The following is a 55805-nucleotide window of genomic DNA, read 5'->3' as shown; positions in this document are numbered from 1 at the left end:
CCCCGGCGGCCTGACCCGTGCGCTGCTCGCCACCGACGCCACGCGGGTGATCGCCATCGAACGCGACCGCCGTTTCATCGAGGCGTTGCAGGATGTGGTGGACGCCGCACAGGGCCGCCTGTCCATCGTGGAGGCCGACGCGCTGACCGTCGATCCCGAAACGTTGGCCCCCGCCCCGCGCGCCATCGTCGCCAACCTGCCCTACAACGTCGCCACGCCCCTGCTGCTGGGCTGGCTGGCACGGATCGAGGCCTATGTCAGCCTGACGCTGATGTTCCAGAAGGAGGTCGCCGACCGGCTGGTTGCCCAACCGGGCAGCAAGGCCTATGGCCGCCTGTCGGTCATCACCCAATGGCGGGCCGACGCGCGCGTGCTGTTCAACCTGCCGCCGCGCGCCTTCACCCCGCCGCCCAAGGTCGATTCGACCATCGTCCACCTCACCGCGCGCGCCGCGCCGGAGGCCGCCGAATGGCGGGTGATGGAGCGCGTGACCGCCGCCGCCTTCGGCCAGCGCCGCAAGATGCTGCGCCAGAGCCTGAAATCGCTGGGCAACGCCGAAGCCCTGCTGGAGGAGGTCGGCATCGCCCCCACCGCGCGGGCCGAAGAGGTGGACGTCGCCGGATTCGCCGCCCTGGCCCGCGCCGTCCAGGCGCGCGAGGACGCCGCGCCAGCGCAAACACACCAAGCGCCCTGAACCACCATGCCGCTGATCCGCGTCACCCACCGGATTTCGATCGACGAGAGCGAGTTGGAGGAGTCCTTCGTCCGCGCCTCCGGTCCCGGCGGGCAGCACGTCAACAAGACCGAATCGGCGGTGCAGTTGCGCTTCAACGTCGCCGCCTCCCCCAACATCCCGCCAGAGGTCAAGCACCGGCTGATGCGGCTGGCGGGATCGCGGCTGACGCAGGACGGCGTTCTGGTGCTGGTGGCGGACAAGCACCGGTCGCAGATGCGCAACCGGGTGGACGCGCAGGAACGGCTGATCGACCTGATCCGCGACGCCGCCGCCCCACCCCCGCCACCCCGCCGCCCGACCAAACCGACGAAGGGGTCGCAGCAGCGGCGCTTGGATGGGAAATCCATTCGTTCCACCGTGAAGAAGATGCGCGGGCGCGGCAGCGACGAGTGATGCACTGGGGAACTGACGCGCCGGGCGGTCGCTACGCCGCCGCTGGCAGACGGACGGTGACGGTGGTCCCGACGCCGACGCGGCTGTCGATGGCGATCTGCCCGCACAGCGGCCCCACCACCATGCTGTGGACCAGCGACAGGCCCAGCCCGTCGCCGCCGGTCGATGAGCCGCCGATGGCCCCGTCGGTGTAGAAGGGATCGAACACCCGCTCCAGATGCTCCGGCGCGATGCCACAGCCGTCATCGGCCACCGTCAACGCCACCCGCCCATCCGTCTCCGGGCGCACGCACACCCGCACCGCGCCGGGCCGCCCATCAGGGAAAGCGTGGCGGGCAGCGTTGCTGACGGTCTGGTGCAGGATGGTGTCGAGCAGGGTGGACGCGCCGAACACCCTCGCCCCTGTCACCGCCTCCACCGCCAGCGTCACTTGCGGAGGCATAAGCGCTTCCATCGCCGGGCGGAGGCGGGCCAGAAGATCGCTGACATCGACCACCTCCACCCCAGCCCCGTCATCGTTCCCAACCTCGCCATTGAGCCGCTTCAGGGTGGTGACGAGGTTGGCCATCCGACAGGCGTTGTCCAGCAGCAGCGCGCTGGAATCGCGCGCCGTCGCCAGATAGTCGGTCAGATCGGCCCGGCGCAGCTCGCCGCTGGCCACCCGCTGTGAAAAGTGATTGGTCTGATCGGTCAGATGGCTGGCCAAACTGACCTGAATGCCCACCGGGGCGTTGATCTGGTGGGCGAGACTGGCGACCAGCCGCCCCAGCGCCGCGCTCCGCTCCGCCCGCACCAATTGGGCTTGCTGGTCGATCAGAACGGTGTGCGCCGCCTCCAAATCCCGATGCGCCCGGCTGAGGTCGGCGTGGGAGCGCTCCAGCGCCCGTTCCACCAGAAAACCGCGCCGCCAATGCTGATCCAGGAACCAACTGGCCGTCACGGTGATGAGACCGACCACGCCGCAGCCCACCAACCGCGTTGGCAGCGCCAACGATCCCATCCCGGCGAGCGGCATGTGGACCACCGCAACCACCACCGCCGCCACAGCGACCAAAGCCACCTGCCGCCTGCCAAAGGAAAAGGCCGACAGCAGGATCAACGCGATCCCCATGGTGGAGTTGACGAGCGGCGCTTGCCAGGAAACCGCCGCGTAGGCGGCGGCCAGCGACGCCGTGGCCAGCAGATAGCCAACCCCGACCACCGCGTGCAAACAACGGCGCGTGATCGTGTGGAAGGACAGGGCGAACAGGGTGGCAAAACAGGCCAGCCCGAACAGGCGGAACAGCACCCCGTCGAAATACAGATTGCCCGCCAGACCGGCGTCAAAAAACAGGCGGGCGGTCTGCCCACTGATCGCCAGCGCGGTCATCACGCGCAACACGATCTGGTCACGCCGCTGGCTGCGCTCGCGGTATGCGGCGGTGTCCTCGGCCGTCAGCCGAACGCGGAGTTGGCTCAGCGTCCGCCGCCAACGGCAGCCGATGCGCGCGTTGCGCGTCACGCAGCATCCCCGCGCGCCATGACCACCCCCGCGTTGCCAAAGGTCTCGCCCCTCCATCCTTAAATCCAGGCGGAGGAACCGGCAAGAGCATACGCGAGTAGGACGGGTGTGACGCAGGGTTGCGTTGCACGCCAGCCCTGCGTCAGCGCTCCAGGTCAGCGCCCCGTCGTTCAGCCGCGCAGGAGATCCATGAAGCGGCGGCAGTCGTTGATGTCGGCGCGCAGGTTGGTCCGGCGCTTGGTCGCCTCGGTGTCCTCGCCCCAATGCTCGATCTGATAGGTTTCGTCGAGCTGGGCGGCGTCGAACGCCTCGTCCGGGGAAATCCGGCCCTCCAGCAGCGCCAGCGCCACCACCAGCGAGCCGCAGGCTCCGGTGACGGTCTGCAAGGCGGCCAACCCCCAATCGTCGCACCCCTCCACCACCGCGCGCAGGGCGCGCAGGGCAGCGGGCGGCTGGGGGCGCGGCATCAGGCCATGGCACACCACCAGCGCGGCGTCGTGACGCACCGCCACCCAATCCAACAACGGCTGCCACAGGCGGGTCTGACGCTCCACCAGCGGCTGCGGGTGTTCGGCTCGGTAACAGACCAGATCGGTTTCGGCGTAGGCCGCCACCGCCTCGATGATCTCGCCGCGCTTGGCCGGGACCAGATCGACCGCCGTGCTGGCCAATTGCATCAACGGCATCGTGTGCGGGTGGATCGTTTCACCCTGCGCGTCCCATTCCGCCGCCACCGCGTCGGCCAGCGCGCGGGTGGGAAAGGTCAACGCCGCCTTGGCCGGGCTGCGGATCGGACGGCCGTCCAACTGAACCTGGAACCCGCCGCCCTCAACAGCCGCAACACCCGCTGCCTTGTAAAAACGCTTCATTGTCCGTTCGTCTCCAACAAACCCAGCACCGCGTCGGCGACCTCGCGCCCCCGGTGAACAATGCGGTTGGCCCCCGCCGCCGTCAGCTCCGCCACCGGGTGATAGCCCCAGGACACGCCGACCGACGCCACCCGCGCGCTGCGGGCCATTTGAATGTCATAGGTGGTGTCGCCGATCATCACCGTCCCCGCCTCCACCGCACCGGTGTCGGCCAACGCGCGGTGCACCATGTGCGGGTGCGGCTTGCCCGGCCCGGAATCGGCGGTTTGCAGCGTGACGAAGCGGTTGGTCAGCCCGTGCCCCTTCAACACCGCGTCCAGCCCACGCCGCGACTTGCCGGTCGCGACCCCCAGCAGCACGCCAGCGTTCTCCAGCGCGTCGAGCGTCTCCAGGATGCCGGGGAACAGCGGCTCGTCCACCTCGCCGCGTTGTCGGCTGGCGGAAAAGGCCGCCTTGTAGCTTTCGGCGACGGCGACGTGGAACGCGTCCGTTCGGCCCGGCAGCAGAGCGGCCACCGCCTCCACCAGCGACAGGCCGACGATGCGGCGCACCGCCATCGGGTCGGGCACGCCCAGGCCATGCTCGGCCCAGGCGGTGGTCATGGCGTCGATGATGGAAAATTGGCTGTCCACCAGCGTTCCGTCGCAATCGAACAGGGCCAGGCGCGGCACGGCGCTCCCCGCCCCGCTCATTCCAGATCCTCGAACGGATCGTCGCGCAGGTTGGCGCTGTAACCCAGATACTTCCAGGTGGCGAGCATGTGGTCGGGTAGCGGGGCCGTCACGTCGATGGTCTTGCCGCCGCGCGGGTGCGGCAGGATCAGGCGGCGGGCGTGCAGGTGCAGGCGCTTCGTCACCTCCGCCCCCGGCAGGTTGGCCCCTTGGCCCGCGTATTTGCCATCGCCCAGGATCGGCGTGCCAATCGCGGCCATGTGAACGCGCAGCTGGTGGGTGCGGCCGGTGCGCGGCCACATGGCGACGAAGGCCGATTGCTTGCCCGCGTTTTCCAGCACCGAATAATAGGTGACGGCGCGCTTGCCCTCTTCGTGGTTTTCCGCCACGCGCTCACCCTGCGGGCCGCCTTCCTTGGCCAGCGGGATGTCGATCTTGCCCTGATAGGGCTTCGGCACGCCGACCGTCGCCGCCCAATAGGTCTTGCGCACGTCGCTGCCCCGGAACATCTCGGTCAGCTTGGTGGCGGCGAAGCTGGTGCGGGCCAGCAGCAGCACGCCCGAGGTGTCCTTGTCCAGCCGGTGGACCAGCTTGGGCCGCTCCGTGCCGTCAAAGCGCAGGGCGTCGAGCATGGCGTCAAGATGCTTGGAGGTGCCGGTTCCGCCCTGCACCGCCAGACCGGCGGGCTTGTTGATGGCGATCACGTCGGCGTCGCGGTAGAGCACCAGGGCTTGCAGCTCCGCCACCTGCTTGTCCGACATCGCCGGTTTGGGCTTGGCCGCCGACGGGCTGCGCGCCGGGGCCGCCCAATCGGCCAGCGGCGGCACCCGGACCACCTGCCCCGCCGCCAGCCGGTCGGAGGTTTCCGCCCGCTTGCCATCGATGCGGACCTGCCCGGTGCGCAGCAGCTTTTGCAGATAGCTGTGGTTGACATCGGGGTAGTGCCGCTTGAACCAGCGGTCGAGGCGCATGTCGGCCTCGTCCGCCGGAACGGTGCGGTTTTCAACCCGGCTTTCGCCCGCCGGTTTGGCGGCGTCCGCCGCATCGGGTTTGGTTTTGGACGCGGGCTTGGCAGAGTCAGTCATCAGAGGGACACCGAAACAAGAGAGCGCACGACCCACAGGCCGGCAAAAAAGCCCAGGATGGTCAGCACCACCGAGGACGCAAGATAGGCGAACGCCGCCAGAAGCTCGTCCCGGCCCACCAGCGTGCCGAGATCGAGCGTGAAGGAGGAAAAGGTGGTGAAGCCGCCCAGCACCCCGACCAGGATCAGCGCCCGCACCTCCGGCGAGGGTGCCCAGGTCAGCGCCGCCAGTTCGGACAGAACGCCCATGGCAAAGCAGCCGATGACGTTGACGATCACCGTGCCAAAGGGAAAGCGCGTGCCGACCCATTGGCCGACGGCCAAAATCAGCAGATAGCGCGCCACCGATCCGGCGGCCCCGCCCACGGCGACGGCAAGCAGGCTGACAGGGGAAGCGAGCACGGCCCCTCCAAACTCCAGAACGGTGAAAACCAAGGCAAGCCACAGGGATCGGGCCATGACCGGCGCGGCCCATGGCGGATAAGGCCAGAAATGCGCCCACTTGTCACGCGGCGGACGCTTGGGGCAGGATAACCCGCATGAAAAGCCTGCCCGACAACGCCACCCTGCTCATCATCGATCTGCAAATGGCCATCGAGGATCCGCGATGGCGCGCCGATGGGCCGCGCAACAACCCGCAGGCCGAACGCAACGTCGCCGCCCTGTTGACCGCGTGGCGCTGGCACAAGCGGCCCATCGTGCACATCCGCCACGATTCGACGGAACCCGATTCCGCCTACCGCCCCGACCGGCCCAGCCACGCCTTCAAGCCGGAGGCGATGCCCCTGCCCGACGAATGCGTGTTCGGCAAATCGGTGAACAGCGCCTTCATCGGGACTATGCTGGACGATTGGCTGCGCAACAAAAAGATTGAAACGCTGGTCGTGGCCGGGGTGATCACCAACAACAGCGTCGAAACCACCGTCCGTCACGCCGGAAATCTGGGCTACGACGTGCGGCTGGTGCAGGACGCGACCTTCACCTTTGCCAAGCGGGACTGGTCGGGCCATCTGCGCAGCGCGCAGGAGGTGCATGACCTTTCGCTCGCCAATTTGTCGGGCGAATACGCCACCATCACCGACACGGCGGCGATCCTGGCCACCATCGCCTGAGGCGTCGTCAACTCCGCGCGCCCTGCCGCCACAGCGCGCGATAGGCGTCCTCCATCGACGCGGTGAAGGCGTCGGCGTCCATCACCGGGGACCGGCGCAGGCGATCCGGCAGCGTTTGCCGCAGCGCCGTCAGGCGCGCCCGGTCATTCGCCAACGCGGCGGCGATTGCGATGTAAGCCTCGACCGACTCCGCAATCAGCTCCGGCAGCCCCACCGCCGTCAGCAGGCAGGCCCCGTAGCGGTCGAGAATGCGGCGTCCGGCCAGCGACACCACCGGCACGCCCATCAGCATCGCTTCCACGCTGGTCGTCACCCCGGTGTAGGGGAAACTGTCCAGATGGATGTCGACCGCATTGTAGCAGGCCATATGCTCCTGATAGCCGCGCGTGGGCGGGCGGATCTCCACCCGGTCCGGGGCAAGCCCGAAATCGCCGCAGAGGATGGCGCGCAGGCCGTCCGCCACGGTCGGGCGCAGGTCGGACGCCTTCAACAGCAAACGGGAATCGGGAACCCGGTGCAGCAACGCCGCCCAGACCGCCAGCGTATCGGCCCCGATCTTGTTGGCGGTGTTGAAACTGCCGAAGGTGACGAAGCCCTGCGCCGTGCACGGCGGATCCTCGGCCCGCTCCGGCAACGGCCACAGCGGCGTGCAGTGATAGGCGCAGGGCAGCCGCACCGCCCGTTCGCACAGATCGCCATCCCGCCCCGGCGGCAGCGTGCGGTCATCGACCACCACCCCATCCACCGCCGCCAGACCGGTTGTGCCCATCGCCGGGTAATGGATCTGCACCGGAGCGGGACGGCGGGCCAGCGCCAGAAAGCGCAAGCCCGGAGAGGCAAAGCCCGCGCCATCGACCAGAACATCGACCGCGTCGGCGTGGATCAGCGCCGCCAAGGCGTCGTTGTCGATCCCCGCCACGTCGCGGACCAGCGTCGCCGCCGCGCGGTAGCGGGGCAAGGTTGGGTGATCGGGGCGGTCGCACAGGTTGTAAACGATGGGGACAACGCCCGGCCCGTGCCGTTCCACCAGCGGCAGGCAGGTGGAATCGTGGGTCAGAAAGCCTTCCACCAGATAGCCAACCCGCAAGGGCCGGTCGGGATCGCGTGGGCCGCTGTGATCGTAGAGCGGCGCGGGGGCGTAGCGCGCCGCCCACGCCGCCGCCGCGCGCCGCATGGCGGCGGGTGGGGCGTCGGTCAGGTTCAGGGTCAACAGGCGATCGGCCCCGACGCGCGGGTTGGGCGCGCGGCGTTCGGCCTCCGCGTGGGCGTCCGCCGCCGCCTCCGGTCGCCGCAGCGTTTGCAGGATGCGGGCGGCGTGACGGGGCGGATCAGGGTCGCCGGGGGCGGCCCGTTGCGCCCACCCCAACAGCGCCAGCGCCGGAAAGGGCTGTTCGGCGATGTTGAGCGCCTGGGCCAGCGCCGACAGCGCCGATGCCTCGTCCGGGGCGAGCGCGACCGCCCGGCGCAGCTCGGCCAACGCCGCCTCCACCTCACCCCGCGCGTGTTGACGCAGCGCCAGCTCCAGCCGGGGCGCGGGGGAGTCTGGGTCCAGTCGCCGGGCCTCCCGCAACGGCCCCTCATCCTCGCCGTCGCGCGCCCGCTCGACCAACAGCGCCGCCAATTCCCGCCGCGCCGCCGCCATGCCGCCATCGCGGGCGAGCGCGGCGCGGAGCGCCTGTTCGGCCTGATCGATGTCGCCCATCCGGCGCAGCGTGATCCCCAGGTTGCCGAGGATCACCGCCGAGTCCGGGGCCGCGCGCGCCGCCGCCTCCAGCAGGGCGCGCGCCGGATCAAGCCGGTCGGCGGTGGACAGCGCCACGCCCAGCCGGTGCAGCGCGTCGGCGCTGGTCCGCGCCGCGTCGGCCAGAACCGCGCGCGCCAACGCCTCGGCCTCGGTCCACCGCCCTTGCCGGGCGCGCCACACCGCCAGCCACGCCAGAACCTCGCCCGGCTGCGCGGCCAGCGCGGCGGCGTGGCCATAGACCGCCCCGGCGGCATCGAACCGCCCGGCGGCGCGCCGGGCGTTGCCCAGATTGACCAGAAGGTCCGGGGCCGCCGGGCGCAGCGCCACCGCACGGACCAGACGGGCCTCCGCCCGCGCCAGCGCGCCCCGCTGCGCCGCCAGCACGCCGGACAGGTGCCAGGCGTCGGCCTGCTCCGGGTCGGCATCGAGAATGCGGCCATAGAGCGTGTCCGCCTCGTCCCAGCGCCCGGATTGGTGCAGGTCGAACGCCATCAACAGGGCTTCACCGATGCTCGCCATCCCCGACGCTCCCCGCGTGTTTGATCAACCACTTGCGGCGGGGACCGGAGCACCCACCCCCAAAATCCACCCCTCGCGTGTGCGAGCGGTGTCGTCCAGCCCAACCGGTTGCCACAGGCCGGGCCGTTGCGCCAGCCAGCGCAGGCCCGCCGCCGACACCAGCGCGTCGCTGTCATGGTCGCTGACCGTCCCGCCCACCCCCAGTGGCCCGGCCCCCAATTGGGCCAGCGCGGCGTCCAGATCGGCCCCATCGCGGATCTTGCGCTGGCCGAAGCCGGTTTGTTTCAGGAAGAGGCGGGGGTAAATCTCGGCGAACACCGTCCGGCCGGGGGCGACAGGATCAAAGGGCCAGACCGCCACCGCGTCCGGGGCGGCGGCGCGCAGGGCGCGCAGCACCCGCATGCCGGCCAAGCCGCCCTTGCCCACCTGTTTGGAGCCGATCAGCTTGTAGGGGCTTTGCGGGCTGCCCAGCCCCTCGTCCCGGCAGGCCCGTTCGGTGGCGCGGTGCGGGTCCTGGTAATGATCGGGCTGCGGCCCGCCGCGCCAGTAACCGGCCCCGTGCAGGGGATGTTCGGTGAAGGGAACCCCGCCGAAATCCGGTTCGTCCGCGCAGATCCTTTCGATTTCGTTCCAAAGATCGAAGACCCCCGCCCCATCCGGCAGGCTGCGCCCGGCAACCGCGAAGGGCAGCGAAAAGGCGCAGTCGATGCCGACCAGCGCCCCACCCTGCCCAAACACACCGCCCTGCCCCACCACCGCGTCCCGCAACCACGCGGCCACCGCCGTGCGCGACCACCAACCGGCGGGCGGCGTCACCAGCCGGGGGGCGGCGTCGCCCGCCCCGCACAGCGCCACGGCGATTCCGGCGTAGCGTTTGCCGCGCGCGCCCGACCAGTCGATGGCGATGAAGCGATCAAAGGCCGGGAGTTGTTCCGTTTTCGAAATCATCGCTTTACATCTCGGCCACCTCGACCACGCCCGGCACCGCCTTCAAGGCCGACCGGCTTTGCGCGGTGATGGTGTAGGAGCCGGGGAGTTCGATCTCCACCTCCTTCAGGGGGTCGATCTCCACCACCACATTGATCTTGCTCTTGCCACGCGACAGCCGGTCGAGCGTGCCGCGCATCGCCTCGATCGGGCGTTCGTCGCGCAGCACCACGCGCAGGCCGACGCTGACCGAGGCCACCGCGTCCTCCAACGGCTTGATCTCCTGGCAGGTCAGCCGCACCTCTTCGCCGTTCAACTGGGCGTCCACCGTCATCAGCACCGGCACACCCGGTTCCAGCATCGCCCGGTTGGCGGCGAGGATTTCCGAAAACAGCGTCACCTCATAGCCGCCGGTGGCGTCCGACACCTCGACGAAAGCGAAACGATTGCCGGATTTTGAGGTTTTTTCCTTCTTCGAAACGATGATCCCGGCCATCTTGTAGCGGGTGGAGCCGCCCTTTTTCATCGCCACCGCCAGATCGGCGGAGCGCACCACCTTCATCCGCCCCAGCGGCCCGGAATAGGCGTCCAGCGGGTGGGCGGACAGGTAGAAGCCGATGGCCGTGAACTCGTGCTTCAGCTTGTCGAGCGGTTCCCAATCCTTGACCTTCGGCAGGTCCGGTTCGGGAAGACCGCCACCGCCGCCGCCAAACAGGTTGCCGATGCCGCTGTCGCGCTCCGCCGCTTCGGCCTGGGCGTATCGGATCAGGGTTTCCAAGGCGGCGTGCACCTGCGCCCGGTTCGGGTTCAAGCCGTCGAACGCCCCGGCACATGCCAGATTTTCCAACTGGCGCTTGTTGATGGTCTTCAAATCCAGGCGGCGGGCGAAATCGAACAGGCTCTTGTAAGGGCCGTTTTTCCGCCGCTCCTCCACCACCGCGCGCATCGCCGGTGCCCCCACCCCCTTCACGGCGGCCAGCGCGTAGCGCACCGCCTTGGCCCCGTCGGGCAGGCTTTCCACCCCGAAAATGGCGTCGGACCGGTTGATGTCGGGGGTCAGCAGCTTGACCCGCAACCGCGCCAGCTCCTGGCGGAAGACGTTCAGCTTGTCGGTGTTGCCAAGGTCGAGCGTCATCGACGCCGCCATGAACTCCACCGGGTGGTTCGCCTTCAGATAGGCGGTGTGGTAGGCGACCAGCGCGTAGGCGGCGGCGTGGGATTTGTTGAAGCCGTAGCCCGCAAACTTCATGACCTGATCGAAAATCAGGCTGGCCTGTTCGGCCTTCACCGCGCGCTGTTCCGCCCCGTCGCAGAAGATCTTCCGCTGGGCGTCCATCTCCTCCTTGATCTTCTTGCCCATGGCGCGGCGGAGAAGATCGGCCCCGCCCAGCGAATAGCCGGACAGCACCTGGGCGATCTGCATGACCTGTTCCTGGTAGATCATGATCCCGAAGGTTTCCTTCAGGATGCTTTCCAGGCTGTCATGCATGTAATCGGGCGGCTCTTCCCCGTTCTTCACCCGGATGTATTTGGGGATGTTGTCCATCGGGCCGGGGCGGTAGAGCGAGACCAGCGCGATGATGTCCTCGAACCGGTTGGGCTTCAGCCGCCGCAGCACGTCGCGCATGCCGGAGCTTTCCAACTGGAACACGCCGGTCGCCTCCGCCCGGCTGAGAAGCTGGAAGCTCTTCTCGTCGTCCAGCGGCACGATGGTCAGATCGGGCTTTTCCGGGATCAGGTTGACCGCCGTCTGCAACACGGTCAGCGTCTTCAACCCCAGAAAGTCGAACTTCACCAAGCCCGCCTGCTCGACATACTTCATGTTGAACTGGGTGACGGGCATGTCGGAACGCGGATCGCGGTAGAGCGGAACCAGATCGTGCAAGGGCCGGTCGCCGATCACCACGCCCGCCGCGTGGGTTGAGGCGTGGCGGTACAGCCCTTCCAGCTTCAGCGCGATGTCGATCAGGTGGCGCACCGTGTCGTCGCCGTCGCGGGCGGCGCGCAGCATCTCTTCGCTGTCCAGCGCCTGTTGCAGCGTAACCGGGTTGGCCGGGTTGTTCGGGACCATCTTGCAGATCTTGTCGACCTGCCCATAGGGCATCTGCAACACGCGGCCAACGTCGCGCAGCACGGCGCGGGCCTGGAGCTTACCAAAGGTGATGATCTGGGCGACGCGGTCGTAGCCGTATTTGTCCTGAACGTAGCGGATGACCTCTTCGCGGCGGTCCTGGCAGAAATCGATGTCGAAGTCGGGCATCGACACGCGTTCGGGGTTGAGGAAACGTTCAAACAGCAGCCCGAAGCGCAGCGGATCCAGATCGGTGATGGTCAAGGCCCAGGCCACGACCGACCCGGCCCCCGAGCCACGGCCTGGCCCGACCGGAATGTCGTGGTTTTTCGCCCATTTGATGAAGTCGGCAACGATCAGGAAGTAGCCGGGGAACTTCATGTTGACGATGACGTCCAGCTCGAATTCGAGCCGGTCAAAATACGTCTTGCGGGTCTCCGCCCGCTGCTCCGCCGTCATCGCCGGGGTGTAGACGGATTTTTCCAGCCGCATCTCCAACCCGGCGCGGGATTGGGCGCGCAGTTCGTCATCCTCCGTCCGCCCGTCTTCGCAGGCGAAGGGCGGCAGGATCGGCTTGACCGGCCGCAGCAGAAAGGAACAGCGCCGGGCGATCACCAGCGTGTTGTCCACCGCCTCCGGCAGGTCGGCGAACAGCGCCCGCATCTCGGCAGCCGATTTGAAGCGGTGATCGGGCGTCAACCGCCGCCGTTCGCTCTGGGTGATGTAGGCCCCTTCGGCGATGCAAAGCAGCGCGTCATGGGCCTCATACATGTCTTCGGTGGCGAAATAGCAGTCGTTGGTGGCGACCAGCGGCAGATCATGGGCGTAGGCCAGATCGATCAGGGCCGGTTCGATGGTGTCTTCCCGCGCGGCGAACGGGGCGGCGTGGCGTTGCAGCTCGACATAGAGCCGACCGGGGAACAGCCGTTTCAGCCGCTCCAGCACCTCCAGCGCCAAATCGGTCTGGCCTTCGCCCAGCAAACGCCCCAGCGACCCGCCGATGCCGCCGGTCAGCGCGATCAGCCCGGCGGAATGGCCCTCCAGCGCGTCGAGCGTCACTTGCGGCCCGGCGAGCGGGTCGGACTCCAGAAACGCCTTGGACACCAGAACCATCAGGTTGCGATAGCCCTCCTCGTTCTGGCACAGCAGCACCAGTTGGTCGGGAACCGCCGCCGCCTTGCCGGGCAGCCCCGGCTTGCTGACGGCGGGGCCGACGCGGGTGATGCCCAGCACGGTGCCGATGATCGGCTGAACGCCGCTGTCCGCCGCCGCCAGCGCGAATTCCAGCGCGCCGAACAGGTTGCCGGTGTCCGTCACCGCCACGGCGGGCATGGTCTGTTTCTGGCAGAGCTTGACCAGTTCCTTCACCTTGATCGCGCCTTCTGACAGCGAATAGGCGGAGTGGACGCGCAGATGGACGAAGTCGGCGTGGGGCATGGCAACCATAAGCGTGCGGGGCAGTCCCTGCGGTTCTAGCACAGCCCCCGCCCCGCCTCCACGGTTGCGCCCGCGCCCACACCCCCGCAGAGACTGAACCGTGGGCGCACCAAACCACTTGCGCACTCAAAAATGCGTGAATAACTTTTTTATAAAACAACCATCAATAAATTCCTCTGCGTGCCCTTCGCCAATCCCATCCATCTCCCATGACAGGATCCCGCCGATGAAATCAGCCATCGCCCTTGGCATCGCCACGGCTCTTCTGGCGGGAACCGCCAGCGCCGCCACCACCCTTCCGCCGGATGTCAAACCAACCTGCGTCGTGGACAAAACCCAGTTCGACGGCTGGTTCGCGTCGGGCAAGGCCGCGCCCAACGGCGTGGTCAAACCGGCCAGCGGCGTGACCTTTCCGCCGTTGCAGAACACCGCCTGCGATTTCTACAAATGGGGATCGCAGATGTTCCTGTGGCTGACCTCGCCACAGAACAGCTCCTATGTCTTCCAAGGCTCCAGCTTCCTGAACGTGGTCCCGGACGGCGACGGCTTCCGTTACGTCCCCAACACCCAGGCCGCCAACGGCCAGCCCGCCGCCCCCAATTTCGCCCGCGTGCGCGCGGTCAAAACCACCAACGCCGCCGGGGCCGAACAGGCGGGCGGTGGCGTGCTGATCGCGCAAAAGGGCTTCACCGGCGGCCCGTTCCCCTACCTGACCTATTACGGCCTGCACACGAACGACGTGTTCGCCAGCTATCTGACCAGCCAAAAGGCGGGGCTGTTCGCCAACACCTCCATCGCCACCAACTTCCCCACCACCGCCGCCGATCTGGCGCTGGTGGAAAAGACGGCGGGCAAGAGCTTCCCCGATGGCGTCGCCCTGACGATGGAGTTGAAGACCTCCTGGGTGGACGCCCGCGCCGTGGCCGATCCCAGCCGCTATGTGCTGATGAACGCGACGGTCCAGACCTATTCCACCGCCAACCCGAACATCTGGAAGCCGTCGGGCAGCGCGCCGGGCACGTTCGCGCTGGTCGGGGTGCACATCGTCGCCACCGTCAACGGCCATCCCGAAATGGTGTGGTCCACCTTCGAGCATGTCGACAACGCGCCGGACGCGCCCTACTACTACACCAACACCCAGAATGTGACGGCCAAGGCGGCCTATGACTCGTCGGGCGTCTGGACCTTCACCCCGACCAACGCGCCGCTGACCAAGAGCATCGCCGAAACCGCACGGATTTACGACGGATCGCCCGAACAGGCCGGGGCGAACAAGGGCGACATCGTCAATTCCGACCAGGGCGCGGTCAAACCGGCCAGCGTCATCCGCCTGACCCCGTGGGGCAACCAGGGGGATTCCCAGGCCACGGCGGACGTCGCCAACGCCACCGATCTGATCTCGATCAACGCGTCCCTCGTCAACCCGCTGGCGGCGATGAAGGACGTGCGGGCCAATTATCTGCAAATCGGCGGCGTGTGGACCCAGAAAGGCCAGATTCCAAAGGGCGGGACCGACGATTCGCTGCGCGGGTCGCTGAAGCTGGCCAACGCGACGATGGAAACCTTCTTCCAATACCCCGACAGCGCCGAGTTCCAGCCGCACAACTGCTTTGGCTGCCACAACAGCAAGGACGCCAGCAACGGCCTGAACGTCAGCCATATTTTCAAGGGCTTGAAGCCGCTGCCCTGATCACAGCCACGCCGCTGCGCCATCCCACGGCGCAGCGGCGGTTTCTCTTGCCCCTGTTCCTGCCGTTGCATCCGTATCGCCGCTCCGCGCCGTTCGTGGTATGGAACGTCCACAAGATCGCGCAAGCGATGGGCACCAAAGGAATGGGGAGGATGCCGCGATGAACCGATTGGGCCTTGGTCGGACGGTCGCACGGATCACTCTGCCGCTGACCCTGACGCTGCTGCCCGCTTGCCAGACCACCGCCCCGCCGCCGCCGCCCGCCGTCAGCGGTCTGCCCAGCGGACCGGAGCGCCCGTTCCGCAGCGGACGCGGCTGGGTTGTCACCGTTCAGAAGCCGGACGGGACCAAACCCTTTTGCAAGGCGATGCGCACGCCGGGCGGCCCGAGCGAGGGTGGTTTGACCATGACCTTCCGCACCGCCGCCGAGGAATCCGGCTTCGTGCTGACCGGGACCAGCCAACCGATCACCCCCGGCGATCGGTACGAGCTGACCGCCAGCTTCGACCAGGGGGCCAAGGTGACGTTGACCGGGCGCGGCCTGCCCGACGGCGGTCTGTATGTAACGGTGCCGAGCAAATCCTATCTCGACGAGCTTGATCCCTTCGCCCGTAACCGCCGCGTCGCCTTCCGCAGCGCCACGCTGGGCGAGTTGGGCGGCATGGCCCTGACCGGCACCTCCTGGGCGATCAACGCGTCGGACGAATGCCGCATTCTGAACGCGGAGGGCTGACCTGCGTTCCACGCGGGTGGGCTGTGGATTGACGCGCGTCCCGTCATCCGCTTAGCCTGCCAACCATGCGCATTCCCCACATCCTGCTTGCCGTTGCGGTCGCCGCTGTCTGGGGCCTCAACTTCGTGGCGATCAAAGTCGGCCTGCGCGACTTTCCGCCGATCCTGTTTTCCAGCCTGCGATTCGCCTTGGCCGCCCTGCCCTTGCTGCTGCTGGGCTGGCGCGATGGGCCGCCCGTGCCGTGGCGCTTCATCCTGGGCATCGGGGTGACGCTGGGCGTCATCAAATTCCCACTGTTGTTTTTCGGCATGGATGTGGGAATGCCCGCCGGGTTGGCCTCCCTTGTGCTGCAATCGCAGGCCTTTTTCACCGCCATCTTCGCCGCCTTCGTCCTGGGCGACCGGCCCGGCCCCCGGCAGATGCTGGGCATGGCGGTGGCGTTTGGTGGAATCGGCGTGATCGCCAGCGAAATGCCGAGCGGGGACTCCCTGACCGGCCTGGCCTTCTGCCTTGCGGCGGCGGCGGTGTGGGGGGTGTCCAACATCGTGATGAAGCAGGCCAAGGCCCCTGACCTGTTCCGCCTGATGCTGTGGGTCAGCCTGGTCCCGCCGTTGCCGCTGCTGGCCCTGTCGCTGGTGGTGGAGGGGCCGGACCGCATCGCCCACGCCTTTGCAACCTTGAGCTGGCTGGGTGTTGGCGCGCTGGTCTACATCGCCGCCGGGGCCACCCTGTTCGGCTTCGCCGCCTGGGGGTTCCTGATGCGGCATTACCCGGCCAGTCTGGTCGCCCCCTTTTCGCTGCTGGTCCCGATCTTCGGCATGAGTTCCAGCGCGCTGCTGCTGGGGGAAACCTTCTCCACGGTGAAGCTGATGGGTGGCCTGCTGGTGTTTGCCGGTCTGGCCCTGTCGGTTCTGAAACGGCCCGCTGCTGCCACTCCAGTCCGCGCCTGATCCACCTGCCACCGAACGCCACGTCTCCACCTTTCGTAGGGGGAGGCGTGTGTTTTTCGCGCAACCTTTGGGCGCGCGGCGAGCGAATTGACGGCCTCGTCGCGTGCCGCAGCCGCGCCTCCTCCGAATGTTTGGCACACGAAAGTCGCATAGCCGCTTGCCCATCAGAGGTTCACACTGTGGCCTGTGACCGGTTCGAAACCATCAAAAATCCACGGCGCTGAGACGCCGGACCGGGACACGGGAGAGGGTTTAGGGATCGCAAAAACAAACGCATCCCGGAGGATCCCACCATGGGACAGAGCCTGTTTTTCATGCCGTCCATCAATCTGATGGGTGCTGGTTGCCTTGCCACGGCCGTCGACATGATCGTCGGCTACGGTCACAAAAAGGCGTTGATCGTCACCGACGGGCCGCTGGCCCGGATGGGTGTGGCCAAGACGCTGGCCGACGCGCTGGCGGCCAAGGCCATCGAGTCCGTGGTGTTCGACGGCGTCCAACCCAACCCGACCATCGGGAACGTCGAGGCCGGTTTGGAGCTGCTGCGCCAGAACGGGTGCGACTGCGTGATCTCGCTCGGCGGCGGATCGCCGCACGATTGCGCCAAGGGCATCGCCCTGTGCGCGGCCAACGGCGGCGGCATCGCCGATTACGAGGGCATCGACCGCTCGGCCAAGCCGCAATTGCCGCTGATCGCGGTCAACACCACCGCTGGAACCGCCAGCGAAATGACCCGCTTCTGCATCATCACCGACGAACGCCGCCACGTGAAGATGGCCATCGTCGACCGCCACGTCACCCCGGTGATCTCGGTCAACGATCCGTCGATGATGCTGGCCAAGCCGCCCGGCCTGACCGCCGCCACCGGCATGGACGCGTTGACCCACGCGGTCGAGGCCTATGTCTCCACCGCCGCCACCCCGATCACCGACGCCTGCGCCCTGAAAGCGGTGTCGTTGATCGCCGCCAATCTGCCGACCGCCGTGGCGGAAGGGCAGAATTTGCACGCACGCGAACAGATGGCCTACGCCCAATTCCTGGCGGGCATGGCCTTCAACAACGCCTCGCTTGGCTATGTCCACGCCATGGTGCACCAGCTTGGCGGCTTCTATGACCTGCCGCACGGCGTGTGCAACGCGGTGCTGCTGCCGCACGTCCAGCGCTACAACAGCACGGTCGTGGCCGCGCGGCTGAAGGACGTTGCCGCCGCCATGGGCCTGAACGTGAGCGAACACAGCGCGGAAGAGGGGGCCGCCGCCTGCATCGCGGGCATCCGCGCCCTGTCGGCCCAGATCGGCATCCCCGTCGGTCTGGCCGGTCTGGGCGTGAAGGAGGCCGACATTCCGACCCTGGCCACCAACGCCCTGCGCGACGCCTGCGGCCTGACCAACCCGCGTCAAGCCACCCAGGCGGAGATCGAGGACATCTTCCGCGCGGCGCTGTAACGAAAAGCCAACGGACGCGCGCGGCCCGGAACACCGCGCGCGTCCGCCTCATTCACCCCAGCTTGGCCTTAAAGAATTCCAGGCTGCGGGTCCAGGCCAGATCGGCGGCGTCCTTGTTGTAACGCTCAGCCGAGGTGTCGTTGTGGAAGGCGTGGTTCACGCCGTCATACATGTGGATCTGGTGGGCCACCCCGGCCTTGGCCAGCGCCTCGCCATAGGCCGGAACCGTCGCGTTGATGCGCTGGTCAAGACCGGCGTAATGCAGGAGCAGCGCCGCCTTGATGCCGCCGACCGCCGCCGGATCGGGCGTCGGCCCGTAAAAAGCGACACCGGCCTTCAGATCGGACGACGCGATCGCCAACCGGTTGACCATGCCCCCGCCCCAGCAGAATCCAACCACCCCGACTTTGCCGGTTCCGTTGGCGTGCGCGCCGAGAAACCCGACCGTCGCCACCAGATGGGCCACCGTCTTGGCCGCATCCAGTTGGCCGATCATGTCGCGCGCCTTGTCGGGATCGGACGGCGTGCCGCCCAGCGGCGACAGCAGATCGGGGGCGAGCGCCAGGAATCCGGCGGCGGCCAGACGGCGGGCCACATCCTCGACATAGGCGTTCAGGCCACGGTTTTCGTGGATGACGATGACCGCCGGGGCCTTGTCCGCCGCCTTGGGCCGGGCGAGATAGCCCGCGATGTCGCCGCCGGCACCCGGATAGCTGATCTTGGCGGCGGTGATGCGCGCGTCGTCCGCCGCGACCATGGCGGCGTTGGCGTAATTCGGTTCGATGCTGGCGAGGATGGCCGGGATGGCGGCGGCCCCGCCGACCAGGGCGGTCAACCGTTCCAGGAACACCCGGCGCGGCAACGGCGCGTGGGTGTATTCGTCGTACAGATCGATGATGCGCTGGTCCATGGCGGTGACGCCCCTCCCCGGTGATGGTTGGGGTCAAGAGTGGTGGCCGCGCCGTGGTCTGGCAATGGCTGGAAAGCAACAATTCGCCCCAGCCGCGACTTTTCTTCAGCGCCCCGCCCCGCGCATCACACCGGAGCGTGCTCCACCAGCAGGCCGTCGCGCATCTCCAGAATCCGGTCCATCCGCCGCGCCAACTCCATGTTGTGGGTGGCGACCAGCGCGCCGACGCGGGCCTGCCGCACGATGGCGCTCAGCATCGCGAAGACCGCCTCGGCGGTGTGGGGGTCGAGGTTGCCGGTCGGCTCGTCGGCCACCAGCAGCGACGGCGCGTTGGCCAGCGCGCGCGCGATGGCGACGCGCTGCTGTTCACCGCCCGACAGGCGCGCCGGACGGTGGCTGCCCCGCGCGTCCAGCCCGACCATGCGCAGCAGGTCGTCGGCGCGCTGCCGCGCCACCCGCTTGGCCACGCCCGCGATCATCTGCGGTAGCACGATGTTTTCCTGCGCGGTGAACTCCGGCAGCAGATGGTGGAACTGGTAGACGAAGCCGATGGAGCGGCGGCGGATCGCCGTGCGCGTGGCGTCGTCGGCGTCGGACACATCCGCGCCCGCGACGCGGACAACGCCCGCCGTCGGGCGTTCCAGCAGACCGGCGATTTGCAGCAAGGTGGATTTGCCCGCCCCGGACGGGCCGACCAACGCCACCAATTCGCCCGCGCGCACCGTCAGATCGGCCCCGCGCAGCACCTCCAGCACCGCCCCGCCCTGTTCGAAGCGGCGGACGATTCCCGTCATCTCCAGCATGGCGTCACTCATAGCGCAGGGCCTCCACCGGATCGAGGCGCGCCGCCCGCCAGGAGGGGTAAATCGTCGCGGCGAAGGACAGGCCCAGCGCCATCACCGTCACCTGCACCACCTCGCTCCAATCGATCTTGGCGGGCAGTTGCGACAGGAAATAAATCTCAGCGGCGAACAGGTTGGTTCCGGTCAAGCCCTGGATCGCCTGCCGGATGGTTTCGATGTTGGTGGCGAAGGACACGCCCAGCGCCAGCCCCAGCAGCGTGCCCGTCACCCCGACGCTGGCCCCGGCCAGAAAGAAAATCCGCATCACCATGCCCCGCGTCGCCCCCATGGTGCGCAGAATCGCGATGTCGCGCCCCTTGTCCTTCACCAGCATGATCAGGCTGGAGATGATGTTGAAGGCCGCGACCATGATGATGAGCGACAGAATCAGGAACATGACGTTCCGTTCGACCTGAAGGGCGTTGAAAAAGCTGGAATTGGACTGCTGCCAATCCACCACCCGGCCAACCCCGGCCACCACCGACTGCACGGCCGCCCGCGCCGCCCAAATCTGCACGGGGTCCTGAACGAAGATTTCCAGCGACGTCACCGCATCCCCGGTGCGGAAAAAGGCCTGCGCCTCCTCCAACGGCAGGAACACGAAGCTGTTGTCGTATTCGAACATGCCGACATCGAAGATCGCCCCGATGGGGTAGCTTCGCAAACGCGGCACGGTGCCAAAGGCGGTGACGTTGCCTTGCGGCGCGATCAGGGTGATGGAATCGCCCACCGACAGCCCCAGCCGTTGCGCCATGCGCGCGCCGATGGCGACGCGATCCTCGCCGAACTCCTGGGCGGAGCCGCGCACCACCCCGTTCGCCAAGGTCGGGCGGGCCTGGAAATCCTCCGCCCGCACCCCGCGTACCACCGCGCCGGACGCGATGCCGCGCGCCGACACCAGCGCCTGCCCTTCCACCGTCGGCGTCACGTTGACGATGCCCGGGGTGTTGCGCAGTTGGCCGGTCAGCCGGTCAAAATCCGGCAGCGGCCCGCCGCGCAGGTTGTAGACGTTCAGATGCCCGTTCAGCCCCAGCACCCGGCCCAGCAGTTCCGCCCGGAAGCCGTTCATCACCGCCATCACGATGATGAGGGTGGCCACCCCCAGCGCGATGCCGAGCAGCGAAAACCCCGCGATGACCGAAATGAACCCTTCCTGGCGTCGCGCCCGGAGGTAGCGCATGGCGACCATGCGTTCGAATGCGTTGAAGATCATGCAGAAAATCCGGCGGCCTGCGGGCAGGAAAAAGGCGGTGAGGCTCTCACCTCACCGCCGGGAAGATAGGGCAGCTTGCCGCCTTGCGCAAAGCCTCCCTTCCATTGTCACACCGGCTCAGGCGATTTCCATCACCTCGGCAAAGGAGTAGGCGGCGAACACGCCATTTGCATACGCAACCGCGTTGATCCGCAACTGGACGGTCGCGGCCCCGGCGCTGGTATCAACGATGGCGTGGCTGATCGGTTGATCCGACCAGTTCGTGGGGTTCGTGGGAGGAATGTTCTGGGACCCACTGCCAATGTACTGCCCCGTCCCAGCGTTGAACCACGCCGTTTGAGCGGATCCGCTGCTGGACGAGTAGCTGAACGACTGGGTGGCGAAGAGGCGAAAGATCCGCCCCTTTGGCAAGGTGATGGTGTAGTTGGAAAGACTGAGTGTGCCACCCGATACCGTGTTGAAGCGAATTGGATTGTTCACCCCCAGACCAACCGTCTGGTCGGCCGACAGGCGAAACACCCCCCATTGGCGGGGAAGCGGTTGGGCAACCGCGCGCAGTCCCATATCACTCACCTTCACCGGTGGTGACATCCAGCACCGTGCCACCACTGACGCCGATTCCGGTCAGGTATCCGTTGGCCTGACGATCAAAAATCTCCACCGTCCGCGCCAGAATGGTCAGCGTGTTCACCGTGGTCGAACTGAACGACTGCGTGAATTTGATCTGTGCATCCGATGGGCCAAGGTTGGCGATGCGGATGTTGCGCCCGACACTGGGCAGCGCGTAGGTCCCTGCACTCGCCGCCGAAAAGCTCAAACGCTGGCTCTGAATGGGAGAAAAAGCGAAGGCCATGGCACGGTCTCTCTTCCGGTTTGGTTGATGGGACGCCTCGACGCGCACGAATATTTCCGTCATGGCGCATCAAATGTTCCCAATCGCAGTGTGCCGGACAACGCCTATGCTGTCAAAAGATAATAGGAAATTATGCCTTTCTTATGATAATATTGCTGCTACCGATACGGGAAAAACCAAAAAGCGGATTATACTGCGCAGACCCGATGGAATGTTGATCCGCCGCAGCCGCGACTCAGAAAAAAAGCGCCGGGTTGCCCCGGCGCTTGATCTCCACATCCCGTGATAAGGGTAGGCGTCAGGCGGTCAGCTTGGCCAAAGCGGCTTCAACCGACAGCTCTTCCTTTTCGCCGGTGGCGCGGCGCTTCAGTTCGACCACGCCGGATTTCAGGCCGCGCGGCCCGACCACCAACTGCCAGGGCAGACCGATCAGATCCATGTCGGCGAACTTCGCCCCCGGACGCTCGTCGCGGTCGTCATAAGCGACGTCCAGACCGGCGGCCTGGAGCTTGCCGTAGAGATCGAGACAGACACGGTCGGTTTCGGCGTCGCCAACCTTCAGATTGATGAGGCCGACGTTGAAGGGGGCCACCGAATCCGGCCAGATGATGCCGTTGTCGTCGTGGCTGGCCTCGATGATCGCGCCCATCAGGCGCGAGACGCCGATGCCGTAGGACCCCATTTCGACCGGGATCGATTCGCCGTTCGGACCGGCGACCACCGCGTTCATCGGCTTGGAGTATTTGGTGCCGAAGTTGAAGATGTGCCCCACCTCGATGCCGCGCGCCGACACCAGATCGGATTCGGCCACCGGGCAGGTCGCGGCGTCGTGCTTCTCGTCGGTCGCGGCGTAGATGGCCGTCACCTGATCGAAGAAGGGTTGCAGATCGTCCTCGACGTTCGGCGCGTCCTTCAGAACGTCCAGTTCCATCCAATCCTTGTGGCAGAAGACGCCGCTTTCACCGGTTTCCGCCAGGATGATGAATTCGTGGCTCAGGTCGCCGCCGATGGGGCCGGTGTCGGCGCGCATCGGGATCGCCTTCAGGCCCAAACGCGCGTAGGTGCGCAGATAGGCCAGGAACATCTTCTGATAGGACCGGCGGGCGCTGTCGGCGTCGATGTCGAAGGAATAGGCGTCCTTCATCAGGAACTCACGACCGCGCATCACGCCGAAACGCGGGCGGATCTCGTCACGGAACTTCCACTGGATGTGGTAGAGGTTCAGCGGCAACTGACGGTAGCTCTTGACGAAGCTGCGGAAGATGTCGGTGATCATCTCCTCGTTCGTCGGGCCGAACAGCATCTCGCGCTCATGACGGTCGGTGATGCGCAGCATCTCCTTGCCATAATCGTCGTAGCGGCCGCTTTCGCGCCACAGATCGGCCGACTGGATGGTCGGCATCAGCAATTCCTGCGCGCCCGCCGCGTTCTGCTCCTCGCGGACGATCTGTTCGATCTTCTTCAGCACCCGGTGGCCCAGCGGCAGCCAGGCGTAAATCCCAGCGCTGGTCTGGCGGATCATCCCGGCCCGCAGCATCAGGCGGTGCGAGACGATTTGCGCCTCCGTCGGGGTCTCCTTGAGGGTCGGCAGGAAGAAGCTGGACAGCCGCATGGCTCGGATCTCGTGTGCAAAAGGTGTCGGAGTCGCGCGGGCCATCGGGTCCGCAACGCGGGTCGGGATCGGACTTTAGGTAGGACGCCCCCGCTTGTCCACCGCGCCCTTAATCGCGCGGAACGGATCGGGCATCGTATGGATCAGCGCCCCCGGCACAGCGCGATCAATTCGGCCTCGGACGTGCCTCCCAGCGGTTGGCCGTTCAGCAGCAGACGACCGCCGTCCAGCGTCATCCGACCGATCACCGTGTCGGTGGGCAAGCCACCACCCGGCAACCTCACCCCCATGCGCCGGGCCAGATCAATCGTGAGGGGGATGTCGATGGGGGGTGTTGCCATCGTTCCGGCCGACCCCGGCAAATCAGCAGGGGCAACCGGTCGCCCCTTCACATCGACCCCTGGCTTGTACGCCACGTCGGGCGCGGGTTGATGGCGGGCCAGAGCGCGGCAAAGCGTCGGGTCAACAACCGGCTTTCCCGTTTGGGCCTGCGCCGCCGCGTTCAAGCCAACCAGCGCCGCAATCATCAGCCAAAACCCTGACCGCATCATCCCCGCTCTCCGCTCGTCTGATCACCGGCACGTGTGATCGCAGGTTACAGAGTGTGCGTCTGCTGCACCACCACCGGATTCGACATGCTTTTCCAATAGACGGTGAGATAGGGCATGCCCTTTTCCGCCTCTTCCTGGGTGCGGGCGGACTGGCGGATGTATTTGCCAATGAAGGGCTTGTTGACATGCTCCAGATCGACCGCCGCCTTGAGCACCAGAAACTCCCCGATCTTGTCCGGCAGGTTGTAATGCCATTTCTGCAAGCATTCGGAGGTGACGCCGGGCTTGGCCTGTTCCTTCTCAGACAGATAAAATTCCTGGTGATGGTATTGGGTGATTTCCTTCCAGGCCTGCACCAACCGCCCCGGTTTGACGCGTGGCATGCCTTTGAGGATGCGGACATCCTCATGAAACAGCGGTAGGAAACCACGACGCTCCGCCAATTCGGTCAGCATGGTGTGCAGACCCGCCATCACATCGCCCGCCCCCTCCTCGCCCGCCGGACGTTGTTCGGGTTTTGGTGCGGATTTCCGACCGAACAGGGAGCTGAAAAAGCCCTTTTTCTCTTTTTGACCCGCGTTGCTGGTGTCTGTGCTGACCTTGCGCTCGTCCCACAGCGAATCCCACGCGAAATCCCATGCGGTGAAAATGGCGTTGGAACGGTCATCCAAAACGGTCAGCAGATACTCGCGCCCTTCGCGTTTCCAATCCACATCGCCCACAATCGCGCGGACCGGACGGCGGCTGAGCACCACCGGAAGAATTCCAACCCGGACAAGATCCCCATAAAATTCAACAAAAGATGGCGTTTGCACGAACGGCAATTTGGAGCACGGCTGTTGCTCGGGCGCGAGCAGCTCCATGCTTTTCTTGGTTCGCTCCAACAGTTCGGTGGCCAGAACCGCCGAAAACTGTTCGAAGCGTTCGTTTTCATTCCCCGCCATCCGCGCCCCGACCGATTGACCTTCCGCTTCACCGCGTGGTTTCTGGGCACACGACCACGCCGAGCGCACCTGATTGATGTGGCTATCGAAGCAACATTACCAAGTAAACCGTTAACGCTTTCTGCAACGCAAACGGAAAGATTCCGTCGAGACCGGCACCTCTCCACCAGCACAGAAAAAGGCCGCGCAGCGGGTGCGGCGCGGCCACAAAAGTTTAGGGAGGAATCGCCACCAGGCGTCGGACAAGAGGAAACATCGCTATCCCCTCCAATCACGAGTCAAACTCTGCGCCGGTCGGGAATGCCTGACAAGTCGAAAAAATAGGCAATCAGTGCCTACGCCTAATTTTCTTGCAATTTTGCCTTGGTTTTGTGCGATTGATGGAAAAACAGACCAGAAGAGCCTGAATTTTGATCACATCACCACACGGCTCCTGAACGACAAAGGCCGTGGGAGAATCCACGGCCTTTGTCGATCCGCGCCCGGCGCGGCGTGACTCCGAAACACGCGACCAGCGTCACATGTCCTTGATCATGTCCCGGAACGAAATCAGCCCCGACCGGTCGATGGCGAAGATCACCAGCCAGATGACCAGCGCGAGGATCGATGTCGCGATCACCTTTCGCCCCATGCGCGGCTCCACCGGGGCGCTGGACGCCATGCCCGGCTCAGGATGGTCCGGCGCTCGCACACCCCACGGCAACACCGCGAAGAGCGCCACCCACCACACGACGATGTAGACGAAAATCCCGGACACCCATCCGTCCATCGCGCCGCCCTTTCCGTGCGATCAAGCCTCAGGCCTGCTCCAATTCAACCAGAGTGCCACAAAAATCCTTGGGATGCAGGAACAGAACCGGCTTGTCGTGCGCGCCGATCTTTGGCTCGCCATCGCCCAGCACGCGGGCACCCTGCGCCTTCAACCGATCCCGCGCGGCCAGAATGTCATCCACCTCGTAGCAAATATGGTGCATGCCGCCCGCCGGATTCTTGTCCAGAAACGGCGCGATGGGGGAAGCGTCGCCAAAGGGGTGAAGCAGTTCGATCTTGGTGTTCGGCAAGGTCACAAACACCACCGTCACGCCGTGGGCCGCCAGATCAACCGGAGCGGACACCGTCGCCCCCAGTGTGTCGCGGTACAGGGCCGTCGCCGCGCTCAGATCAGGAACGACAATGGCCACGTGGTTCAAACGTCCAATCATGCTGTCCTCTCTGGCTCTCCTGGCGGGTGGGCGGTGGTTGCTCCACCGCCCTTATCCAGTCGTCCTTATACACGGATCAAATGGACATCCGTGACCGGCTTCTTGCCATGAGACGCATTGAAGCAGCGCCGGACGGCGATCCGCGCCGCCTCCTTCACTTGCGCGTCGTCCACGCGCGCGGTTTTGGACAAGGCACCGACCGCCTCGCGCACCGCGTCCACCACATCAAGCAGCATGTCGCGGTCCGCCACCTCGTCGATCAGCCCCATGACCGACACCTGCGGGGCCGTCACCAGCTCGCCGCGTGCGGTCATCACCAGCGTGACGACCGACGCCCCATTGTTGACCATGCGGTTGCGCGTCCGCATCAGGCCATTGTCCAAGGAAATCAGCCGCTTGCCATCCAGCGCCATCCGCCCGGACCGGACATGGGCCACGACCTCCGGCGGTGCATCCGCCGCCAGACGGATGATCTCGCCGTTGCTCGGCACGATCTGTTCGGGAATCTGGCACTCCTGGGCCAAGGCAGCGTGCGCCTGCTGGTGGCGCTGCTCGCCATGAACCGGCACGGCGATGCGTGGGCGGACCCACTGGAACATCCGCACCAACTCATCCCGCGCCGGATGGCCGGACACATGGATCGTTTCCTCATCCGCCGTCACCAGCTCGATCCCCTGGGCGATCAACTGATTCTGCATCCGCCCGATCGCCCGTTCGTTGCCGGGGATCTCGCGGGAGGAAAACACCACCACATCGCCGCGCGACAGGGTGATTTGCGGGTGATCGTTGCCAGCGATCCGTGCCAAGGCCGAACGCGGTTCACCCTGGCTGCCAGTGCAGATCAGCACCAGCTTTTCGCGCGGCAGATAGCCCGCGTCGTGCTCCGACAGAAATTTCGGCACATCCGCCAGATAACCGTTCGCCCGCGCGGCGTCGTTGATGCGCCACAGCGACCGCCCGACCAACGCGACATGGCGGTCGTGCGCCGCCGCCGCCGTGGCGATGCTTTGCAAGCGCGCGACGTTGGTGGCAAAGCAGCTCACCGCGATGCGGACGTTGGGGTAGCGACCCAAGAGATCGGTCAGGCTGCTGCGCACGGTCGCTTCCGACCCGGTCCAGCCGGGAACCAGCGCGTTGGTGCTGTCGCCCACCAGGGCGAGCACCCCCTCGTCGCCGATTTCGCGCAACCGCTTCTCATCGGCCACCGCGCCAATCAGCGGGTTGGGATCCAGCTTCCAATCCCCGGTGTGCACCACCGTCCCCGCCGCCGTGCGGATGGCGAGCGCGTTCGGTTCCGGGATCGAATGGGTCATCGTGACGTATTCGACGGAGAACGGTCCGGCCTCCAGCGAGCCGCCCAGCGGAACCTCATGGATCGGCACCACCCCCGACAGGCCGCGCTCGTGCAGCTTGGCCCGCAGCACCGACGCGGTGAAGGGCGTGCAATAGACCGGACAGCGCAACTCCGGCCACAGATATTGGATGGCACCGAGGTGATCCTCGTGCGCGTGCGTCACCACCAGCCCAACCAGATCGTCGCGGCGTTCCACGATGAAGCTGGGATCGGGCATGATGACGTCCAGACCCGGCATGGTGTCGTCGGCAAAGGAGATGCCGAGATCGACCATCAACCATTTGCCACGATGGCCATACAGGTTGAGGTTCATCCCGATTTCCCCGGAGCCGCCAAGCGCCAGGAAATAGAGGGCGTCATCCTCCATCGCGAAAGGATCCGCCGGATGAGACGATGCGGCGGCGTCGGCTTGGGAGGATTGGGTCATTTGCTCGTGTTGCGCTTGTGGATCAGGAGAAGACCGCGCAGCGTCAGTTCGCTGTCGGTGTGTTCAATGACGTTGGTCGCCTTGGCGAACAGCACGGCCAACCCACCGGTGCCCACCACCGTCATCGGTTCGCCATACTCAGCCCGGATGCGCGATACCAGCCCTTCGATGAGGCCGACATAGCCCCAGAAGATGCCGGATTGCATGCAGGCGACCGTGTTCTTGCCGATGACTTCGGCGGGGGGCTGGATTTCCACGCGCGGCAGCTTCGACGCCGCCATCTGCAAGGCTTCCAGCGACAAGTTCAGACCGGGCGCAATCACCCCGCCCCGGTAATTGCCATCGGCGTCCACCACATCGAAGGTGGTGGCCGTGCCAAAATCAATCACGATCAGGGGCGTCTTGTAGGTCGCCGCCGCCGCAACGGTGTTGACCAGCCGATCGGCCCCGACCTCCTCCGGCCGGTCCACCAGAGCGCGGGTCCCCAGATCGACGCCCGGCTGGCCGACGATCACCGGTTCGCAGCCGAAATGATCCTTGCACAAACGCTTGAGGTTGAAGGTGGCCCCCGGCACGACGCTGGCGATCACGGCCCCGTGGATATCCACCGGCTTCAGATTCTTCAACGCCATCAAATGGGTGAGCCAGACCATATACTCGTCGGACGTGCGCTTGGGGTCGGTCGCGGTGCGCCAAATGCCGCGCTGGCGGTCGCCGTCATAGATGGCGAACACCACATTCGTGTTTCCGGCGTCGATGGCGAGCAGCATGGTCTACATCCGTCTCAGACTGCGGGCGGTTGCGTAAAGAACACATCACCGGCGGTGATGCGCTGGCGCGGACCGCCGTCATCGGGATCAAGCAACAGAACGCCGTCGCTGTCCAGATCCACAAACACACCGGAGATTGTGCGATCGGCCAGCCGCACCAGGATTGGGCCGCCCAAGCCACGCGCGCGCTCCAGCCACGCCGCGCGCACGGGGGCGAAACCGCAATCCAACCACCGATGGTACCACTGAGCCAGACGGTCGGCGTATATCTCCAGCAGGGCCAACGGCGTCATCGCGGGCGCGCCTTCGGCCAGCAGCGAGGTTGCCGCGTAGTCGGTGGTTTCCGGGAAATGGCGCAGATTGATGCCCACCCCCAGAACCAACCAATCCACCGCGCCATCGGTGCCCTGTTCAGACTCCAACAGGATACCGGACAGCTTGCGCCCATGGATCAGCACATCGTTCGGCCATTTGCAGCGCACGCCCGATGGATCGGGCAACACCGTTTCCGCCGTCTCCGCAATCGCCAAGGCCGCGACAAAGGACACCAGCGCGGCTTCCGCCGGGGCACGCTGGGGCCGCAACACAAGCGAACTGTACAGGTTGCCTTCCGGCGAGGTCCAGGCCCGCCCCCGGCGGCCACGCCCGCTGTCCTGGCGGCGCGCCCAGACCATCGTCCCCTCGCCCGCCCCTGAACGCGCCAAAGCCTTCGCCTCGTCGTTGGTGCTGCCAACCGAGTCGAAGGCCTTGATGCGAAAGCCGGGAGGCAGCCGCAAGCGGGCCACCTCCCCTTCGTGAGCACCACCCATCATGCGGGCTGCATCATCCGGCGAACAGAGCCGCCGCCGCCGCCGCCGCGCCGTTCATGATCGGGGCCGGGGCCACGAAGAACAGCAAGGTGAACAGGCTGGTGACAACCAGGATGCCAGTCATGCCATCGTCGTCGATCTTGTCGACCACAACGGTCGGCTCGTCGAAATACATGATCTTGACGATGCGCAGGTAATAGAACGCGCCCACCACGCTGGTCAGCACGCCGATCACCGCCAGGGCGTAATCCTGCACCGCGATGGCGGCGAGGAAGACATAGAGCTTGCCGAAGAAACCGGCCATCGGCGGGATGCCCGCCATGGAGAACATGAAGATCGCCATGGTGGCCGCCAGCAGCGGGTTGGTCTTCGACAGACCGGCGAAATCCTTGATCTCCTCCAGCATCACGCCCTTGGCCTTCATCGACAGCAGAACGGCGAAGGCACCGATGTTCATGGCGATGTAGAGCGCCATGTAGATCAGAACGCCGCGCACACCGTCCTGCGTGCCCGCCGCCAGACCGACCAGCGCATAGCCGACGTGACCGATCGAGCTGTAGGCCATCATGCGCTTGATGCTGGTCTGCATGATCGCGGCAAAGGAGCCGATGACCATGGAGAGCACCGAAGCGGCAACCAACACCTGATGCCATTGGGCCGACAGATGGCCGAACGGCTCGACCAGCACGCGGGTCAGCAGCGCAATCGCGGCCACCTTCGGCGCGGCGGCGAAGAAGGCCGTCACCGGGGTCGGCGCGCCTTCATAGACGTCCGGCGTCCACATGTGGAACGGAGCCGCCGACACCTTGAAGGCCAGACCGGCCAGCACGAAGACGAGGCCGATCACCAGACCGGGCGAGACATGCGCACCACCGGCGAACAGCGCCGCGATCTTGTCGAAGGACGTGGTCCCGGCGAAGCCATACACCAGCGACGCGCCGTAGAGCAGCATGCCCGACGACAGCGCGCCCAGAACGAAATACTTCAGACCGGCTTCCGACGACTTGGCGCTGTCGCGGCGGAAGGCCGCGATGACGTACAGCGCCAGGCTCTGCGTCTCCAGGCCGACATAGAGCGAGATGAGATCGTTGGCCGAAATCATCATCAGCATGCCGAGCGTGGCGAACAGCATGAGGATCGGATACTCGAAGCGGGCCATCTGCTCCCGCTCGTTGAAGCCGAGCGAGAGGATGACGGACAGCGCCGCCGCGACCAGAACCAGGACCTTCATGAAGACGCCGAAGGCGTCCATCACGAACATCCCGTTGAAGGTGACAACCCGCCCCGTGCCATAGCCCATCGCCAGAATGGCGGCGAGCAGCATGGCGACGACGGCGAAGTAGGACACGGGACGGGTGAAGCCGTCCCCACGGAACACGCCGATCAACAGCAGAGCCATCCCCGCACCAGCGAGGAAGATCTCCGGCAGGGCCGGCCAGATGTCGGGAAACACTGCGGTCATGTCGAAGAACCCCTTAGCGCGCGGCGACCGACAGCCCGGACGCGGCGTGCGACGCGGCCAGCTTGGTCTGGTAGGTCTGGATCAGATGCTCGACCGACGCCGAGGTGACGTTGAGGAAGCTGCTCGGGTAGACGCCCATCCACAGAACCACGACGATCAGCGGAACGAAGATCGCCACTTCGCGGGGGGTCAGGTCGAACATCGCCTTGACGTCCGGCTTCACCAGCTTGCCGTAAACAACGCGGCGGTAGAGCCACAGCGCGTAGGCCGCACCCAGCACCATGCCCGTCGCGGCCAGCGCGGCGACCCAGGTGTTGTCACGGAACACACCCAGCAGCACCAGGAATTCGCCGACGAACCCGGCGGTCCCCGGCAGACCGACCGACGCCATGGTCATGAACAGGAACACCACCGCGTATTTCGGCATGTTCTTCACCAGACCGCCGTAACGGGCGATCTCGCGGGTGTGCAGGCGGTCATAAACCACACCGACGCAGAGGAAGAGCGCGCCCGACACGACGCCGTGCGACAGCATCTGGAAGACCGAGCCTTCGATGCCCTGCTGGTTCAGCGCGAACATGCCGATGGTGACAAAGCCCATGTGCGCGACCGACGAGTAGGCGATCAGCTTCTTCATGTCCTCCTGCGCCAGGGCGACCAGCGAGGTGTAGATCACGGCGATGACCGACAGGGTGTAGATCAGCGGCGCGAAATACTCGGTGGCTTCCGGCAGGATCGGAATGTTGAAGCGCAGGAAACCGTAACCGCCCATCTTCAGCAACACACCGGCCAGGATGACCGAACCGGCGGTCGGCGCCTCGACGTGGGCGTCGGGCAACCAGGTGTGGACCGGCCACATCGGCACCTTCACCGCGAAGGAGGCGAAGAAGGCCAGCCACAGCCAGAGCTGCATGTTGCGCGGGAACTGGGTGGCGGTGATCGTCGGCACGTCGGTGGTTCCCGCCACGTAATACATGGCCAGGATCGCCAGAAGCATCAGCACGGAGCCAAGCAGCGTGTAGAGGAAGAACTTGAAGGCGGCGTAGACGCGGCGACCACCGCCCCAAATCCCGATGATGAGGAACATCGGGATCAGGACGCCTTCGAAGAACATGTAGAACAGAACGAAATCCAGCGCGCAGAACATCCCGATCATCAGGGTTTCCAGCGCGAGGAAGGCGATCATGTACTCCTTGACGCGGAGCTGAACCGCTTCCCAGCTCGCCAGGATGCACAGCGGCATCAGGAAGCCGGAGAGGACGACGAACAGCACCGAAATGCCGTCCACGCCCATGTGATAGGTGATGCCGAAATCCGGAATCCAGGCGGCCTTTTCGACCATCTGGTAGCCGGGGTTGCGCGGATCGAAGTTGATCCAAATGAACAGCGTCAGCACGAAGGTGACGAGAGTCGTCCACAGCGCGATGAAGCGGACGTTCCGCACCACATCCGGCGACGTGCCCCTGCAGAACAGCAGGATCAACGCCACACCGACGAGCGGCAGGAAGGTCGTGAACGACAGGAGCGGCCAGCTAGCCATTTTTGTAGTTCCCCCTCAACCGCTCAACCGAACATCGAGAGCCAGGCGACCAGCAGAACGACGCCGATCACCATGGCAAACGCGTAATGATAAACATACCCCGACTGCACCCGGCTGACGCGGCCCGCGATGTCGCGGGTGGCGGCGGCCACACCATCGGGACCGACGCCGTCGATCAGCGCACCGTCGCCCGACTTCCACAGGCCATGGCCCAGGGCCTTGGCCGGACGGGTGAAGAGCGCGTCGTACAGCTCGTCAAAGTACCACTTGTTGAACAGGAACTGGTGCAGCCCCTTGAACAACCGCGCGAAAGTCGCGGGCAGGCTCGGGATCTGGATGTAGGCGATGTAGGCGGCCGCGATGCCGATCAGACCAACCACCAGCGGGGCCAGCCCCACCCAACCGGGCAGGTGATGGTGGGCCGCTTCGATGCTGTCATGCTCGTGCAACGCCAGGATGGCCTTGCCCCAGAACTCCATGCGGTCGTGACCGATGAACCACTGGTGGAAACCGACACCGGCGAACAGCGCGCCCAGGGCCAGAACCGCCAGCGGGATCAGCATGACGATCGGCGACTCATGGGCGTGGTCGTAGACCGACTTCTCCATGCGCGGCTTGCCATGGAAGGTCATGAACAGCAGACGCCAGGAGTAGAAGGCGGTCAGCAGAGCCGCCGCGATGCCGAGCGCGAAGGCGAAACGGCCAACCGGGCTGCCCGAGGCGTAGGCCGCCTCCAGGATCATGTCCTTGGAGTAGAAACCCGCGAAGAAGGGCAGACCGGCGAGCGCGAGGTTGCCGATCCACATCACCGCGTAGGTGAAGGGGATCTTGCGCCACACGCCGCCCATCTTGCGCATGTCCTGCTCGTGATGCAGCGCGTGGATGACCGAACCGGCCCCCAAGAACAGCAGCGCCTTGAAGAAGGCGTGCGTGAACAGGTGGAACATGGCCGCGCCATAGGCCGAAACGCCCGCCGCGAAGAACATGTAGCCGAGCTGGCTCATCGTTGAATAGGCGATGACGCGCTTGATGTCGAACTGGGTGAAACCGATGGTCGCCGCGACGAAGGCGGTCAGGCCACCGACCACCGCCACCACTTCGAGCGCCGCCGGAGCGTATTCGAAGACCGGCGACAGGCGGCAGAGCATGAACACACCGGCCGTCACCATGGTGGCGGCGTGGATGAGCGCCGACACCGGGGTCGGGCCTTCCATCGCGTCCGGCAGCCAGGTGTGCAGACCAAGCTGCGCCGACTTGCCCATGGCACCCATGAACAGCAGCAGGCAGGCGATGGTCAGGCCGTTGAAATCCCAGCTCAGGAAGTGCAGCGAGGCACCGGTCAGCGTCGACGCCTTGGCGAAGATCGCGTCGAACTGGACCGAGCCGGTCAGCACGAAGATCGCGAAGATGCCGAGCGCGAAGCCAAAGTCACCCACGCGGTTGACCAGGAAGGCCTTCATCGCGGCGGCGTTGGCCGAGGGCTTCTCGTACCAGAAGTTGATGAGCAGGTAGGAGGCCAGACCCACCCCTTCCCAACCGAAGAACAGCTGGACGAGGTTGTCGGCCGTCACCAGCATCAGCATGGCGAAGGTGAAGAGCGACAGGTAGCCCATGAAGCGCGGCTTCTGCGGATCCTCGGCCATGTAGCCGATGGAGTACAGATGCACGCAGGCCGACACGCTGTTGACCACCACCAGCATCACGGCGGTGAGCTGGTCGACGCGCAGCGCCCACGACACATCCAGCCCGCCGCTGCGGATCCAGGTCGCCAGCTCGATGGTGCGCGGATGCCCGCCAACGGCGACGTCGAAGAACAGCAGCCAGGACAGAAGCGCCGACAGCAGGACCGCACCCGTCGTGACGAACTGCGCCGCCCGATCGCCCACGGTGGGCGGACCGGCCACGGCGTGATGGTCGTCGTGACCATCATCGTGCGCGTCGTCATGATGGGCATGATCGTCGTGACCATGCGCGTGGTGGTGATGGTCGTGACCGTGGTCATGACCGTGCCCGTGACCCGCCGCCGCCGGTGCGGCCTTCGGCCCACCGAACAGCGCGATCGATCCGGCGATGAGGAACGCCAGAAGCGGGAGGAATACGACGAGGACTTCCATAGCGCCGCCTCAACCCTTCATCATGTTGATGTCTTCGACTCGGATCGAGCCACGGTTGCGGAAGTAGACCACCAGGATGGCCAGACCGATCGCCGCCTCGGCGGCGGCGACGGTCAGAATGATCATCGTGAAGATCTGACCGACCAGATCGTGCAGATGCGTGGAGAAGGCGACCAGATTCAGGTTCACCGCCAGCAGCATCATTTCGATCGACATCAGGATGACGATGACGTTCTTCCGGTTGAGGAAGATCCCAAGGACACCCAGAGTGAAGACGATGGCCGAGACCGTCAGATAATGCCCGAGACCGATCTCCATGATTACACGCCCTCCCCGGACGAAACCTTGCGGATGGCAACCACGCTGTCGCGGTGACGGGCGATCTGCGCGCCGACATCCTGCTTCCGCACACCGACGCGGTGGCGCAGGGTCAGCACGATGGCCCCGATCATGGCGATCAGCAGCACGATGCCGCAGGCTTGGAACAGATAGACATACTGGGTGTACATCAACTGACCGAGCGCGTGGGTGTTCGTCACCGTCGTGATCGCCGGGGTCGGCGCGGCGGCGAGCTTCTCAACCCCCGGAGCCACGATCCAGCCCCCGGCGACGGCGGCCAGTTCGGACAGCAGGATCAGCCCGATCAGGCCACCCAGCGGCAGAACCTCAAGCGCGCCCTGGCGCAGCTCGCGGAAATTGATGTCCAGCATCATCACCACGAACAGGAACAGCACCGCGACCGCGCCGACATACACGATGACCAGGATCATCGCGACGAATTCGGCACCCATCAGCAGGCACAGACCCGCCGCCTGAAAAAAGGCGAGGATGAGATAAAGAACAGAGTGAACCGGGTTGCGCGCCGAGATGACCATCACACCGGAGGCCACCAGCAGCGCGGCGAACACGTAAAAAGCGATGCCTTGCAGTATCATCGAATGTCTCGCTTCCGCTTACCGGTATGGAGCCTCGGCCGCGAGGTTCTGGGCAATCTCCGCCTCCCAGCGGTCGCCGTTCGCCAGCAGCTTCTGCTTGTTGTAGAAAAGCTCTTCACGATTTTCGGTGGAGAACTCGAAGTTCGGCCCCATGACCACCGCGTCCACCGGGCAGGCCTCTTGGCACAGGCCGCAATAGATGCACTTGGTCATGTCGATGTCGTAGCGCGTCGTGCGGCGGCTGCCGTCGTTGCGCGGTTCGGCCTCGATGGTGATGGCCAGCGCCGGGCACACCGCCTCGCAGAGCTTGCAGGCGATGCACCGCTCCTCGCCGTTCGCGTAGCGGCGCAACACGTGCTCGCCACGGAACCGGGAGCTGATCGGCCCCTTCTCATACGGGTAGTTCAGCGTGACCTTGGGCTTGAACATATAGCTGAAGGTCAGCGCTAGGCCGCTCACCAACTCGGTCAGGAACAGGCTGCGCGCCGCGCGGTCGAGGAACGCCATGGCCTCTTCGTCTCCTTCCTTGCCGACGGGCCGCATGGGCGCGTCGGCATTTCAACGAAATTCAGTAATGGGTTGCGAAACGCACGCGGCTCACTTGGGCAGCCAGCCGAACGTCACCAGCACACCGGCGGTCAGCACGACCCAGAACAGCGAGAACGGCAGGAACACCTTCCAACCCAACCGCATCAACTGGTCGTAGCGGTAACGCGGCATGGTGGCGCGAACCCACACGAACGTGAACAGACAGGCGCTGATCTTCAACGCAAACCAGACCACACCCGGGATCCAGGTGAAGGGCGCGAACGGCAACGGCGACAGCCACCCACCCAGGAACAGGATGCTGGTCATCGCGCTCATCAGGATCATGTTGGCGTATTCGCCCAGGAAGAAGAGCGCGAAGGGGGCCGAGCTGTATTCCACCATGAAACCAGCGACCAGCTCGGACTCACCTTCCGGCAAGTCGAAGGGCGAGCGGTTCGTCTCGGCCAGGGCCGAGATGAAGAACATGATGAACATCGGGAACAACGGGATCGCGAACCAGATCGTCTCCTGCGCGCGCACGATGTCCGTCAGGTTCAGCGACCCGACGCACAGCAGCACGGTGATGATGATGAGGCCCATCGACACTTCGTAGGACACCATCTGCGCCGCCGAGCGCAGCGCGCCAAGGAAGGCGTAGCGCGAGTTGGACGCCCAGCCCGCCATGACGATGCCGTACACGCCCAACGAGGAGATGGCGAACAGGTACAGCACGCCGACGTTGATGTTCGACAGCACCACTCCGTAATCGAACGGGATGACCGCCCAGGCGACCAGCGCCAGGAAGAAGGTGATCATCGGCGCGATGTAGAACACCACGCGGTTGGCCCCTTCCGGCAGGATCTGTTCCTTGGCGAACAGCTTCAGACCGTCGGCGAAAGGCTGCAACAGGCCGAACGGACCGACCAGCGACGGCCCTTGGCGGAGCTGCATCGCGCCCATGATCTTGCGTTCGGCGTAGGTCATGAAGGCCACCGCGACCAGCAACGGCACGGTGATCGCCAGGATCTTCAGAACGATGATGATGAGCGGCAGCAGGAAGCCGTTGAAGAACTCAGCCATGGGTGCCAGTCCTCTCCTGAGCAGGGCCGACAAGCGCTTCCGTGCAGTTGGCCATCGTCACCGACGCCCGGCTGATCGGGTCGGTCATGTAGAAGTTGGTGATCGGCGACACGAAGGGAGCCGCGTCAACCGCGCCCTGAACGCCGAACGGTGCCCAGGTTGCCGGGGTCGTCTGGCCCACCGCCGCGAAGATCGGGTTGGCGGCCAGCAGACGCTGACGAAGCTGGCTTTGCGTGTCGAACGGCAGGGTGGCCCCCAGCGCTTCCGACAGCGCGCGGAGGATCTTCCAATCCTCGCGGGCCTCACCCGGCGGGAACGCCGCCAGACGGGCCAGCTGCGGGCGGCCTTCGGTGTTGACGTAGACCGCGTTCTTTTCGGTGTAGGCGGCACCCGGCAGGATGACGTCGGCGCGGTGCGCACCGGCGTCGCCATGGTGGCCCTGGTAGATCACGAACGCCTTGCCCAGCTTGGCGGTGTCGATCTCGTCGGCCCCCAGCAGGTAGACGACATCGATCTCACCCTTCGACGCGCCGTCGAGAATGCCGTGCAGATCGCGGCCACCCTCGCCCGGCAGGAAGCCGGCCTCGATGCCGCCCACGCGCCCGGCGGCGGTGTGCAGCACGTTGAAGCCGCTCCAATCGTCGCGGAACATGCCATAGACTTCGCCGGTGATGCGGGCGGCGGCCTGGACGGCCAGACCGTCGGCGCGCTGGAAGGCGCCCATGCCGACGATCATCAGCGGGTTCTTGGCGTTGCGCAGCGTCTCGGAGAAGGGGTGCGAGCCGTCGGTGAGCTGCTGGAGCGTCTCCGGCCCCGTCCCAATGTGGGCGTAGGGGTAGGTCAGATCCTTCTGCTCGCCGATCAGGGCGATCTTGACGTTGCCAGCCAGATAGCGCTTGCGGATGCGGGCGTTGACCAGCGTGCCTTCCCAGCGCGGGTTGGTGCCGACCAGCAGGATCACATCGGCCTTTTCGATCCCGGCGATGCCGGAATTGAACAGGTAGCCCGCGCGCACCGAGGTGTCGAAGCGCGCGCCATCCTGGCGGCAATCCAGATTGGTCGATCCCAGACGGCCCATCAGCTCCTTCAGGGCGAATTGGGCCTCGACATCGGCCAGATCGCCGGAGATCGCGGCGATGCGGTTGCCCGCCACACCCTTGACCTTGGCGGCGATGGCGGCGAAGGCATCGGCCCAGCTCACCGCCACCAGCTTGCCGTCCTTGCGGACGTAGGGGCGATCCAGGCGTTGGCGCTTCAGCCCGTCATAGGCGTAGCGGCTCTTGTCGCTCAGCCACTCTTCGTTGATGTCGTCGTTGACGCGCGGCAGAACGCGCATCACTTCCGCACCGCGCGTGTCGACGCGGATGTTGGAGCCGACGGCGTCGAGCACGTCGATCGTCTCGGTCTTGCGCAGCTCCCACGGCCGGGCCGTGAAGGCGTAGGGCTTGTGGGTCAGCGCGCCGACCGGGCAGACGTCGGCGAGATTGCCCGACAATTCCGACCCGATGGCCTTTTCAACGAAGGTGGTGATCTCCATATGCTCACCACGGTACACGGCGCCCACATCGGGAACGCCGGCCACCTCGTTGATGAAGCGGACGCAGCGGGTGCAATGGATGCAACGGGTCATGATGGTCTTGATGACCGGACCCATGTACTTGTCTTTGACGGCGCGCTTGTTTTCCAGATAGCGGCCCCGGTCAAAGCCATAGGCCATGGCCTGGTCCTGCAGATCGCACTCGCCGCCCTGGTCGCAGATCGGGCAGTCCAGCGGGTGGTTGATCAGCAGGAACTCCATCACGCCCTTGCGGGCCTTCAGGACGGTTTCGCTGTTGGTCTTCACGACCATCCCGTCGCCACAGGGCATGGCGCAGGAGGCCACCGGCTTGGGCGCGCGCTCCATCTCCACCAGACACATGCGGCAGTTGGCCGGCACGCTCAGGCGTTCGTGGTAGCAGAAGCGCGGAATCTCGATCCCCAGCTGCTCGCAAGCCTGGAGGATCGAGGTGCCCGCCTCGACCTCGATCTCGATCCCGTCGATGGTAAGTTTCGGCATGGGAACGGGAACTCCTTACTCGGCCGCCAGCGGCGCGCTGTTGCGGTAAGCCTGGATGCGCCGCTCAACCTCCGGGCGGAAGTGGCGGAACAGGCCCTGGATCGGCCAGGCGGCGGCGTCGCCCAACGCGCAGATGGTGTGGCCTTCGACCTGCTTGGTGACTTGCAGCAGCATGTCGATTTCTTCCATGCGGGCGTTGCCCGTCACCATGCGCTGCATCACGCGGCTCATCCAGCCGGTGCCCTCGCGGCACGGCGTGCACTGGCCGCAGGATTCATGCGCGTAAAAGCTCGACAGGCGGGCGATCGCCTTCACGATGTCGGTCGACTTGTCCATGACGATGACCGCCGCCGTGCCCAGGCCGGAGCGGACGTCGCGCAGCGAGTCGAAATCCATCAGGACGGTGTCGCAGATCTCCTTGGGCAGCACCGGGACCGACGACCCGCCGGGGATGACCGCCAGCAGATTGTCCCAGCCGCCGCGCACGCCACCGGCGTGGCGCTCGATCAGCTCCTTCAGCGGAATGCCCATCTCTTCTTCGACGTTGCACGGCTTGTTGACGTGCCCGGAGATGCAGAAGAGCTTGGTTCCGGTGTTCTTCGGACGGCCCAGGCCAGCAAACCAGCCCGCCCCGCGCCGCAGAATGGTCGGAACCACCGCGATGGATTCGACGTTGTTCACCGTGGTCGGGCAGGAATACAGACCCGCCTGCGCCGGGAAGGGCGGCTTGTTGCGCGGCTGCCCCTTCTTGCCCTCGATCGACTCGATCAGCGCCGTCTCTTCGCCGCAGATGTACGCACCGGCACCGCGATGGATGTAGACGTCGTAGCTGTAGCCGGTCCCGCAGGCGTTCTTGCCGATCAGCCCAGCCGCGTACGCCTCGTCGATGGCGCGCTGGACGTTGGAGCTTTCGTTGTAGAACTCACCACGGATGTAGATGTAGCAGGCGCTCGCCCCGATGGCGAAACCGGCGATCAGGCAGCCCTCGATCAGTTTGTGCGGATCGTGGCGCAGGATGTCGCGGTCCTTGCAGGTGCCCGGCTCGCCTTCGTCGGCGTTGATGACCAGATACACCGGCTTGTCGGTGACGTTCTTCGGCATGAAGGACCACTTCATGCCGGTCGAGAAACCGGCACCGCCGCGCCCGCGCAGGCCGGAGTCCTTCACATTCTCGATGATCCATTCGCGCCCATTCTGCAGAATGGCCGCCGTGTTGTCCCAGTCACCGCGCTTGCGGGCCGCCTCAAGACCGAAGTCCTGGTAGCCGTAGAGGTTGGTGAAGATGCGGTCCTCGTCGCGAAGCATCGCGGTCTCCCCCCTCAGTCGTCAGCTTGCGTGGTGAAAGCCGCCAGCGTGGTCGGGCCGCCCAGCGGCTCCGACGACCGGCGACCGATCTGCGATCCGGCTTTCGGCCGCTCGCCGCGCTTCAGCGCCTCGATCAGACCGTCCACATGCTCCGGGGCCACGTCTTCGTAATAATCGTCACCGATCTGAACAACCGGCGCGTTGACGCAGGCACCCGAGCATTCGACCTCGCCCAGGGTGAATTGACCGTCGGCGGTGGTTTCGCCCAGGTCGATCCCCAGCTTCTTCTTGCAGGCGTGGACGATGTCGTCCGAACCGCGCAGCCAGCAGGGGGTCGTGGTGCAAACCTGGATGTGGTGTTTGCCGACCGGGTTCTTGTTGTACATCGTGTAGAAGGTCGCGACCTCGTACACGCGGATGCGCGGCATCCCCAGCAGGTCGGCCACGGCGTCCATGGCAACGCGCGGCAGCCAGCCACCGTTCTGACGCTGGGCCACGTCCAGCAGCGGCATGCAGGCGCTGGCCTGTTTGCCGACCGGGTATTTGGCGATGATTCGCTGGGCCAACTCCAGGTTTTCCTGGGTGAAGGCGAAGCTCGTCGGCTCGTGGCCGTGATCGGAAGCGGGCGCGCTCATCGATCGATCTCTCCGAAAACGATGTCCATGGACGCGATGTTGGCGACGGCGTCGGCCAGCATGTGCCCCTTGGACATGAAGTCCAGGCCCTGAAGGTGGGCAAATCCCGGCGCGCGGATCTTGCAGCGGTAGGGCTTGTTCGTGCCGTCGGACACCAGATACACGCCGAACTCGCCCTTGGGCGCTTCGATGGCGGTGTAGGTTTCGCCCGCCGGAACGTGGAAGCCCTCGGTGAACAGCTTGAAGTGATGGATCAGCGCTTCCATCGACCGCTTCATCTCGCCGCGCGGCGGCGGGGCGACCTTGCGGTCTTCGATCTTGAACGGCCCCTCGGGCATTTCCTTGCAGCATTGGCGGATGATGCGCAGCGACTGGCGCATTTCCTCCATGCGGACCAGGTAACGGCCCCAGCAATCGCCGGTCAGACCCACCGGGATGTCGAAATCCATGCGGTCGTAGACCTCGTAGGGCTGCGACTTGCGCAGATCCCACGCCACGCCGGAACCGCGCAGCATCGGGCCGGTGAAGCCCCAATCGAGCGCCTGTTCCTTGGTGACGATGCCGATGTCGACGGTGCGCTGCTTGAAAATCCGGTTGTCCGTCAACAGATTGTCGACGTCTTCCATGAATTTCGGGAATTGCTCGGTGAAGGCCCAGATGTCGTCCAGCAGGCCATCGGGCAGATCCCAGGCCACCCCGCCCGGACGGAAATAATTGGCGTGCAGACGCGCGCCCGACACACGCTCGTAGAACTCCATCAGCAGCTCGCGCTGCTCGAAGCCCCACAGCGGCGGCGTGATGGCACCGACGTCGATCGCACCCATCGTCACCGCGAGGATGTGATTGAGGATGCGGGTGATTTCCGAGAACAGGACGCGGATGTATTGCGCGCGCAGCGGCAGCTTGATCTGCAACAGATTCTCGATGCCGAGCACGAAGGCGTGCTCCATGCACATCGGGCTGACGTAATCCAGACGGTCGAAATAGGGAGTCGCCTGGATGTAGGTCTTGTGCTCGATCAGCTTTTCGGTGCCACGGTGCAGCAGGCCGATGTGCGGATCGCAACGCTCCACCACCTCGCCGTTCAGCTCCATCACCAGACGGAGCACGCCGTGGGCGGCCGGGTGCTGCGGCCCGAAATTCATCGTGTAGGGCTTGATCTGCGTCTTGGCGGCCGGTCCGCCAGCGCCAGCCACGACGACGCCGGTCGTCGGTTCGCTCGTCACGGTCGTCATGCTCACGGCGTCTTGCTCCCGTCCTGGAGGGCGGCCTTCTCGTCACCCGGCAGCATGACGTTGGTCATGCCTTCCCACGGGCTGAGGAAATCGAAGCTGCGGAAGTCCTGCGTCAGCCGCACCGGCTCGTAGACCACGCGCTTCTGATCCTCGTCGTAGCGGACCTCGACATAGCCGGTCAGCGGGAAATCCTTGCGGAACGGATGCCCTTCGAACCCGTAGTCGGTCAGGATCCGGCGCAGGTCCGGGTGGTTGTCGAAGAAGACGCCGAACAGGTCCCAGGTCTCGCGCTCGAACCAGTTGGCCGCGCTGTAGACCGACACCGCCGACGGGACGGGCGTGTCCTCGTCGGTGGTCAGCTTCACGCGCATGCGCCGGTTGTGCTTGTAGCTGAGGAGTTGGTAGATCACCTCGAACCGCTCGATGCGTTCGGGATAATCGACCGCCGTCACGTCAGTCAGCTGTTCAAACGAGAACGCCGGATCGTCGCGCAGCGTGGTCAGCGCCGTGAGGATGGCGGCGCGTTTGACCGTCACCATCAGCTGGCCGAGCTTCACCTCAACCGTCAGGACGTCGCCGCCAAGCTTGGCGGCGATCGCGTCCCCGAGTTCCTTCAACGCCTGTTCGGACATGGGCCGTACCCTGCCTTCTTCCTGGTCTTAGCGAGCGATGCGGTTGCCGCGCCGGATCTTTTTCTGAAGCTGGAGGATGCCATAGACCAGGGCTTCCGCCGTCGGCGGGCAACCCGGCACATAGATGTCCACCGGCACGACCCGGTCGCAGCCGCGCACCACCGCGTAAGAGTAATGGTAGTAACCGCCGCCGTTGGCGCAGGATCCCATGGAGATGACCCAGCGCGGTTCCGGCATCTGGTCGTAGACCTTGCGCAGCGCCGGGGCCATCTTGTTGGTCAGCGTGCCGGCGACGATCATGCAATCGGACTGGCGCGGGCTGGGACGCGGAATCACGCCAAAGCGGTCCAGATCGTACCGGCTCATGTAGGCGTGGATCATCTCCACCGCGCAGCAGGCCAGACCGAAGGTCATCGGCCACAGCGAACCGGTGCGCGCCCAGGCCAGCAAATCCTCGTACTTGGCCAGCACGAAGCCCTTGTCCTGGATCTCGTCGGACACGGCGCGGATGTACGCGTCCTGCTCCGGGCCGGGGGGAATTGGCGCCAGCGGATTGGCGATCTTCACTCCCATTCCAAGGCTCCCTTCTTCCACTCGTAAATGAAGCCGATGGTCAGGATGCCCAGGAACAGCATCATGGACCAGAAGCCGAACAGCCCGATGTCACCCAGCGCGATGGCCCAGGGGAACAGGAAGGCGACCTCCAGGTCGAAAATGATGAACAGGATCGAGACCAGATAGAACCGCACGTCGAATTTGGTGCGGGCGTCCTCGAACGGCTCGAAGCCGCATTCGTAGGGGGAGACCTTTTCGGCGTCCGGGTTCTTCGGGCTGATGATGTAGGACGCGCCCACCATCACCACGGCCAGCGCGATACCGATCAGCAGGAACACCAGGATCGGAAGATACTCAATGATCAGCGGAGTCGACACCGCGTTCCTCCCATAAGCCCACGGCCACGAACGCCGTCCCATCCGTTTGTCGGAGGAAACGCGCGGCGTGGCAGGAATGCCTTGGATTAGCCCATCAGACGGGCCGGAATATATGCCGAGTGTGGATGCAAGGAAAGGGCTTTGAACGCGTCCGACTCGGCAATAGGGGATTCCGATTACAGAATTTCCCTTGGTATTACCAAGCATTTTCAAAGCGAAGCGCAAGTCTGGACCAAAAGCAAAAAGGCCCGCAATCTTGCGAGCCATTCTCAAGAAGCAACTTTTAAAAGGAAGTGGCGCGAGTGACGGGACTTGAACCCGCGGCCTCCGGCGTGACAGGCCGGCGCTCTAACCAACTGAGCTACACCCGCGCTGATCGACGTTTGGAAGCAACCTGTCTCTTCAAGTCAAACCCTTGAGACACCTGCTGTTTCCACCGGGCCAAGGCCCCGTCGTTCGGTGCGCGGGTTTTAGACGGCGACCAGGATCCTGTCAACGGGAAATTTCATAAATCCGGTCAGGACAGGCTGTGTTCCTCGCGCCGCAATTCGCTCAAGCGTTCGAACGCCTGGATCATGCCCGTGGACAGATCCCGATGGTCCACGGCGTCCGGTCCACCGAATCGCGTCAACGCCTCTTCCAGCGCGCGGGCCAAATGCTCCGCCACCTCCAGATGGCGTTGCTCCAGCGCCAGGTCCAGCGCGGCAAGAATGCGGTCGCCAAGGCGTCGCTCGTTCAAGGTCATGATGTGCCCCCTTTTCGATGACCGTGGCGGTGCTGGATCATAGCAGAACACCCCTGCCCTGCCGATGTTTTGTGGTGGGGCACGGCCGCAACGCGCGCCAGCAAGGGGGTTCAGGCCATTGCGCCCGCATGCCATAATGTGCGTCTGACCATTCTGTGGGAATGATGCGCACGCCCTGCCCTTTCCAGCTTCGCCCCGCCGTTCGTCTCGGCCTGACCACCAGCCTCGCGCTGGGATTCCTGCTCCACGCCGACACGGCCTTGGCCGGTGCCAATGTGTCCGCCGGACAGGCCGAAGCGAAGGAGGTTGCCAAGTCGATGGGCAACTGCACCCCGGCCAAGGTGGAGGTCATGCGCTACGCCCCGGGCCGGGAGAGCAGCACCGTGTTCAAAGTGGGGTGCACGGAGGACAAGGACGCCTTTGTGCTGGTCCAATGCCGCTCGCGGATTTGCTCGCTCCTGCGATGACCCAATTTAGGATTTTTTAATCATGTCGGCGCGCAGTGTATCGCAAGATCGAATCGCGGGATGGATCGGATGGCGACCGTTGCGGCTCACCCTTCACGTCAATGGCTGGCGGTCGCGGCCTTGGTCGCCGCCCTTCCCCTGTGCGCGTGCAGCCCCACCACGGTAACGGGGGTGGACATCCTGACCCTGAACACCACCCGGAAGACCGTCGGCGACCACATCGCCTCGGGCATCACCGGGAAGGACTGCTCGCTCATCAATCTGTCGGAAACGGGCACCTATTGCCCGGAAAAGGTCGTGGTCGACCGCTCGCGCCTCTACTGCTACCGCACCTTGGCCGAGGTCGAATGCCACCACATCCCGGACCCGTACAAGAACGGGACCACGGCGCTGGCCAGCCCGCCGCCCGACATCAAACCCGCAGGGCCAAAGGCCAAGGGTTGGTTCGACGAATGAGCGCCCCTATGGCCCGCCCTTATCAGGATCGTTATCAGGATCGTTGGATTTTCTTGGTAACGAAGGCTTTGGCGATGGCCATCATCGCTTTCTCATGTCCGGGGTCGCCGGCGTCCTTGTAGCGCGCCGCACGGTCGGCAGCCCCCGGGGACGATGGGGACGATGGGGACGACGGGGATGCCGCCGCCGGGGCGGTGGCCCCTGCCCCCTCCTCCGGGTCACGTCCCAATTGATTGAGCACGCTTTCCAACGCGTCGCGGCTGAGACCGGACGCCGACACGCGCCCGCCGCCCACCGACGCGCCGGGCCGCGCCCGCGACGATCCGCTGCTGGGTGGCCGGGCCGCCCGTTCGATCGAAGCGGCCACGATGGCCTTCAAAAAGGGTTGGGCCATGCCGCGCAACAGCTCCGGATCGCTGGCCGCCCAGGTCATCAGGATTTTCTGCGCCAACGCCCGGCTGCCCTTTGACGCCAGAATCGCTTCGCGCACCTTGCCATCCACGTAGGAATTGGTCATCGCCCGCACGCCCCCACCAGGGCCACAACCGACCGGTCGGGCCGGTTTCGACTGTCCGTCCAGATCGGTTAACAAAGTCTTGCGATGAACGAATCCTTGCCCCGGCAACGGCTTTGCCGCGATAGTGAGCGCCATGCTGATCGAAACCTTCGCCGATCTGATTTGCCCCTGGTGCTACATCGGCAAAGGCCGACTGGCGCGTGCGCTGGATCTGCGGCCGGGGATTCCCCTTGAGATTCGCTGGCAACCTTTTCAACTCAACCCCGACATGCCGCCGGGCGGCATGGCCCGCTCCGACTATCTGGCCTTGAAATTCGGCGGAGCCGAGCGGGCGCGGCAGATTCACCGGATGGTGGAGGAAACCGCCGAGCGCGACGGCCTGCCCTTGGCGCTCGACCGGATTCGCCGCACCCCCAACAGCTTTGACGCCCACCGCGCGATCCGCATCGCCGCCCAATCCGGCCACGGCAACGTCATGGCCGATGCGCTGTTCGCGGCCTACTTCGTCCAGGGCTTGGACATCAGCGATCACGAGGTGCTGGCCGCCGTGGCGGTCGGTGTCGGTTTGAACGGTGACGCGATGAAGGCCAGCCTCGCCGCCGGCACCGAAAGCGCAGCGGTGCAATCCGCCGACGCGTTGGCCCGGCACATGGGCTTGCAGGCGGTCCCCTGCTACATCTTCAACCGGCGCTACGCGCTGTCGGGGGCACAGGAGCCGGCCAGCTTCCTGCCTTTGTTGGATCTGGGCGTGGTCGAATCGGCCAACGCCTCCACACCGGTCAGCGGTTGACCCGCCTTTTCCAAATCTTCTGGCCTGGATCGTCTCAACCGGATTTCTTGTCCCACGCGCCGCGTTCGGTCTGCTGCCAATAGGTCAGGCTGTGACCGGCGGCCTTGCAGGTCTTCCAGCGGCCACGCGCCGCCAGCACCGCGTCGTCATCGTTGCCGTCGAACAGATCGCAAACCAAATCATACTGGTCGATGCGTTCGCTGACCGACCCATCCACCGCCACCAGCACGGTGGCCGCGTTCGGGTTCTCATCCTCCGCCGTCAACCAGATCGGTTGCTGATCGGCAAAGCCATCGCGCGCCGCGCCATGGGGCAAGAAGCTGTTGGGGTCGTAGGTCCACAAAAGCTGGTTGAGCGCGTCCACCCGCTCCGCCGACGCCGCCAGCACCACGGCGCGCCAGTTCCGCTCCAGAACCTTTTCCAGGATCTTGGGCAGCGCCTGTTCCAGCGTCTGGCGTTGCAGGTGATAGAAGCGGACTTCGGTCATCTCGGATCCACAGGCCCACAGGTCCTCGCTGGGGTTCCCCCCTGCCGCCGTAGCCGGTCGGCAAGGGGGGAAGCCCGAACGATCACGCCTCGTGGAACTCGGCGACGAAGCGGTCGAGCAGACGGACGCCAAAGGCCGACGCGCCCTTCGGCACCGTCGCGCTGTCCTTCTTCGCCCAGGCCACGCCCGCGATGTCGATGTGCGCCCACGGCACATCGTTGACGAAGCGCTTGAGGAACTGCGCGCCGACGATGCTGCCAGCGCCGCCGCCCGACCCGACATTCTTCATGTCGGCGGCCGGGCTTTCGATTTCCTTGTCGTAGGCGTCGTTCATCGGCAAGCGCCACAGCGGTTGGCCGACCTTCAGCCCGGCGGCGGTCAGGTTCTGCGCCAACTCGTCGTTGTTGGCGAACAGACCGGCGTGCTCATGCCCCAGCGCGACGATGATGGCACCGGTCAGCGTGGCCAGATCGATCATCAGCTTGGGCTTGAAGACGTCCTGCGCGTACCACAGGCAATCGGCCAGCACCAGACGGCCTTCGGCGTCGGTGTTGATGACCTCGATGGTCTGGCCCGACATGGAGGTGACGATGTCGCCAGGGCGTTGCGCCGTGCCGGACGGCATGTTTTCCACCAGCCCGATGATGCCGACGGCGTTGACCTTCGCCTTGCGCGCGGCGAGCGCGTAGAGGGTGCCGACCACGGTGGCCGACCCGCCCATGTCCCACTTCATGTCTTCCATACCGGCGGCCCCCTTGATGGAGATGCCGCCGGTGTCGAAGGTCACGCCCTTGCCGATGAAGGCCAGCGGGCGTTGATCCTCGCCATCGCCGTTGCCGTTGTAGCGCAGGACGACGACGCGGGCCTCGTTCGCGCTGCCCTGGGCCACGCCCAGCAGCGCGCCCATGCCCAGCTTGCGCAGCTTCTTCGGCTCCAGGATCTCCACCTCGACGCCGACCGATTCCAGCTCCTTGGTCTTGTCGGCCAGGGATTCCGGGTAGATGACGTTGGCGGGTTCGGACACCAGATCGCGGGCGAAGAAAATGGCGTCGGCCACCTTGTCGCGGGGGCCGTAGGCCTTCTTGGCCTCGTCCGCGCCCTCGACCAGCAGGGTCAGGCGGTCGAGCGCCGGTTTCGGCTCCTTCTTCTCCGCCTTCTTGTCGTTGGTCTTGTATTTGTCGAACTTGTAGGAGCGCAGGCGCGCGCCGAACGCGATCTCCACCGCCGCCGCCGCGCCGTCCAGCGCCGCGCCTTCGGGCAGTTCGACCAGCAGCGACGCCTCGTCGCCCGCCTTGTCCAGCGTGGCGAACAGGGTCCCGCCCTGCGATTGCAGCGACAGGTCGGTGATCTCCTCGGCCTTGCCGACGCCGATCAGGACCACGCGCTCCAGCTCAACGCCCGCCGGGGCCAGCAGGGTCAGCGTCTCGTCCTTTTTCCCGGAGAAACGGGCGGCGGCCATGGCGCGGGTCAGCGCGCCGCCGGTCTTCTGGTCCAACTCCTGCCCCAGCGCGCCGAGGCTGCGGTCGTTGGCGACGGTGATGGCGAGGATGCCGGGCTTGCCCAGCACCGAGGCCAAGGACGGCTTCGCGAAGGAGAACTTCATGTGGTCCTCGTGGAATGGCCCGGCGGCGCACAGGCGGGCCGGGCGAAAAGTGGTGGGAAAACCCTAACCCAGCGATAAAGGCCGCGCCACCCCGGCTGTCAAGGCCCCGCCCCGTCCGGTTGAAACCAAACGGGGACAGTGGCATGCCAGGGCGCGCGGCCTTTGACGTCAGACGGTTTCCGCGTCGGAGGTTTCCACGGCCTCGTCCACCGCCGCCTCATCGGTCTCGGCGCTCTCCACCGGCTCCTCGGCCTTGCGGTCGAGGACGGCGGCGAAAAAGCCGTCGGTGTCGTGGCGGGCCGGGGTCAGGCGCAGATAGGGACCCTCGCACGGGACCGCGCCGAACCCTTCCTCCGCCCAGACCTCGGCCACCGGCTTGACGGTGAAGTCGGGATGGGTTTCCAGGAAGGCGGCGATCTGCCCTTCATTCTCATCGAACAGCAGGGAGCAGGTGGCGTAGATCAGCCGCCCGCCGGGCTTAACCAGCCGGGCGGCGCTGTCCAGAATGTTGGCCTGCAACGGAACCAGCTCGGCCAACCCCGGCCCCAGCGGACGCCACCGGCTGTCCGGGTTGCGCCGCCACGTCCCGGTGCCGGAGCACGGGGCATCGACCAGCACGCGGTCGAACTTGCGCTTGTGGCGCTTCACCCACGGGTCGCGTTCGCTGGTCAGCGGGTGGGCTTCGATGTTGTGCAGACCGGCGCGGCGGAACCGCTCCGCCGCGCGCTTCAGCCGACCGGCCAGCACGTCGCAGGCGACGACCCGGCCCTTGTTCTTCATCATCGCGGCGATGGCCAACGTCTTGCCACCGGCCCCGGCGCAGAAATCAACCACCTGATGGCCGGGCTTCGGCGCGACGGCCAGCGCGACGAGCTGCGAGCCTTCGTCCTGGATTTCGACCAGACCGTCCTTGAAGGCGTCCACGCCGCCCAGCGGCGGGCGGCCCTTGACGCGCAGGCCGAAGGGCGACCATTGCGTCGTCTCGGCGACGATCTGCGCCTTGGCCAACGCCTTGATCGCGCTGGCCTGGTTGGCCTTCAGCGGGTTGATGCGCAGGTCGAGCGGGGCGGCGTCCAGCAGCTTTTCCATCTCCACCGTGAAACGGTCGCCCAGGGTGGCGCGGATCGGCGCTTCGGCCCAATCGGGGCATTCGACGCGCACGGCCTCCGGCATCTCGGGATGGTCGAGCGTGTGGGTGTCCAGCGCGCCGACCAGGGCCAGCTCCTTTTCGCTCAGACGCTCGGGCGCGAATTTGCCGCCGCTGAACATCTCCAGCACGACCCCGGCGTTGCGGCGCTCCTCCAACAGGGCGTAGGCGAGCGTGCGGGCGCGGGGCGTCGGGCGGTGCCCGGTGCGTTCGATCCACCAGCCCAGCCGCGCGTGACGCCGCAGGATCGCGTAGGTGGTCTGCGCGATGTTGGTGCGGTCCTTCGAGCCGATGTAACGACGGTTGCGGAAATAGGCGCTCATCACCGCGTCGGCGGGGCGGGTGATGTCGTCGATGTCGGTCAACAGCTCGATGACCGCCTGAAGGCGGGCGGCGGGTGTCATGGTGGCTTTTCCTTCGGGAACACAAACGGCGGACGCGAAACGGCGTCGGCCCACCCTGTCGATACCGCGTTTCACCGCCGCTTGTCACGCATGGTCGCGCGTGATCGCGCGCGCGGGCGCGGTGGGTGCCTTGCGCGCGGCCTCCTTGCGTGCGGGCCGTGACATCAACGCGCGGGGGCGGGTCCGCCGCCAAACAGCCGTTGACGCTGCCGGTGGCGCTCGGCACAAACGGGCGGGGCGTGACAACGCGGTGACAAGGCCCCTGGTTCGGGCGGATTCGATTTGCGGGCAAGGACGGGCGCGATGACGGGTGCGGACGGGATGATGCGCGGGAAGACGATGCGCGGGAAGACGATGCACGGAATGACGGTGCGCGGCGTGATGCGGGCGTTGGGGTTGGGGGCGGTTCTGGCCTTGGCGGCCTGCGCGGGCACGACGCCCACGGCCCATCTGCCGGGCGGCGGCAAACGGCCCTATGTCCACCCCGACCAGATCGCCCCGGATTTCCGCACGCTCGCCGGGTGGGGTGAGGACGATCACGCCGAAGCGGTTCCCGCCATTCAGCGCACCTGCGGCTGGGTGAAGAGCCAGCCGCCGGGCAAGCCGATCGGCAGCAACCGCGCGGCGGGGACGACCGACGATTGGCGCGCCATCTGCGCGGCGGCCAACCGCCTGCCGCCGAACGACCCGGAAGCCGCCCGACAGTTCTTCGAAACCCATTTCACCCCGGTCGCCCTGGGGGCCGGACAGGAAGGGCTGTTCACCGGCTATTACGAAAGCGAGCTGCGCGGAAGCTGGACCCGGAGCGAAAAATTCAACACGCCGCTTTACCGTAAACCCAGCCAAGGCAACCTGCCCTCGCGCGCGCGGATCACCGCCGGGGCGTTGAACGGGCGCGGGTTGGAACTGCTGTGGGTGGATGACCCCATCGACGCCTTTTTCCTGGAAATCCAGGGGTCGGGCCGGGTGCGGATGACCGATGGCTCCTATGTCGGTCTCAGCTACGCCGGGCAGAACGGCCACAGCTATTACCCCATCGGGCGGCACATCATCGAACGGGGCGACGCCACACCCGAACAGATGTCGTTGCAGACCATCCGCCGTTGGCTGAAGGAGCATCCGGGCGAGGCCACCGCCGTGATGAACCTCAACCCCTCCTACGTCTTCTTCAAGCAGCGGGCCGAGGGTGGGCCGCGCGGTGCCCGCAACATGGAGCTGACGCCGGGCCGCAGCCTGGCCGTCGATCCCGATCACGTGCCGTTGGGCGTGCCGGTGTGGCTGGAGGTGCGCGAAGCCCCTGTGGCGGGCGGCACGGTCAAGCGGCTGGTGCTGGCCCAGGACACCGGTGGCGCGATCAAGGGGCCGGTGCGCGGCGATCTGTTCTGGGGGGCCGGAACGGAGGCCGAAGAGGGGGCCGGGGTGATGAAGGCGCGCGGCCGCTTCACCATGCTCGCCCCGCGCAAAACCGCCTTCCAAACAGCGCAAGGCCCGGCCAACTGACCGCGAACCGGGACACCGCCCCGTGACCGCCACACCCGCAACCGGTGACGCCGACGCACGGCTGGTCCGCCTGACCGACCACCCCGACCGCGACGCGGCGCTGGCGGCGTTGGAGGCGATCTTTTTCGCCTCCACCACCCGCACCGACTTCGCCAGCGCGGTGGAGCGGGCGGCGTTCATGGAGACCTGGACCGGCTGGTTCGTGACCCACGCCCCCGCCGATCTGTGGTTCGCGCTGGCCGGGAATGGCACGGTCATCGGCTATCTGACCGGCTGCAAGGACAGCGCCGGAGCGGTCCCGCTCGACCGGACGATTCCGAAATACGACGTCTTTGCCGACCGGTTTGCCGCCTATCCCGCCCATTTCCACGTCAACGTCCGCCCCGGCTGGCGGGATCGCGGCGTCGGGCGGGCGCTGGTGGACCGCTTCACCGAGGATTGCCGGGCCGATGGCCTGCCCGGCCTGCACCTCGTCACCGGCGTGTTCGCCCGCAACGTCGCCTTTTACCAGCGCGCGGGCTTCACCGACGCCCTGCAACGCGGACCGCTGCTGTTTTTGGGGCGGCGGCTGTGATAGGCAACGCGCCTGTCACCCTGTGATCCGACGCCCGCCCCTGCGAAAGCCGCCGCCATGACCCGCCCGCCCCTGCTGATCGAAAGCCCGCAGAACCCGCAATTCAAGCTGTGGGAATCGGCGCTCGACGGGCGCGGGTTGAAGAAGAACGGCAAGTTCCTGCTGGCCGGGTTGAAAACGGTGCCGGAGGCGCTGCGCCAGCACCCCGACCGTTTTGAACGGCTGCTGTTCACCGACCCCGCCCAGATCGCCGGGTGGCGTCTGCCGCCGGGGATCGAGCCGGTCCAGCTCGCCCCCGCCCTGTTCCGGGCGCTGGACGTGTCGGGAACCAACTTTCCGCTGCTGGTCGGCAACGTGCCGCGCCTGCCGGTGATCGACCTCAACCAGCCGCCGCAGGGGTTGGAACTGCTGTGCGCGCTGGGCGATCCCAGCAATCTGGGTGCGTTGCTGCGCAGCGCGGCGGCCTTTGGCGCGTCGCGCGTCGTGCTGCTGGAGGGGGCCGCCCACCCCTATCACCCGAAATGCCTGCGGGCGGCGTCCAACGCGCAATTTTCGCTGACGCTGCTGCGCGGCCCCCGCTGGGCCGAGGTCAACGCGGCGGCGGGGCCGCTCTGCGCGCTCGACGGCGGCGGCACCGACCTGACCCGCTTCGACTGGCCGCGCGACCTGCGCCTGATTTTGGGGGAGGAAGGCCAAGGCATCCCGGCGGATTGCCCGGCCCTGCGCCTGTCGGTCCCCACCACCGGCCATGTGGAATCGCTCAACGCGACCGTCGCCGTCAGCGTAGCGCTGTTCGCCCGCTTCGCCGCGATCCGATAACCACCGCCACCCACCCGTGCCAGCCACCAGACGCACAAACGCCCCGCCCCGAGGATCGGGACAGGGCGCTGGCGAACGCTCAACTGTTGCTCAACACCCGCAGGATCACCCCTGGCGGTAGTTGGGCGACTCGTTGGTGATGGTGATGTCGTGGACGTGGCTTTCGCGCAGGCCCGCGTTGGTGATGCGGACAAACTGGCAGTTCTCGCGCATCGCCGGGATGGTGGCGTTGCCAGTGTAGCCCATGGCGGCGCGCAGGCCACCGACGAGCTGATGGATCACCGCCGACACCGGCCCCTTGTAGGGGACGCGGCCTTCCACGCCTTCCGGGACCAGCTTCATGGTCGAAACCTCCTGCTGGAAGTACCGATCAGCCGAGCCGCGCGCCATCGCGCCGACCGACCCCATGCCGCGATAGCTCTTGTAGGAGCGGCCCTGGAACAGGATGACCTCGCCGGGGCTTTCGTCGGTCCCAGCGAACAGGCTGCCCAGCATGGCGACGCTGGCACCGCCCGCGATGGCCTTGGCCAGATCGCCCGAATATTTGATGCCGCCGTCGGCGATCACCGGAATGCCGTGCTTCTCGCACTCCTCCACCACGTCCATGACGGCGGTGAGCTGCGGCACGCCGACACCGGCGATGATGCGGGTGGTGCAGATCGATCCCGGACCGATGCCGACCTTGATGGCGTCGGCCCCGGCGTCGATCAGCGCCTTGGCGGCTTCCGCCGTGGCGACGTTGCCGGCGATGACCTGGGTGTAGTTGGCCATGGCGCGGGCGGCGCGGACCTGATCCAGCACCTTCAGCGAATGGCCATGCGCGGTGTCGACCACCAGCACGTCCACACCGGCGTCAAACAGCGCCTCGGCGCGGGCCAGACCGTCGCTGCCGGTCCCGGTGGCGGCGGCGACGCGCAAGCGGCCCTTGGCGTCCTTGCAGGCGTTGGGGTGGGCCTGCGCCTTTTCGATGTCCTTGACGGTCAGCAGACCGATGCAGCGGTAATCCTCGTCCACCACCACCAGCTTTTCGATGCGGTGCTGGTGGAGCAGGCGCTTGCCCTCGTCCTGGCTGACGCCCTCGCGCACCGTGACCAGATCCTTGGTCATCAGCTCGCTGACCAGCTGGCGCGGGTCGGTGGCAAACCGCACGTCGCGGTTGGTCAGGATGCCGACCAGCTTGCCGCTGCCCAGCGCGTCGCGGCTTTCGACCACCGGGATGCCGGAGATCTTGTGGTAGGACATCACCTCCAGCGCGTCGGCCAGGGTGGAATCCGGGGTGATGGTGATCGGGTTGACCACCATGCCGGATTCGTACCGTTTGACCTTGCGGACCTCTTCGGCCTGCTGTTCAATGGTGAGGTTGCGGTGGATGACACCCAGACCACCCGCCTGCGCCATGGCGATGGCCAGACGGCTTTCCGTGACCGTGTCCATGGCGGACGAGATCAACGGGATGCCCAGCTCGATGGTCTTGGTCAGCCGCGTGCGGGTGTCCACGTCGTTCGGCAGGACCGAGCTTTCGGCCGGAACCAAAAGGACGTCGTCGAAGGTCAGGGCCTCGCGGATTTTCGCGTCGCGCGCCATGTCGTGGATCTCCCGAAAGAAAAACGTGGCGCACTATACACAAGACCATGGGCTTGTGAAGCGGTGCGCACACAGCATCTGTTATGCGTGGATGTGCGAAGAGGCCGGGGCAAGCCAGCGCCCGCCCCGGTTGTCATCACGCGGTTGGTCAGTCCGCCGACGCCCCGCCCCGGAAGCCGGTGGCGACGACGTAGGTTTCGGACGATTCCGCCCGGCTGGCCGCCGGTTTGGCGTGCTTGACGACGGCGAAGTCGCGCTTCAGCCGCGCCAGCAAATCCCGCTCGGCCCCGCCCTGGAACATCTTGGCGATGAAGACGCCGCCGGGGGCCAGCACCTCTTCGGCGAAATCATACGCCGCCTCGACCAGATTGGCGATGCGCAGATGGTCGGTCTGCTGGTGGCCGGTGGTGGGGGCGGCCATGTCGCTCAACACGATGTCGGCCGGTCCGCCCAAGGCGTCCTTCAGCCGCTGCGGCGCGCTTTCCTCCAGGAAATCGGCCTGCATCGTGATCGCGCCCGGAACCGCGTCCATCGGCAGGATGTCCAGCCCGACGACCTGCCAGCCCTCGCGGTTGCACTGGACCTTTTCCACCGCGATCTGCGTCCAACCACCGGGGGCGGCCCCCAGATCGACCACCCGCTTGCCCGGGGCCAGGAAGCGGAACTTCTCATCCAACTGCAACAGCTTGAACGCCGCGCGCGAGCGGTAGCCGCGCTTGGTCGCCTCGATCACATAGGGGTCGTTGAGGTGACGCTCCAGCCAGCGCGTGGAGGATTCGGACCGCTTGCCCGCCGTCTTGACGCGAACGGTGGCTTGGCGTCCACCGGGACGCGTTGACGGAGTCTTCTGTACCATGATGCCTGTTGCCCTTGCTTACTCACCGGCGGC

At 65.9% G+C, this 55805-nt stretch carries 56 protein-coding genes and 1 tRNA gene (2 of these 57 running past the window's edge); 13 read left to right on the top strand and 44 right to left on the bottom strand.

What is annotated here, in order from left to right:
• Both rsmA and arfB read left to right on the top strand, forming a co-directional pair.
• Positions 1 to 694 carry the 3' portion of a 16S rRNA (adenine(1518)-N(6)/adenine(1519)-N(6))-dimethyltransferase RsmA gene (rsmA, locus tag EJ903_RS10870; RefSeq protein WP_126615022.1) on the top strand. The gene continues 209 nt to the left of window position 1, outside the view, so 694 of the gene's 903 nt are visible here — the last part of the coding sequence; its start codon lies beyond the left edge, outside the window; its stop codon occupies positions 692 to 694.
• 12 nt (positions 695 to 706) lie between these two features.
• Positions 707 to 1129, top strand: a complete 423-nt coding sequence (arfB, locus tag EJ903_RS10865; protein WP_126615152.1) for an alternative ribosome rescue aminoacyl-tRNA hydrolase ArfB — start codon at positions 707 to 709, stop codon at positions 1127 to 1129.
• Positions 1130 to 1160: 31 nt separating this feature from the next.
• On the opposite strand, the gene EJ903_RS10860 is transcribed toward arfB, so the two are convergent.
• The 5 genes from EJ903_RS10860 to crcB all read right to left on the bottom strand — a co-directional run bounded on the left by EJ903_RS10860 (position 1161) and on the right by crcB (position 5656).
• Positions 1161 to 2630 (bottom strand): sensor histidine kinase, encoded by a 1470-nt coding sequence (locus EJ903_RS10860; RefSeq protein WP_158627919.1) that lies wholly within the window; start codon positions 2628 to 2630, stop codon positions 1161 to 1163.
• A 170-nt stretch (positions 2631 to 2800) separates the two neighbouring features.
• Positions 2801 to 3499 (bottom strand): ATP12 family chaperone protein, encoded by a 699-nt coding sequence (locus EJ903_RS10855; RefSeq protein ID WP_126615018.1) that lies wholly within the window; start codon positions 3497 to 3499, stop codon positions 2801 to 2803.
• Positions 3496 to 4191: an HAD-IA family hydrolase gene (locus EJ903_RS10850; protein ID WP_126615016.1), complete on the bottom strand. Its 696-nt coding sequence runs from the start codon at positions 4189 to 4191 to the stop codon at positions 3496 to 3498. Before EJ903_RS10850 ends, EJ903_RS10855 begins: the two co-directional genes overlap by 4 nt.
• On the bottom strand, positions 4188 to 5255 hold the full coding sequence (locus tag EJ903_RS10845; protein ID WP_126615014.1) for an RluA family pseudouridine synthase: 1068 nt from the start codon (positions 5253 to 5255) through the stop codon (positions 4188 to 4190). Before EJ903_RS10845 ends, EJ903_RS10850 begins: the two co-directional genes overlap by 4 nt.
• Entirely contained in the window at positions 5255 to 5656 is a 402-nt protein-coding gene (gene crcB, locus EJ903_RS10840) for a fluoride efflux transporter CrcB (protein WP_126615012.1), read from the bottom strand. Before crcB ends, EJ903_RS10845 begins: the two co-directional genes overlap by 1 nt.
• 137 nt (positions 5657 to 5793) lie before the next feature.
• Here crcB and EJ903_RS10835 point away from each other — a divergent pair, with 137 nt between their 5' ends.
• A complete protein-coding gene (locus EJ903_RS10835; protein WP_126615010.1) occupies positions 5794 to 6366 on the top strand; it encodes a cysteine hydrolase family protein in 573 nt (190 codons plus the stop codon).
• Between the two features lie 7 nt (positions 6367 to 6373).
• Here EJ903_RS10835 and EJ903_RS10830 read toward each other — a convergent pair whose 3' ends face one another.
• The 3 genes from EJ903_RS10830 to dnaE are packed head-to-tail and all read right to left on the bottom strand — an operon-like array spanning position 6374 to position 13064.
• The gene (locus EJ903_RS10830; RefSeq protein ID WP_126615008.1) at positions 6374 to 8629 is read right to left on the bottom strand and encodes an O-linked N-acetylglucosamine transferase, SPINDLY family protein; all 2256 of its coding nucleotides are present in this window, start codon (positions 8627 to 8629) and stop codon (positions 6374 to 6376) included.
• 24 nt (positions 8630 to 8653) lie between these two features.
• Positions 8654 to 9577, bottom strand: a complete 924-nt coding sequence (locus tag EJ903_RS10825) for a hypothetical protein (protein WP_126615006.1) — start codon at positions 9575 to 9577, stop codon at positions 8654 to 8656.
• A gap of 4 nt (positions 9578 to 9581) precedes the next feature.
• Positions 9582 to 13064, bottom strand: coding sequence for a DNA polymerase III subunit alpha (gene dnaE, locus EJ903_RS10820; RefSeq protein WP_126615004.1), 3483 nt, complete (start codon positions 13062 to 13064; stop codon positions 9582 to 9584).
• A 226-nt stretch (positions 13065 to 13290) separates the two neighbouring features.
• On the opposite strand from dnaE, the gene EJ903_RS10815 reads away from it, so the two are divergent.
• The 4 genes from EJ903_RS10815 to yiaY all read left to right on the top strand — a co-directional run bounded on the left by EJ903_RS10815 (position 13291) and on the right by yiaY (position 17882).
• Positions 13291 to 14754, top strand: coding sequence for a hypothetical protein (locus EJ903_RS10815; RefSeq protein ID WP_126615002.1), 1464 nt, complete (start codon positions 13291 to 13293; stop codon positions 14752 to 14754).
• A gap of 160 nt (positions 14755 to 14914) precedes the next feature.
• Complete coding sequence (locus EJ903_RS10810; RefSeq protein ID WP_126615000.1) at positions 14915 to 15487, top strand: hypothetical protein; 573 nt, start codon at positions 14915 to 14917, stop codon at positions 15485 to 15487.
• 65 nt (positions 15488 to 15552) lie between these two features.
• A complete protein-coding gene (locus EJ903_RS10805) occupies positions 15553 to 16437 on the top strand; it encodes an EamA family transporter (protein ID WP_126614998.1) in 885 nt (294 codons plus the stop codon).
• A gap of 293 nt (positions 16438 to 16730) precedes the next feature.
• Positions 16731 to 17882: an L-threonine dehydrogenase gene (gene yiaY, locus EJ903_RS10800; protein WP_126614996.1), complete on the top strand. Its 1152-nt coding sequence runs from the start codon at positions 16731 to 16733 to the stop codon at positions 17880 to 17882.
• A gap of 52 nt (positions 17883 to 17934) precedes the next feature.
• Here yiaY and EJ903_RS10795 read toward each other — a convergent pair whose 3' ends face one another.
• The 29 genes from EJ903_RS10795 to EJ903_RS10655 form a co-directional block, all read right to left on the bottom strand.
• Positions 17935 to 18792, bottom strand: coding sequence for a dienelactone hydrolase family protein (locus EJ903_RS10795; RefSeq protein ID WP_126614994.1), 858 nt, complete (start codon positions 18790 to 18792; stop codon positions 17935 to 17937).
• Positions 18793 to 18917: 125 nt separating this feature from the next.
• Positions 18918 to 19607 (bottom strand): ABC transporter ATP-binding protein, encoded by a 690-nt coding sequence (locus tag EJ903_RS10790; RefSeq protein ID WP_126614992.1) that lies wholly within the window; start codon positions 19605 to 19607, stop codon positions 18918 to 18920.
• Positions 19600 to 20847 carry a lipoprotein-releasing ABC transporter permease subunit gene (locus tag EJ903_RS10785; protein ID WP_126614990.1) on the bottom strand — a complete coding sequence of 416 codons (1248 nt, stop codon included), beginning with the start codon at positions 20845 to 20847 and terminating at the stop codon, positions 19600 to 19602. Before EJ903_RS10785 ends, EJ903_RS10790 begins: the two co-directional genes overlap by 8 nt.
• Positions 20848 to 20964: 117 nt before the next feature.
• A complete protein-coding gene (locus tag EJ903_RS10780) occupies positions 20965 to 21411 on the bottom strand; it encodes a hypothetical protein (protein ID WP_210211424.1) in 447 nt (148 codons plus the stop codon).
• A 1-nt stretch (position 21412) separates the two neighbouring features.
• A complete protein-coding gene (locus tag EJ903_RS10775) occupies positions 21413 to 21700 on the bottom strand; it encodes a hypothetical protein (protein WP_126614986.1) in 288 nt (95 codons plus the stop codon).
• A 298-nt stretch (positions 21701 to 21998) separates the two neighbouring features.
• Positions 21999 to 23312: a proline--tRNA ligase gene (proS, locus tag EJ903_RS10770; protein ID WP_126614984.1), complete on the bottom strand. Its 1314-nt coding sequence runs from the start codon at positions 23310 to 23312 to the stop codon at positions 21999 to 22001.
• Positions 23313 to 23455: 143 nt separating this feature from the next.
• Positions 23456 to 23839, bottom strand: a complete 384-nt coding sequence (locus tag EJ903_RS10765) for a hypothetical protein (protein ID WP_246015443.1) — start codon at positions 23837 to 23839, stop codon at positions 23456 to 23458.
• 68 nt (positions 23840 to 23907) lie between these two features.
• The gene (locus EJ903_RS10760; RefSeq protein ID WP_246015441.1) at positions 23908 to 24618 is read right to left on the bottom strand and encodes a hypothetical protein; all 711 of its coding nucleotides are present in this window, start codon (positions 24616 to 24618) and stop codon (positions 23908 to 23910) included.
• A 706-nt stretch (positions 24619 to 25324) separates the two neighbouring features.
• Positions 25325 to 25576, bottom strand: a complete 252-nt coding sequence (locus EJ903_RS10755; RefSeq protein WP_126614978.1) for a DUF1467 family protein — start codon at positions 25574 to 25576, stop codon at positions 25325 to 25327.
• A gap of 28 nt (positions 25577 to 25604) precedes the next feature.
• Positions 25605 to 26009 (bottom strand): methylmalonyl-CoA epimerase, encoded by a 405-nt coding sequence (gene mce / locus EJ903_RS10750; RefSeq protein WP_126614976.1) that lies wholly within the window; start codon positions 26007 to 26009, stop codon positions 25605 to 25607.
• 65 nt (positions 26010 to 26074) lie between these two features.
• Positions 26075 to 27730, bottom strand: coding sequence for a ribonuclease J (locus EJ903_RS10745; protein WP_246015439.1), 1656 nt, complete (start codon positions 27728 to 27730; stop codon positions 26075 to 26077).
• Between the two features lie 56 nt (positions 27731 to 27786).
• Positions 27787 to 28560 (bottom strand): type III pantothenate kinase, encoded by a 774-nt coding sequence (locus EJ903_RS10740; RefSeq protein ID WP_126614972.1) that lies wholly within the window; start codon positions 28558 to 28560, stop codon positions 27787 to 27789.
• A gap of 14 nt (positions 28561 to 28574) precedes the next feature.
• A complete protein-coding gene (locus EJ903_RS10735; RefSeq protein WP_377007728.1) occupies positions 28575 to 29372 on the bottom strand; it encodes a biotin--[acetyl-CoA-carboxylase] ligase in 798 nt (265 codons plus the stop codon).
• Positions 29373 to 29382: 10 nt separating this feature from the next.
• On the bottom strand, positions 29383 to 30831 hold the full coding sequence (gene nuoN / locus EJ903_RS10730; protein ID WP_126614970.1) for an NADH-quinone oxidoreductase subunit NuoN: 1449 nt from the start codon (positions 30829 to 30831) through the stop codon (positions 29383 to 29385).
• A 13-nt stretch (positions 30832 to 30844) separates the two neighbouring features.
• Positions 30845 to 32371, bottom strand: coding sequence for an NADH-quinone oxidoreductase subunit M (locus EJ903_RS10725; RefSeq protein ID WP_126614968.1), 1527 nt, complete (start codon positions 32369 to 32371; stop codon positions 30845 to 30847).
• Between the two features lie 23 nt (positions 32372 to 32394).
• Positions 32395 to 34485, bottom strand: a complete 2091-nt coding sequence (nuoL, locus tag EJ903_RS10720; protein WP_126614966.1) for an NADH-quinone oxidoreductase subunit L — start codon at positions 34483 to 34485, stop codon at positions 32395 to 32397.
• A 9-nt stretch (positions 34486 to 34494) separates the two neighbouring features.
• Complete coding sequence (gene nuoK, locus EJ903_RS10715; RefSeq protein ID WP_126614964.1) at positions 34495 to 34803, bottom strand: NADH-quinone oxidoreductase subunit NuoK; 309 nt, start codon at positions 34801 to 34803, stop codon at positions 34495 to 34497.
• Between the two features lie 2 nt (positions 34804 to 34805).
• Positions 34806 to 35420: an NADH-quinone oxidoreductase subunit J gene (locus tag EJ903_RS10710; protein ID WP_126614963.1), complete on the bottom strand. Its 615-nt coding sequence runs from the start codon at positions 35418 to 35420 to the stop codon at positions 34806 to 34808.
• 18 nt (positions 35421 to 35438) lie between these two features.
• Positions 35439 to 35927 carry an NADH-quinone oxidoreductase subunit NuoI gene (gene nuoI, locus EJ903_RS10705; protein ID WP_126614961.1) on the bottom strand — a complete coding sequence of 163 codons (489 nt, stop codon included), beginning with the start codon at positions 35925 to 35927 and terminating at the stop codon, positions 35439 to 35441.
• Between the two features lie 90 nt (positions 35928 to 36017).
• Positions 36018 to 37028 carry an NADH-quinone oxidoreductase subunit NuoH gene (gene nuoH / locus EJ903_RS10700; RefSeq protein ID WP_126614959.1) on the bottom strand — a complete coding sequence of 337 codons (1011 nt, stop codon included), beginning with the start codon at positions 37026 to 37028 and terminating at the stop codon, positions 36018 to 36020.
• Complete coding sequence (gene nuoG / locus EJ903_RS10695) at positions 37021 to 39084, bottom strand: NADH-quinone oxidoreductase subunit NuoG (protein ID WP_126614957.1); 2064 nt, start codon at positions 39082 to 39084, stop codon at positions 37021 to 37023. Before nuoG ends, nuoH begins: the two co-directional genes overlap by 8 nt.
• A 15-nt stretch (positions 39085 to 39099) precedes the next feature.
• Positions 39100 to 40389: an NADH-quinone oxidoreductase subunit NuoF gene (gene nuoF / locus EJ903_RS10690; protein WP_126614955.1), complete on the bottom strand. Its 1290-nt coding sequence runs from the start codon at positions 40387 to 40389 to the stop codon at positions 39100 to 39102.
• Between the two features lie 14 nt (positions 40390 to 40403).
• Positions 40404 to 41024, bottom strand: a complete 621-nt coding sequence (gene nuoE, locus EJ903_RS10685) for an NADH-quinone oxidoreductase subunit NuoE (protein ID WP_126614953.1) — start codon at positions 41022 to 41024, stop codon at positions 40404 to 40406.
• Positions 41021 to 42169, bottom strand: coding sequence for an NADH-quinone oxidoreductase subunit D (locus tag EJ903_RS10680; RefSeq protein WP_417281861.1), 1149 nt, complete (start codon positions 42167 to 42169; stop codon positions 41021 to 41023). Before EJ903_RS10680 ends, nuoE begins: the two co-directional genes overlap by 4 nt.
• Before the next feature lie 92 nt (positions 42170 to 42261).
• Entirely contained in the window at positions 42262 to 42891 is a 630-nt protein-coding gene (locus tag EJ903_RS10675; RefSeq protein ID WP_126614949.1) for an NADH-quinone oxidoreductase subunit C, read from the bottom strand.
• A gap of 27 nt (positions 42892 to 42918) precedes the next feature.
• Positions 42919 to 43464 carry a NuoB/complex I 20 kDa subunit family protein gene (locus EJ903_RS10670; protein ID WP_174237280.1) on the bottom strand — a complete coding sequence of 182 codons (546 nt, stop codon included), beginning with the start codon at positions 43462 to 43464 and terminating at the stop codon, positions 42919 to 42921.
• Positions 43455 to 43823 carry an NADH-quinone oxidoreductase subunit A gene (locus tag EJ903_RS10665; RefSeq protein WP_119830577.1) on the bottom strand — a complete coding sequence of 123 codons (369 nt, stop codon included), beginning with the start codon at positions 43821 to 43823 and terminating at the stop codon, positions 43455 to 43457. Before EJ903_RS10665 ends, EJ903_RS10670 begins: the two co-directional genes overlap by 10 nt.
• 294 nt (positions 43824 to 44117) lie before the next feature.
• Positions 44118 to 44194 (bottom strand) — tRNA-Asp (locus EJ903_RS10660).
• A 146-nt stretch (positions 44195 to 44340) separates the two neighbouring features.
• Positions 44341 to 44568: a hypothetical protein gene (locus EJ903_RS10655; protein WP_126614945.1), complete on the bottom strand. Its 228-nt coding sequence runs from the start codon at positions 44566 to 44568 to the stop codon at positions 44341 to 44343.
• Positions 44569 to 44729: 161 nt separating this feature from the next.
• Between EJ903_RS10655 and EJ903_RS10650 the strand changes: the two genes are divergently transcribed.
• Positions 44730 to 45035 carry a hypothetical protein gene (locus EJ903_RS10650; protein ID WP_246015437.1) on the top strand — a complete coding sequence of 102 codons (306 nt, stop codon included), beginning with the start codon at positions 44730 to 44732 and terminating at the stop codon, positions 45033 to 45035.
• A 69-nt stretch (positions 45036 to 45104) separates the two neighbouring features.
• The gene (locus EJ903_RS10645; RefSeq protein ID WP_126614943.1) at positions 45105 to 45491 is read left to right on the top strand and encodes a hypothetical protein; all 387 of its coding nucleotides are present in this window, start codon (positions 45105 to 45107) and stop codon (positions 45489 to 45491) included.
• 34 nt (positions 45492 to 45525) lie between these two features.
• On the opposite strand, the gene EJ903_RS10640 is transcribed toward EJ903_RS10645, so the two are convergent.
• A complete protein-coding gene (locus tag EJ903_RS10640; protein WP_126614941.1) occupies positions 45526 to 46008 on the bottom strand; it encodes a hypothetical protein in 483 nt (160 codons plus the stop codon).
• A 133-nt stretch (positions 46009 to 46141) separates the two neighbouring features.
• On the opposite strand from EJ903_RS10640, the gene EJ903_RS10635 reads away from it, so the two are divergent.
• Positions 46142 to 46798: a DsbA family oxidoreductase gene (locus EJ903_RS10635; RefSeq protein ID WP_126614939.1), complete on the top strand. Its 657-nt coding sequence runs from the start codon at positions 46142 to 46144 to the stop codon at positions 46796 to 46798.
• Between the two features lie 34 nt (positions 46799 to 46832).
• Here the strand turns inward: EJ903_RS10635 and EJ903_RS10630 are convergent, their stop codons facing one another.
• The 3 genes from EJ903_RS10630 to EJ903_RS10620 all read right to left on the bottom strand — a co-directional run bounded on the left by EJ903_RS10630 (position 46833) and on the right by EJ903_RS10620 (position 50439).
• Positions 46833 to 47285 carry a DNA polymerase III subunit chi gene (locus EJ903_RS10630; protein WP_126614937.1) on the bottom strand — a complete coding sequence of 151 codons (453 nt, stop codon included), beginning with the start codon at positions 47283 to 47285 and terminating at the stop codon, positions 46833 to 46835.
• 82 nt (positions 47286 to 47367) lie between these two features.
• Positions 47368 to 48888: a leucyl aminopeptidase gene (locus EJ903_RS10625; protein WP_126614935.1), complete on the bottom strand. Its 1521-nt coding sequence runs from the start codon at positions 48886 to 48888 to the stop codon at positions 47368 to 47370.
• A gap of 168 nt (positions 48889 to 49056) precedes the next feature.
• Positions 49057 to 50439: an RsmB/NOP family class I SAM-dependent RNA methyltransferase gene (locus EJ903_RS10620; protein WP_126614933.1), complete on the bottom strand. Its 1383-nt coding sequence runs from the start codon at positions 50437 to 50439 to the stop codon at positions 49057 to 49059.
• 303 nt (positions 50440 to 50742) lie between these two features.
• Between EJ903_RS10620 and mltA the strand changes: the two genes are divergently transcribed.
• Genes mltA through EJ903_RS10605 form a run of 3 tightly spaced genes read left to right on the top strand, consistent with a single transcriptional unit; the run spans position 50743 to position 53332 of the window.
• Complete coding sequence (gene mltA, locus EJ903_RS10615; protein ID WP_246015435.1) at positions 50743 to 51939, top strand: murein transglycosylase A; 1197 nt, start codon at positions 50743 to 50745, stop codon at positions 51937 to 51939.
• A 22-nt stretch (positions 51940 to 51961) separates the two neighbouring features.
• The gene (locus EJ903_RS10610) at positions 51962 to 52513 is read left to right on the top strand and encodes a GNAT family N-acetyltransferase (RefSeq protein WP_126614931.1); all 552 of its coding nucleotides are present in this window, start codon (positions 51962 to 51964) and stop codon (positions 52511 to 52513) included.
• Positions 52514 to 52570: 57 nt separating this feature from the next.
• Positions 52571 to 53332 (top strand): TrmH family RNA methyltransferase, encoded by a 762-nt coding sequence (locus EJ903_RS10605; RefSeq protein WP_126614929.1) that lies wholly within the window; start codon positions 52571 to 52573, stop codon positions 53330 to 53332.
• Positions 53333 to 53437: 105 nt separating this feature from the next.
• Here the strand turns inward: EJ903_RS10605 and guaB are convergent, their stop codons facing one another.
• The 3 genes from guaB to EJ903_RS10590 form a co-directional block, all read right to left on the bottom strand.
• Positions 53438 to 54916 (bottom strand): IMP dehydrogenase, encoded by a 1479-nt coding sequence (guaB, locus tag EJ903_RS10600; protein WP_126614926.1) that lies wholly within the window; start codon positions 54914 to 54916, stop codon positions 53438 to 53440.
• Positions 54917 to 55064: 148 nt separating this feature from the next.
• Entirely contained in the window at positions 55065 to 55772 is a 708-nt protein-coding gene (locus EJ903_RS10595) for an RlmE family RNA methyltransferase (RefSeq protein WP_126614924.1), read from the bottom strand.
• Positions 55773 to 55790: 18 nt separating this feature from the next.
• A protein-coding gene (locus EJ903_RS10590; RefSeq protein WP_126614922.1) for a Ppx/GppA phosphatase family protein crosses the window boundary here: on the bottom strand, positions 55791 to 55805 show its final stretch. 1011 nt of this gene lie beyond the right edge of the window; only the last 15 of its 1026 coding nucleotides appear in the window; its start codon lies off the right edge, out of view — the gene reads right to left on this strand; the stop codon is at positions 55791 to 55793.

The sequence above is a fragment of the Azospirillum griseum genome (genome assembly GCF_003966125.1).
Classification (GTDB): domain Bacteria; phylum Pseudomonadota; class Alphaproteobacteria; order Azospirillales; family Azospirillaceae; genus Azospirillum; species Azospirillum griseum.
The sequence above is the reverse complement of the archived record's forward strand: the minus strand, read 5'-3'. Positions and strand labels throughout refer to the sequence as shown.

Coding starts and splice junctions, on each gene's coding strand:
- EJ903_RS10855 (WP_126615018.1), bottom strand. CDS start 3,499: ATGAAGCGTTTTTACAAGGCAGCGGGTGTTGCGGCTGTTGAGGGCGGC.
- EJ903_RS10850 (WP_126615016.1), bottom strand. CDS start 4,191: ATGAGCGGGGCGGGGAGCGCCGTGCCGCGCCTGGCCCTGTTCGATTGC.
- EJ903_RS10845 (WP_126615014.1), bottom strand. CDS start 5,255: ATGACTGACTCTGCCAAGCCCGCGTCCAAAACCAAACCCGATGCGGCG.
- EJ903_RS10835 (WP_126615010.1), top strand. CDS start 5,794: ATGAAAAGCCTGCCCGACAACGCCACCCTGCTCATCATCGATCTGCAA.
- EJ903_RS10830 (WP_126615008.1), bottom strand. CDS start 8,629: ATGGCGAGCATCGGTGAAGCCCTGTTGATGGCGTTCGACCTGCACCAA.
- EJ903_RS10825 (WP_126615006.1), bottom strand. CDS start 9,577: ATGATTTCGAAAACGGAACAACTCCCGGCCTTTGATCGCTTCATCGCC.
- dnaE (WP_126615004.1), bottom strand. CDS start 13,064: ATGCCCCACGCCGACTTCGTCCATCTGCGCGTCCACTCCGCCTATTCG.
- EJ903_RS10815 (WP_126615002.1), top strand. CDS start 13,291: ATGAAATCAGCCATCGCCCTTGGCATCGCCACGGCTCTTCTGGCGGGA.
- EJ903_RS10810 (WP_126615000.1), top strand. CDS start 14,915: ATGAACCGATTGGGCCTTGGTCGGACGGTCGCACGGATCACTCTGCCG.
- EJ903_RS10805 (WP_126614998.1), top strand. CDS start 15,553: ATGCGCATTCCCCACATCCTGCTTGCCGTTGCGGTCGCCGCTGTCTGG.
- yiaY (WP_126614996.1), top strand. CDS start 16,731: ATGGGACAGAGCCTGTTTTTCATGCCGTCCATCAATCTGATGGGTGCT.
- EJ903_RS10795 (WP_126614994.1), bottom strand. CDS start 18,792: ATGGACCAGCGCATCATCGATCTGTACGACGAATACACCCACGCGCCG.
- EJ903_RS10790 (WP_126614992.1), bottom strand. CDS start 19,607: ATGAGTGACGCCATGCTGGAGATGACGGGAATCGTCCGCCGCTTCGAA.
- EJ903_RS10785 (WP_126614990.1), bottom strand. CDS start 20,847: ATGATCTTCAACGCATTCGAACGCATGGTCGCCATGCGCTACCTCCGG.
- EJ903_RS10780 (WP_210211424.1), bottom strand. CDS start 21,411: ATGGGACTGCGCGCGGTTGCCCAACCGCTTCCCCGCCAATGGGGGGTG.
- EJ903_RS10775 (WP_126614986.1), bottom strand. CDS start 21,700: ATGGCCTTCGCTTTTTCTCCCATTCAGAGCCAGCGTTTGAGCTTTTCG.
- proS (WP_126614984.1), bottom strand. CDS start 23,312: ATGCGGCTGTCCAGCTTCTTCCTGCCGACCCTCAAGGAGACCCCGACG.
- EJ903_RS10765 (WP_246015443.1), bottom strand. CDS start 23,839: ATGATTGCGGCGCTGGTTGGCTTGAACGCGGCGGCGCAGGCCCAAACG.
- EJ903_RS10755 (WP_126614978.1), bottom strand. CDS start 25,576: ATGGACGGATGGGTGTCCGGGATTTTCGTCTACATCGTCGTGTGGTGG.
- mce (WP_126614976.1), bottom strand. CDS start 26,009: ATGATTGGACGTTTGAACCACGTGGCCATTGTCGTTCCTGATCTGAGC.
- EJ903_RS10745 (WP_246015439.1), bottom strand. CDS start 27,730: ATGGAGGATGACGCCCTCTATTTCCTGGCGCTTGGCGGCTCCGGGGAA.
- EJ903_RS10740 (WP_126614972.1), bottom strand. CDS start 28,560: ATGCTGCTCGCCATCGACGCCGGAAACACGAATGTGGTGTTCGCCATC.
- EJ903_RS10735 (WP_377007728.1), bottom strand. CDS start 29,372: ATGATGGGTGGTGCTCACGAAGGGGAGGTGGCCCGCTTGCGGCTGCCT.
- nuoN (WP_126614970.1), bottom strand. CDS start 30,831: ATGACCGCAGTGTTTCCCGACATCTGGCCGGCCCTGCCGGAGATCTTC.
- EJ903_RS10725 (WP_126614968.1), bottom strand. CDS start 32,371: ATGGCTAGCTGGCCGCTCCTGTCGTTCACGACCTTCCTGCCGCTCGTC.
- nuoL (WP_126614966.1), bottom strand. CDS start 34,485: ATGGAAGTCCTCGTCGTATTCCTCCCGCTTCTGGCGTTCCTCATCGCC.
- nuoK (WP_126614964.1), bottom strand. CDS start 34,803: ATGGAGATCGGTCTCGGGCATTATCTGACGGTCTCGGCCATCGTCTTC.
- EJ903_RS10710 (WP_126614963.1), bottom strand. CDS start 35,420: ATGATACTGCAAGGCATCGCTTTTTACGTGTTCGCCGCGCTGCTGGTG.
- nuoI (WP_126614961.1), bottom strand. CDS start 35,927: ATGGCGTTCCTCGACCGCGCGGCGCGCAGCCTGTTCCTGACCGAGTTG.
- nuoH (WP_126614959.1), bottom strand. CDS start 37,028: ATGGCTGAGTTCTTCAACGGCTTCCTGCTGCCGCTCATCATCATCGTT.
- nuoG (WP_126614957.1), bottom strand. CDS start 39,084: ATGCCGAAACTTACCATCGACGGGATCGAGATCGAGGTCGAGGCGGGC.
- nuoF (WP_126614955.1), bottom strand. CDS start 40,389: ATGCTTCGCGACGAGGACCGCATCTTCACCAACCTCTACGGCTACCAG.
- nuoE (WP_126614953.1), bottom strand. CDS start 41,024: ATGAGCGCGCCCGCTTCCGATCACGGCCACGAGCCGACGAGCTTCGCC.
- EJ903_RS10680 (WP_417281861.1), bottom strand. CDS start 42,169: ATGAATTTCGGGCCGCAGCACCCGGCCGCCCACGGCGTGCTCCGTCTG.
- EJ903_RS10675 (WP_126614949.1), bottom strand. CDS start 42,891: ATGTCCGAACAGGCGTTGAAGGAACTCGGGGACGCGATCGCCGCCAAG.
- EJ903_RS10670 (WP_174237280.1), bottom strand. CDS start 43,464: ATGGGAGTGAAGATCGCCAATCCGCTGGCGCCAATTCCCCCCGGCCCG.
- EJ903_RS10655 (WP_126614945.1), bottom strand. CDS start 44,568: ATGACCTTGAACGAGCGACGCCTTGGCGACCGCATTCTTGCCGCGCTG.
- EJ903_RS10650 (WP_246015437.1), top strand. CDS start 44,730: ATGATGCGCACGCCCTGCCCTTTCCAGCTTCGCCCCGCCGTTCGTCTC.
- EJ903_RS10645 (WP_126614943.1), top strand. CDS start 45,105: ATGGCGACCGTTGCGGCTCACCCTTCACGTCAATGGCTGGCGGTCGCG.
- EJ903_RS10640 (WP_126614941.1), bottom strand. CDS start 46,008: ATGACCAATTCCTACGTGGATGGCAAGGTGCGCGAAGCGATTCTGGCG.
- EJ903_RS10635 (WP_126614939.1), top strand. CDS start 46,142: ATGCTGATCGAAACCTTCGCCGATCTGATTTGCCCCTGGTGCTACATC.
- EJ903_RS10630 (WP_126614937.1), bottom strand. CDS start 47,285: ATGACCGAAGTCCGCTTCTATCACCTGCAACGCCAGACGCTGGAACAG.
- EJ903_RS10625 (WP_126614935.1), bottom strand. CDS start 48,888: ATGAAGTTCTCCTTCGCGAAGCCGTCCTTGGCCTCGGTGCTGGGCAAG.
- EJ903_RS10620 (WP_126614933.1), bottom strand. CDS start 50,439: ATGACACCCGCCGCCCGCCTTCAGGCGGTCATCGAGCTGTTGACCGAC.
- mltA (WP_246015435.1), top strand. CDS start 50,743: ATGACGGGTGCGGACGGGATGATGCGCGGGAAGACGATGCGCGGGAAG.
- EJ903_RS10605 (WP_126614929.1), top strand. CDS start 52,571: ATGACCCGCCCGCCCCTGCTGATCGAAAGCCCGCAGAACCCGCAATTC.
- guaB (WP_126614926.1), bottom strand. CDS start 54,916: ATGGCGCGCGACGCGAAAATCCGCGAGGCCCTGACCTTCGACGACGTC.
- EJ903_RS10595 (WP_126614924.1), bottom strand. CDS start 55,772: ATGGTACAGAAGACTCCGTCAACGCGTCCCGGTGGACGCCAAGCCACC.